Genomic DNA, 57,671 nt, shown 5'->3' with positions numbered 1-57,671 from the left:
TGCCGAAATGGACGACGACAGTACTGAAGTGAGCTTTACTGAAGACATCATTACAGGAGTAAAATTCAGTGTTGTTCCTTCCGGATCGGATACCATTGTTGAACCATACTACTTTAACATTCCTGTTGAACTGAAACTGGTCTACAAACAAGACCTTCTGGATTCGCTGGGTGTTGATCCCGCTGATTTGGATGTTTTCTTTGCCGACAATACCGGTTTTGTTGACGTTAACGGTGGAGTTGCTATGGTTGACACTGCTCGTCACAGAATATATGCATCAATAGAACACTTTAGTACCATTGTTGTAAAAGAAGCAAAAGCGACAACACAGGTTGAGGACCTGGAGCCGGAAGATGATAATTACTTCAATGTTTATCCGAATCCGTTTAGCGCCGCAACCAATATCGAATTCTATCTCGATCAGAATTCCGATGTCCAGTTAATGATCTACAATATGTTCGGGCAGCAGGTAAAAGTACTTGTCGACGGAGAACTGCCAAAAGGTAAGCACAAAGTGCGCTGGTCGGGCAACCTCCAAAGTGGTTCGCAGGCAACTACCGGCATTTACCTTTGCAGGTTCATTAAAAATGGCGAAGTAAGCAATGTAAAACGTCTGATCATTAATCGCTAGAGAACCTTTCGAATTACATATTTCAAAGCCATTCGCTTTCATAAGCGGGTGGCTTTTTTAATGGCAAAAAAAAAGGCCGTTCAAATGAACGGCCATTTCGTATTTCTTATTCAGCTTTTAATTACGCATTCAAAGTGTAGCGATCGAAAGCTGTAACTGTTAAACCAGCATCGTTTTGCTTCAAGAAATCTTTGATAGAAATTTTTCCGTCTTTCACGTAAGTTTGGTTCAAAAGCGTAACGTCTTTGTACCATTTGTTGAGTGAACCCAAAGCGATTTTTTCAATCATATCTTCAGGTTTTCCTTCCTTACGGTATTTCTCTTTGGCGAATTCAAGCTCTTTATCAATTTCTGACTGTGGAATAGAAGATTCGTCGACAGCGATTGGAGCCATTGCAGCAACTTGCATTGCAACGTCTTTAGCAACGTTTTCGGCAACAGCTGCTTTGTTGAAACTTACCAAAGTAGCCAGTTTGTTACCCGGGTGAATGTAAGGCACAACAGTTTCGTCGGCTAAACATTTGAAGTAAGAAAGATCAAGTTTCTCACCTGTAACACCGGTTTGTTCAGTAACAAGAGCTTCAATAGCGGTTCCGTCGAGTTCGATTGCTTTAAGCGCTTCCAAACTTTCAACTTTATTATCGATAGCTGCATCCAGAATTCTTTCAGCAAATGCAACAAAGCTTTCGTTTTTAGCCACAAAGTCTGTTTCGCAATTCAGTACAACCAGGGCACCAAATTTACCGTCTTCGGTAACTTTTGCCAGTGCAACACCTTCAGCAGCGTCTCTGTCGGCACGTTTGTTAGCAATAAGTTTTCCCTTTTCACGGATAATTTCCAGTGCTCTCTCGAAGTTACCATCGGCTTCTTTCAGGGCATTTTTGCAATCCATCATCCCTGCTCCTGATACTTTACGCAGTTTTACTACGTCGGCTGTTGTAAAAGACATATTAAAATCTTTTTTAAATTTTTATTCTTAATAATCTTTATTCTTCTTCAGAATCTTCGTCCTCGTCGTCGGCTACTTTAGCTTTTGCTTTTTTCTTCGAATCGCCAGCTTCAGCTTCTTCTTTATCCTTTTCAACTTTGCGTTCGCTCAATCCTTCGCGAATGGCTTCTACCATTTCGCTTACAATTAAACGGATTGATTGTGAAGCATCGTCGTTGGCAGGAATTACGAAATCTACATCGTCCGGATTCGAGTTGGTATCAACGATAGCAAATACAGGGATTCCAAGTTTCTTAGCTTCGCGAACTGCGATTTTTTCTTTCAGTACGTCAACTACGAACAATGCAGCAGGCAAACGGGTAAGGTCGGAAATTGAACCCAACACTTTTTCCAGTTTTGCACGCTGACGAGTGATTTGCAGTTTTTCGCGTTTTGAAAGGTTATCCCAGCTGGTATCCTTCATCATTTTGTCGATGGAGATCATTTTCTTCACCGCTTTACGGATGGTTGGGAAGTTAGTAAGCATACCTCCAGGCCAACGCTCAGTAACGTAAGGCATTCCCACGCTTTTAACTAAATCGGAAACAAGTTCTTTGGCTTGTTTTTTAGTTGCTACAAATAAGATTTTGCGGCCTGATTTTGCAATCTGCTTGATGGCAGCTGCCGACTCGTCGATCTTAACAACTGTTTTTTGAAGATCGATAATGTGGATACCGTTTTTTTCCATGAAGATATAAGGCTCCATGTTCGGGTTCCACTTTCTTTTCAGGTGACCAAAATGTGCACCTGCATCCAATAATTCCTGAAAATTTGTTCTTGGCATCTTTTTACTTTTTCTATGTCCTAAAAGCAACCGCTCAGTAGCCCCGGTATTCCGGAGATCTCAGCCGTTTTAGATCCATATAAGTGAATAATAATATTAACGTTTTGAGAATTGGAAACGTTTCCTTGCTTTTGGCTGTCCAGGTTTTTTACGTTCAACCTCACGTGGATCCCTTGTTACGAATCCTGCAGCTTTCAGCTGTGGTCTTGCTTCCGCATCGATTTCAATTAACGCACGTGTGATGGCCAAACGTACGGCTTCTGCCTGTCCTTTTGGGCCACCTCCGTCGAGGTTAATTTTGATGTCGTACTTCTCAGAAACTTCCAGCAAATTCAGAGGCTGCAATACAATGTACTGCAGAATTTCTGAAGGGAAGTATTCTTTAAGTTCTCTTTTATTGATGGTAATGTTTCCTTTACCTTCGCTAACGTAAATGCGGGCTACTGCTGATTTTCTACGTCCTAATGTATTTACTACTTCCATCTTGTTTATTTACTTTTTAAGTCAACAACTTTTGGTTTCTGAGCTTCGTATTTGTGCTCAGCACCAATAACTACATGTAAATTTCTGAAAAGCTGACGGCCCAATTTGTTTTTAGGCAACATACCTTTAACAGCTTTTTCAACCAGACGCTCAGGATATTTAGCTAAAATGTCCTGAGGATTTTGGAAAGTTTGTCCTCCCGGGTAACCTGAGTGACGAACATATTGTTTGTCAGCCATTTTTTTACCGGTCAAAACTACTTTCTCAGCATTAATCACAATTACGTAATCTCCACAATCGGCATGCGGAGTAAAATTTGCTTTGTTTTTCCCTTTCAGGATTTTGGCAACTTCACTTGCCATTCTTCCCAAAACAAGTCCTTCAGCATCAACCAAAACCCACTCTTTACTAGCAGTTTCTTTGTTTGCCGAAATCGTTTTATAACTAAGTGTGTCCACTTTTTTCTATTTTTTATGTATTCAACACAAATGATTTACCATCGGCTGCTAATTTCTGACTCAACGGAATTTTATCATCAGACAAGCTTACCTCAAGAAAATCAACTATTTACACTCCTTATCTCTAAGGATAATAATCGGGACTGCAAAAGTATTTTCTTTTTTTGTAATTCCAAAGAAATAACCTTCAAATTTTCAATAAGTTAACGTGGTTGTTTCAAGAGGTTAAATTCTATTGTAAAAAAAGAGCCAAGGATACTTATTGAATAGCAGTTTTATTAACTGAACCAGCCAGAGAAGATTGATTATAAGATTGAAACAGATTGATGCAGTTTTATTCAATCTCATCCATCCACCCAATCATATCAATCTTATCATTACAACAAAGAATATATGGATGCGATTGATACGATTCCATTAAACCAGAATTAACAAACCTGTAACTACATGCCAACCAGGATCGAAAATCATTTTCGGGTTCTTCCACGGGCATTCTATATAATTACTTACATTTGCTAAGCTCGGCTATACAAGGAAATATGCAACAGCACAAACCCAAAAAAATTAAAAAACGTTTCCGCAACTCGTGGATCACCTCGCTGGTGAACATCACACTGATCCTCGTTTTGCTAGGCATGCTTAGTTTTGTGCTTATTAACGCCCGCCGTTTATCAGAATATGTCCGAGAGCAAATCGGATTGACACTGGTTTTAAAAGACGACCTGAAAGAAGTGGAAATCATCCGGCTCGAAAAAGTACTGTCGCTGAGCAACTACGTAAAATCAACCCGGTACATCGACAAAGAAACCGCAGCCCGGGAATTGAGCGAAGAACTGGGCGAGGATTTCACCGGATTTCTGGGGCAAAATCCCTTGTTCTCATCCATCGAATTAAAACTTTATGCCGCCTATACAAATAGCGACAGTTTGAAAATGCTGGAACAAAAGTTCCTCAACTACCCACAAGTGGAAGAAGTGTATTTTCAGAAAAACCTGGCCACTTTAATTAACGAGAATGTCAGGAAAATAAGCTTGTTGTTACTGATCGTCAGCGGATTGCTAACTTTCATCTTTTTTGGCCTGATAAATAATACCATCCGCCTGCTCATTTATTCGCAACGGTTTATCATCAACACCATGCAAATGGTAGGCGCAAGTAAAAGCTACATCAGAAAACCGTTCTTAAAACGCAGTTTATGGCTGGGAGGTATTGGTGGCGTATTGGCAAATCTGATATTACTTTCTGGTATCTATTTTTATCAAACCGAATTATTTGGCAACATAAACACTACAGAACTTCAAATTGTAGCTGTTGTTGTTATTACGGTATTTACTCTGGGCTTCGTTATCTCGCTGTTATCAACCTGGCTCGTGCTGAACAAATTCCTCCGGCTTAAATTTGATGAATTATTTTATTAATTATCTTTACCCCATCTATATCAGAAACAATGGCAAAAAAATCGAAAGAAATAAAAGAGACCAGTGGATTTGCGCTGGGAAAAGAAAACTATAAACTACTGGCTATCGGCTTCGCCATTATCGTGCTGGGTTTTATTTTAATGGCTGGTGGCGGCAGCGACGATCCGAATGTGTTCAGTGAAGACATTTTCAGTTTCCGCAGAATTACCTTAGCCCCTATACTGTTATTTATTGGCTTTGTTTTCGAGATTTACGCCATCATGAAAAAACCAAAAGAAGAACAGTAATACCCCCGCAAACGAATGAATGTATTCCAGGCGTTTCTTCTAGGAATTATCCAGGGACTTACCGAATTTTTACCTATCAGCTCGAGCGGACACCTTGAAATTGGTCATTCGCTTTTGGGAATAAAAAATGAAAACAACCTGCTTTTTGTACTCGATGTACACGTGGCAACGGTGCTTAGTACAATTGTAGTGTTCCGAAAGGATATTGGCGCTTTGTTAAAAGATCTGTATAAGTTTGAATGGAACGCTTCAACAAAATACGTTGCCATGTTGCTGTTTTCATCCGTGCCAATCGTTATTGTGGGGCTTCTATTTAAAGAAGAAATAGAGAGTTTGTTTACAGGCAACCTGTTTTTTGTAGGCATAATGTTGCTCTTTACGGCTACACTGCTCACACTAACCGTCTATGTAAAGCAGAGCAATAAAGAAATCACGTTTGCTAAAGCATTTATTATTGGCATCGCTCAAACTATGGCCGTTTTACCTGGTATTTCCAGAAGCGGATCGACAATCGCCACGGGTATATTATTGAAAATAAAGAAAGAAGAAGTAGCACGATTCTCATTTCTAATGGTGCTGATTCCGATAATTGGTGCTGCAGTGCTCGATATTTTTAGAGGAGAGCTTACAACCCAGCATGCCAATGTGGTTAATTTACTGGCCGGTTTTGTTGCAGCCTTCCTGACCGGACTGGCTGCATGCTCGTGGATGATAAAAATTGTGAAGCGGGGTAAACTCATTTATTTCGCCATTTATTGCGCGGTTATCGGCCTAATTGCTATCTTTGCAGCCTGATTTTTGAAAATTTTTACAATACTCTGAATAACAGAGCCTTATATATGCCCGAGTTCAAAAAAAAATACGACTTTCCCGCCGGAGAGATTTTAGTGTTTCACAAAGATTTGAACTGGACTTCGTTTGATGTTGTCAATAAAGTACGTTACGAACTTTGCAGAATGATGGGCGTTAAAAAACTTAAGGTAGGACATGCAGGCACCCTCGATCCGCTGGCAACAGGAGTAATCGTGTTGTGCACAGGCAAAGCTACCAAAAGAATAGAGAGCATTCAGGCTACTGAAAAAGAATATGTGGCCACACTGAAAGTTGGTGCGACAACTCCTTCGTTCGATCTTGAGACGGAAGAGGACTCGACTCAGGATTATTCGCATGTGACCAAAGAGCTCTTGAAGGATGTTCTTTCAGGATTTATTGGAGAAATTGAACAGGTACCACCGGTATTTTCGGCGGTAAAAGTGAAAGGCAAACGTGCTTTTGATTACGCAAGGAGTGGCGAAGAGGTAAAACTTCAAGCCAAAAAAATTGTTATACATGAGGTTGAAATTGAAAATTTCGATCTACCATTTATAAAACTGCGGGTTACGTGTGGAAAAGGCACCTATATTCGTGCACTGGCACGTGATATTGGTGAAGCCTTAAACTGCGGAGCCTATTTAACAGGATTAGAACGAACCAGGGTTGGCGAATTCGATCTGGATAATGCGTTTAAAGTAGATTATTTTCTTGAAAATTTGAAAATTGATGTATCCTAACGAATTTTATTTCGTAGACAGAGAACTTTGAACAAAAACCACAGATCTGTATTATTTTTGCAAATAACCTGAATTCGAAAAAAATAAAATAGAAAAGCCGGGATTGAAAGTTTTCCAGATGAGTAAAACGATCGGTCGCGGCAAATTACCTGCCTTTAAATGGCAGGCATCGAGTAAACAAAGAAATTAAAAAATTAACGAGATGAAGTTATCAAAATTCAAGTATGAACTTAGCCCGGAGAAAATTGCTTTACATCCGGCCGACAACCGCGACGAATCGAGATTGATGGTTTTGAACAGAGCAAACCGTACCATCGAGCATCGACTGTTTAAAGATGTGCTTGATTATTTTGATGATAAAGACGTTTTCGTTTTTAACGATACAAAAGTATTTCCGGCTCGTTTATACGGGAACAAGGAAAAAACGGGTGCCGAAATCGAAGTGTTCCTGCTTCGTGAACTAAACCGCGAACAGCGGCTTTGGGACGTTCTGGTTGATCCTGCTCGTAAAATACGTATTGGAAACAAACTGTATTTTGGCGACGATGATTTACTGGTTGCCGAGGTAATCGACAACACTACATCGCGTGGACGAACACTGCGCTTTTTGTTCGACGGCCCTTACGACGAATTTAAAGATACTTTGTACAGCCTTGGAGAAACACCGCTTCCAAAATTTATCAATCGTCAGGTTCAACCTGAAGACAAAGACCGTTACCAGACTATTTTCGCAAAACACGAAGGAGCCGTTGCTGCACCAACTGCAGGTTTGCACTTTAGCCGCGAGTTGCTAAAGCGTCTGGAAATAAAAGGAGTTGATTTTGCTTACATCACCCTTCATGTTGGTTTGGGTAACTTCCGTAGCGTAGATGTGGAAGACCTTACAAAACACAAAATGGATTCGGAACAGATTTGGATCAGAGACGAAGCCTGCAACATGGTAAACAGTGCAAAAGAGAGTAAAAGAAACGTTTGCGCAGTTGGAACTACTGTAATGCGTACGCTCGAAAGTTCTGTTTCAACCCAGGGATTCCTGAAGCCGTTTGAAGGATGGACCAATAAATTTATTTTCCCTCCTTACGAATTCAGTGTTGCGAACTCCATGATCACCAACTTCCACCTCCCCTACTCAACCCTTTTGATGATGGTTGCTGCTTTTGGCGGTTACGACTTCGTGATGGAAGCATACCACTCCGCCATAAAAGAAAACTACCGATTTGGTACTTATGGCGATGCTATGCTGATTATATAGAGCCAGAACGACAAAAAAAGAAAAAGCCGTTAAAGTTGAACTTTAACGGCTTTTTCTTTTAAAAAAATCAGCCCGGCCGATATACAGCCAGACTGATTCAAATCATGTTAATTATTAGGTATAAAAAACTACAGGTTCACGAGTACTTTGTAATAGCTAAATCCGCATCTTTTATCGGGATCGAATTGATAATAGGCAATAGCCACCCGACAAATATCCTGAATGGTAGTGTAAATGCTGGCCACCTCTTTCTTTCCATAATTATCGAGAACGGCGTCGCCTTCGAGGGCAACAAAGCAATCTCTGAATTCATTTACACGGTTAGCACAAGCCAATATTTTGTCGAATAGTGCGTCTACAGTACCACGTTCAACAATTTTCTGACGCGTATTCTCATCGATATTGGCGGCAAAAGTTTTCAGAAAATTGAACAGACCGAGGTGATCACCATTTTTTGCATCGCTGAAATAGGCGTTATAACCTGTTCTTTCAAAGAAGTCTCTTAAAAACTCCTTATCGTTCTTGAAATCGATTTTAACTGAAGCGCGTAAAACTTTCAGGTGCTGTAATGCGGCAACCATAATTTCGTGCCATTGCCTGTAACGCTCATTTTCCAAAGCATCCAAAGAATCGGCATAATGCTTTTCAATGGTGTCATCGATCCATACATTTAACGAAATGGCATATTCCATATCCCATTCCGAACGCACACTCGATAGCTCAAAAATGTTCTCCTTAAACGTCCGGGCAATTTTCTGACAAGCCAAAACAGTGGCCACACTGGTTGAACAAACGGTTAGAGTTTCCATAATACGGATTTTATCGATTAGCAGTTAATACAAAACTAAGGACTCCAACACAGAAAAACCAGCGTGCAACACATTAATTGGCAATGTTTTACAACTATGTTACTTAACTATGTTATAGAAAAGCTTTTTGAACATAGGCTTTTATTCAACAATAAAGCCAAAGCATTTATCCTGATCTTTTCCGGATATTTATTTGTGGCGTTTGCGCAGTTCGCGAACAATGTCTTCGATGCGGTATCCTTTATGTGCCAGCAAAACAATCAGATGATACAAAAGATCTCCGGCTTCGTAAATAAAGTTTTCGTCATCGTTTGCCATTGCACCAATAATGGTTTCAACCGCTTCCTCGCCAACTTTTTGTGTGATTTTACGTGTTCCTTTTTGAAATAAGGAAGTAGTGTAAGAACCTTCGGGCATATCAATCTTACGGTTGTCGATAAAATCCTGAAGGTAACTCAGGAACAATATTTCGTTGGATGCATTTACTTCTTCGAAACAAGTATCTGTACCGGTGTGGCAAACCGGACCCGCCGGATGAACCTTGATTAAAAGGGTATCGTTGTCGCAATCAACACCTATTGAGATAACATGCAAAAAGTTACCCGACTCTTCGCCTTTTGTCCACAAACGGTTTTTCGAGCGGCTAAAAAAGGTTACTTTTCCGCTAACCTGGGTTTTTGCCAACGCTTCGCTGTTCATGTAGCCCAGCATTAATACATTGTTTGTTTCTGCATCCTGAATGATGGCAGGAATTAATCCATCTCCTTTTTCAAAATCAAGTTGCGATATTTCTTTTAAAATCTTCATGCTTTCAACTATTTCGTTCCTCTTTTTTTCTACTGTTTCCGAACGGGAAGAACCACACCGTTCAGGCCTGATTTTATTCATTTTCAGAATAAAACAGCCTTTTTTCTTGACTCAACCAGACGCGAAGGTATAACAAAGCATCAATTAACGGACAACTATACCGTTTTGTTTTAAGTAATTCTTAAGTACCGGAATTTGAATCTCGTTGTAATGAAAGATGCTGGCTGCCAGACCGGCATCAGCTTTCCCCTTGGTAAAAACATCAACAAAATGCTCTGTTGCACCGGCTCCGCCCGAAGCGATTATTGGGATCTTCAACATATCCGCCATCTTCGAAAGTTGCTCGTTGGCAAAACCATTTTTGGTACCGTCGTGGTTCATCGATGTAAAAAGAATCTCACCTGCGCCGCGGTCTTCGGCTTCTTTTGCCCAGGAAAAAAGTTCTTTGTCGGTCGGGATGCGCCCACCATTCACGGTAACTGTCCAGTGGTTATTTTCATCGCCACGTGCATCAATTGCTACCACCACAAACTGGCTTCCGAAATGCAGCGCCAGATCGTCGATCAACTTTGGATTTCGCACAGCTGAAGAATTGATGGAAATCTTATCAGCACCGGCACTGAGCAACTTTTCGGCATCACTCAATTCGCTGATTCCACCACCAACGGTAAACGGAATATTTAAATGTGCCGCAATACGTTTTACCAGCTCAACAAATGTTTTTCTGCCTTCGTGGGTTGCTGTGATGTCAAGAAAACACAATTCATCGGCGCCTTCAGCAGCGTATTTTGCGCCCAGTTCAACCGGGTCGCCAACTTCCTGAATATTTACAAAGTTAATTCCCTTGACGGTTTGGCCGTCTTTAATATCGAGACACGGTATAATTCTTTTTGCCAGCATTCCTGAGTTTAAAGTATGAACTTCTCTATTTCTTTCAAAGTTATCCGATTTTCGTAAATAGCTTTACCGGTAATTACACCCGGAACTCCCATTTCATCTAATTTTAATATGTCGTCCATCGAAGCGATACCTCCACTGGCGATAATTTCAACCTTCGGAAGCTTTTCCATTATTTCGGAGTAAAGCTCAAAAGCAGGTCCGCTGAGCATACCGTCGCGGCTGATATCTGTAGAAATTACCTTTTGAATTCCCTTCGTAAAATACTCTGAAATAAAATCTATCACAGCCAATTCAGTGGTTTCCAGCCAGCCACTCACGGCAATTTTTCCGTCTTTTGCATCGGCTCCGAGGATGATTTTACCGTTCCCGTATTTTTCGAGCCAGGCCAGGAATATATCTCTTTCTTTAACAGCGATACTTCCTCCCGTAACCATGGCCGCCCCGGAACTGAATGCAATTTCAAGGTCCTTATCCGATTTCAAACCACCACCAAAATCAATTACCAGATCAGTTTTTGTGGCGATCGCTTCAAGAACCTTATAATTTACGATGTGTTTTGCCTTTGCTCCGTCAAGATCCACCAAATGCAGGCGCTGAATTCCTGCAGTCTCAAACATCTTTGCCACTTCCAGCGGATTCTCGTTGTAAACCGTTTTCTGGTTATAATCGCCCTGCGAAAGGCGCACGCATTTGCCGTCGATCAAGTCAATGGCCGGAATTATTTCGATTTTTTTACTCATTTACTTATGTTCTGTGTCCGTCCGGCCACAAAATTAATCATTATGAATTCTCCAAAATCATTTTTAATACAGCCTGTGCAGTAATTTCGCGGTTGTATGCTTCATCAACAACAATTGAATTCGGGCTGTCAATCACACCATCAGTTACTACAACGTTTCTGCGTACCGGCAAACAGTGCATGAATTTGGCATCGTTGGTAAGCGCCATTTTTGCTTCATCAACTGTCCAGCCGAAATCTTTTGAAAGAATTTGTCCGTAGTGGGTGTAGGAAGCCCAGTTTTTGGCATAAACGAAATCCGCCCCTTCAAAAGCTTTCTTCTGATCGTATTCCACCTTCACATCGCCCATAAATTCCGGAGCCAATTCATAACCTTCGGGATGAGTAACCACCAGTTCGTAGTCGGTTTCGCGCATCCATTCAACAAACGAATTCGCCACTGCCTGTGGCAAAGCACGCGGGTGAGGTGCCCAGGTTAGCACTACTTTCGGACGATCCACTTTTTTGTGTTCTTCTATGGTCAGCAAATCGGCATAACTCTGAAGTGGATGGCGTGTTGCTCCTTCCATGCTAACCACCGGAACACCGGCATACTCCACAAACTGGCTCAGAATTTTTTCGGAATAGTCATCTTCGCGTTTTTCGAATTTGGCAAACGCACGAACTCCGATCACATCGCAGTATTTACCGATTACCGGAATGGCCTCGCGCAAATGTTCGGCATTGGTACCGTCCATAACAACTCCCATTTCCGATTCCAGCTGCCAGCTGTCTTCGTTCACGTTCATCACCATGGTATTCATGCCCAGGTTCATGGCCGCCTTTTGAGTACTCAGTCGGGTACGCAAACTTGAGTTAAAAAATACCAGAACCATCGTTTTATTCTTTCCGAGGTGCTGAAAACCAAATTTGTTTTGCTTGACTTCGAAAGCCGTTTTAATGGCTTCGTCAATGCTTGGTATGTCTTTTACTGATATAAATTTTTTCATTCTGCAGTGTTTATTTTGGTCTTGTTTGTCCGTTTCCTTCAATGATCCATTTATAGCTGGTTAATTCTTCGAGTGCCATTGGCCCGCGGGCGTGTAGCTTTTGCGTACTGATCCCAATTTCGGCTCCCAGTCCGAATTGTGCTCCGTCGGTGAAAGCCGTTGATGCGTTGGAATACACAGATGAAGCGTCGATCACTTTCCGGAAAATTTCAATGCGAGCATTGTCCTCGGTGATGATTGCCTCGCTGTGTTTCGAGCTATGCGTGTTGATCTGTTTAATGGCCTCTTCAAAAGAATCCACGGTTTTTACCGACATTTTCAGCGAGAGGAATTCTGTCCCGAAACTTTCTTCTGTCGCTTCAAAAAGCAGGTCTTCGGGATAAACGTTACTGATTTCGGGCATCGAACGTTCATCGGCATATATTACCACATTTTCTTCCAGAAGCTTTTCCGCGAATTTTGGCAGCTCGTTGAGACGACTACTGTGAATCACCAAACAATCGAGCGCATTGCATACCGAAGGACGTCGAGTTTTAGCATTGAAAATGATCTCTGTTCCTTTTTCGGCATCGCCAAATTCATCGAAATAAGTATGGCAAATACCGGCGCCTGTTTCAATAACAGGGATTGTTGCATTGTCGCGCACAAAGTTGATGAGTCCCTGACTCCCTCTTGGTATGATCAGATCGATGTAAGCACGGGCACGCAACATTTCATTGGTTTCTTCGCGGCCTGCCGGCAACAAAGTCACGGTATTTTCGTCGATATTGAATTGTTTTAATACCTGCTGAATAATAGAAACGATGACTGTATTCGAATAAATGGCGTCGCTGCCACCTTTCAACACACAGGCATTTCCTGATTTCAGACAAAGAGCAAAAACATCGAAAGTTACATTTGGACGTGCCTCGTAAATAATGCCAATCACGCCAAAGGGTACGGTTATTTTTTGAATCTGTAAACCATTCGGGCGCACTGTTTCCTTAAGAATTTTACCTACCGGATTTTCCAGGCCGGCAACATTTTCAATATCCGAAGCGATTCCTTCAATACGTTCTTTTGTGAGTTTTAAACGGTCGTATTTCGTATCTTCAGGGTCCATCCGCTCAAGATCCTTTTTGTTTTCGTCCAGAATTAAATCGGTGTTCGACCGCGCCTGTGCAGCTAATTCCTTAAGAAATGCCACAATTCGATCGTGCTCAACCAAATTGAGCTTCTGTGACGCTTCCAGTGTTTTTTGCAGCTGTTGTTCTATTTTCATTTTGTCTGACTTTTAGGTCAAAATGTTATTCTTTCAAAGTAAAACCCTCTCCCGGGGGAGGGAGAGGGAGCTCAGAATAAGTTCTAATTAAGGCTAATAAAAGGGATAATGGGTAGTTGCCTGTAACAGGCGTTAGTATGCATACCCTGAGCTATTCTTTATTTTAAGTATCTATCTTTTCAATTTCCGTTTTTGTGTTCCAGGTATAAATAATCGTAATGAACCACCGGTTTCTGCTTCTCCGACAGTTTTTCCTTCTCAATCCGATCTGAATTATACGCCGCTTTTCCTAAGCCGATGACGTTTCCCTTTTCGCTTCTGATCTTAATAAGATCTCCACGCTTAAAGAAACCTTCTACGCTGATAACTCCAACCGGCAATAAACTCACAGCTTTTTCTGAAGTCAACGCTTTTTCGGCACCTTCGTTTATAACCACTTCGCCCTTTGCAAATCCGTCGGAATAAGCGATCCATTTTTTAACACCGCTCGATGGTTTTGTGGCCGGAACAAAATAGGTGTGCTTCAGATTCTTTTCTTCATTCAGCAAATCGACCAGCACATTCTCCGTGGTTCCGTTAGCCACATGAACGGCAATTCCATCGCTGGCCACTTTCTTAGCAATTCTGAATTTTGTGTGCATACCACCTCTTCCAAAATTCGATTGTTCAGAAGAAATCGCATCAGCCGGTTCTTTCTCGTTAACCTCAATCCGTTCGATCAACTCAGCATTTTCACTGTTTGGATGAGCGCTAAAAACTCCGTCGACGTTCGAAAGGATTATCAGCGCCTCTGAATCGACCATCGAAGCAATCAGTCCTGAAAGCTCGTCGTTATCGGTAAACATGAGTTCTGTTACCGAGATCGTATCGTTTTCATTAACAATCGGAATTACCTTATTTTCGAGCAAAGTCGTGATGCAGTTTTTCATGTTCAGGTAATGACCGCGGCTCGAAAAATTTTCCTTGGTTGTAAGCACCTGTGCACAAGTTAATCCATCTTCCTGGAAAAAATCGGAATAACGCGAAATGAGTTTTACCTGCCCCAATGCTGCCCACAACTGACGCTGAGAAACGGCATCGGTCTTTTTAGCAGGTTGCATTACCGCTCTACCGGCAGCCACCGCACCCGACGAAACCAACACCACTTCCACTCCATTTTTGTGAAGTAAAGCGATTTGATCAACCAGATGGGCAATGCGCGAAACATTCAGCGTTCCATCGGCTTTTGCCAACACATTGCTGCCTACTTTAACGGTTATTTTTTTGTACCTGAACTGCACCTTATTATTTCGAGTTTCCTATTTTTTTGTACGATGCCATCAATCCCTGAATCAGCGATGAACTGAATCCACGATGCTCCATTTCGTTCAATCCGGTTATGGTTACGCCCATCGGGGTGGTCACTTTATCTATTTCGCGCTCGGGGTGATTACCCGATTGCAACAACAATTCGGTGGCTCCTTTAACGGTTTGAGCGGTGATGAATTGAGCCATCTCGGCGCCAAAACCGATTTCAATTCCACCCTGCATTGCTGCCCTGATGTAACGCAGTGCATAAGCAATTCCACAGGAAGAAAGTACGGTAGCCGCTGCCATCAACTCTTCAGCAATTTCAACCGTCTTACCCATTTTATTGAAAAGCTCAACCACGTAATCGCGATAAGGGGCGGTGTTTTCGTTGGCCGAAATACAGGTTAACGATTCCTGCAAGGCGATAGCTGTGTTTGGCATCACTCTGAAAATCGGAATGTCGCGTCCTGCCATTTCTCCCAGAGCAGTAATACCAACTCCGGCCACTATCGAAATAAAAATTTTATCTGGGCTGAGTGCCGGTTTAATGTTATTGATCACACCTTCGATATGGTAGGGTTTTACCGCTGTAATAACTACATCGGCATTTTTAGCTGCCTCCAGGTTATCGGTATAAACATTAACACCTAATGTCTTTAGTTCTTCCAAACTGGCTTCTTTTCTATCGGAAGCGTAAATATCGGCAGCCGGCACAAAACCCGACTTTAGTAAGCCATGAACAATGGCTCCACCCATATTTCCTACTCCGATAATGGCTATTTTTTTTGTTTCCATAAGCAGGATTTTAGTCTCTTTCTCAATTAGTATTAATCTTTTGCCAACGTTTCAGCAACTTCGGCATAAACAGCTTCAAAAGCAGCTAAAAAATCATTAGCCTGTTGAATTGTCAAACTAAGCGGTGGCAGCAAACGAATTATATTCTGTCCGGATACACCGGTAAAAATTCCATAATCGAACAATAAACGCTGGCGGATGTCATTGATCGGGAATTTGAATTCTATTCCGATCATCAATCCTTTACCTCTTAATTCGAAATCGGCATCCATCTCCGACAGTTTTTCCATCAGGTAGTTCCCAACTTTATCGGCATTTTCCACCAGCTTTTCATTGCTCATAACATCGAGTACCGAAATAGCTGCAGCGCAAGCTAAGTGATTTCCACCAAATGTGGTTCCCAACATTCCGTACCAGGGCTCAATTTCGGATTGAATTAACACTCCGCCAACCGGAAATCCGTTGCCCATTCCTTTTGCCATGGTAATAATATCGGGCTTAACATCGGTATGTTGAAAGGCAAAGAATTTTCCACTACGTCCGTACCCCGATTGTATTTCGTCTAGAATCAGGGCTGCCACATATTTTTCGGTGAGCTTTTTAAGCTGAACCAGGAATTCTGCATCGGGAACATGAATTCCGCCGATTCCCTGAATTCCTTCAACAATAACGGCTGCCACATTCCCGTTTTTCAGGGCTTCTTCAGTGGCTTCAATATCGTTAAAAGGAAGAATAATGGCATTGTCGCTTTCGTTTACCGGCGCAATGATCTTTGGATTATCAGTAATCGAAACCGCTGCTGAAGTTCGTCCGTGGAATCCTTTCTTATAACTGATGATCTTTTTCTTTCCGGTAATAAACGAAGCCAGTTTCAACGCATTTTCGTTGGCCTCGGCTCCTGAATTACACAGAAAAAGCTGGTAGTCGTCGCAACCTGAAAGTTTGCCCAGCTTCTCGGCCAGTTCGTGCTGCAATGGATTTTGAACCGAATTGGAATAAAATCCGATTTGACTCAGCTGACCGGAAATCTTCTGCACATAATCAGGGTGGCTGTGCCCGATTGAAATTACGGCATGCCCTCCATATAAATCGAGGTATTTTCTTCCCTGATCATCCCAAACATAACAGCCTTCTGCCTTTACAGGAGTGATATCAAAAAGTGGATATACGTCAAATAGTTTCATATTTTATAGTCGGAAGTCAGAAGCAGGAAGCATGAAGCTAAAAACCTTCCTTCATTCCATTTTTTATTTTTGAATTAAAAAGCCACCGGCTTCAAGTTCAATCCGGCTTTTTCATCGAGCCCGAACATCAGGTTCATATTTTGAACTGCCTGCCCCGAAGCTCCTTTTATCAAGTTATCGGTAACACTTATTATTACCAGTTTATTTCCGTGTATTTCGAGGTAAACCACCGCTTTGTTGGTATTTACAACCTGCTTAACCGATGGATTATTCTCAACTACAAAAACAAACGGGTGACCGGTATAATAGTCATTATACAATTTTTGCGCTTCTTCAAGCGAACCCGAATATTTGGTATAGGCTGCCACAAAAATCCCGCGGGTATGATTTCCACGGATCGGCACAAAATTAAAGTCGCTTGTATAACTCGACTGAAGCTGCTTTAAACTTTGCAAAATCTCGCCCTCGTGCTGATGCTCAAAAATTTTATATGCTGACAAATTATTGTTCCGCCAGCTAAAATGCGAAGTTTCTGTTGGTTTTTGTCCGGCGCCGGTAGATCCCGTAATCGCCTGAACATGTACCTCGTCGTTTAGCAATCCGTTAGCAGCCAAAGGCAACAGCGCCAACTGAATTCCAGTAGCAAAACAACCGGGATTAGCAATCCTTTCCGACGATTCAATTTCATCCCGGTTTAGTTCAGGCAAACCGTACACAAAATCATTACCTTCTCTTTTCAATCTGAAATCGTGGCTCAGATCGATTATCTTCAAATATTTAGGAAAAGAATGATTTTCCATAAACTCCACTGATTTACCATGGCCCATACACAGGAAAAGCACATCCGCTTTTTCGAAAGGCATTTCATCAGTAAATATCAGATCGGTTTCGCCCAGCAAATCAACGTGAACATCGGTAACGGGATTTCCGGCATTGCTTGAACTTTGAACAAAGGCAATTTCCGCTTGCGGATGATTGATTAAAATCCTTAGCAACTCTCCGGCCGTATAACCGGCTCCTCCTATAATTCCAACTTTAATCATTAGATTAACGATTGCAGATTAACGATTCTTGATTTCAGATTTCCCTCTTAAATCATCATTCGTTAATCATCATTCAACATTTTACAGATCTCCGTTCACTTTGTTATAGATCTTCAGCGAATTCGACATGATTTTTGTAAATCCTTTGATGTCGTCTGCTGTCCAGGCTTCCACCGTCTCGCCATATTCTCCGAAACCCGAATTCATGAGGTCGTGTTCCGACTCAATTCCTACGAGTTCGAAATGATAAGGTTTAAGTTTTACGATGACTTTACCTGTTACTTTTTCCTGGCTCGATTCAAGGAAATCTTCGATGTTTCGCATTACCGGCTCGTGATACATAGCTTCGTGCAGAAACATGCCATACCAGTTACCGAGTTGTTCTTTCCAGTACGATTGCCACTTGGTAAGCGTATGTTTTTCGAGCAAATGATGTGCTTTGATGGTAATCATCGGAGCAGCAGCTTCAAAACCAACACGTCCTTTAATCCCGATGATGGTATCGCCAACATGGGTATCGCGGCCGATCGCATATTTCGATGCCACTTCTTCCAGTGCACGAATAATTTCAGGACCGTCTTCGTAGAACTCTCCATCCAGCGAAACCAGTTCGCCTTTTTCAAAACCCAGTTCAATGACTTTTTCACCGGTGGCCTCCAACTGGCTTGGATAAGCTTCTTCGGGTAAATTTTTGTTGGTAGTGAGCGTTTCTTTACCACCAACACTGGTTCCCCAAAGTCCCTGGTTGATCGAATAAGCCATTTTTGTAAAATCGGCTTCGAAACCAAATTTCTTCAGGTAATCGATCTCTTGCTGACGGCTTAACATCAAGTCGCGTGTTGGCGTTATAATTTCGATATCGGGAGCCAGTACCTGGAAGGTCAGGTCGAAACGAATCTGGTCGTTTCCGGCGCCTGTACTTCCGTGGGCAATGTACGCGGCACCAATTTCTTTGGCATATTCGATGGTTGCAATGGCCTGAAAGACGCGCTCCGAACTCACCGAAATCGGGTAAGTATTGTTTCTCAAAACATTTCCGAATACCATGTAACGGATACACTTTTCGTAGTATTCGTTGGTTACATCTAGCGTAACGTGTTGAACGGCTCCCAGTGCGAGCGCTCTTTCTTCAATCGCTTTTAGTTCCTTGTCGGAAAAACCACCTGTATTTGCAATGGCCGTATAAACTTCAAAGCCTTTTTCTTCTTTTAAATACTTTACACAAAACGAGGTATCCAAACCACCGCTAAATGCCAAAACTAATTTCTTGCTCATAATTATAATGTCTTAAAGAGAGTGGCAGCATTAATCCTTCTATGAAAAAATGTTACCTGTAGCTGACTGTCTTATTCTCGAAGCTGCCCCTCTCTTAATCTTTTTTTAATGTATTTTTCTTACCTGCCATCGCCGGTCTCAATCGTGGAATAAGATCGAGCAGGCTTCTTTTTTTGATTCCGTTTACGCTTTTGAAATTCGGTTTTTCCCATGCCGGATCATACAACATTCCGGTACACAAACACTTGCTTCGGCCGGTCCTTTCCAGAATATCATGATTCACACAACCCTGGCAACCTTTCCAGAACTGGTCGTCCAATGTAAGTTCGGAAAAAGTTACGGGACGATAACCCAATTCGTGGTTAATTTTCATAACCGCCAAGCCGGTTGTAAGACCAAATATTTTCGAATTCGGATATTTCTTCCGGGATAGCTCGAAAGCTTTCTTTTTGATCTCTTTTGCCAAACCCATACCACGGTATTCATCCACAACGATCAATCCGGAGTTGGCCACAAAACCCTTCTCCTGCCACTCTTCAATGTAACAAAAACCGGCAAAGGTGTCGCCGTCGGTAGCAATGATGGCTTTTCCCTCATTCATTTTCATGGTGAGGTATTCGTTGGTTCGGCGTGCGATACCGGTACCTCTTTGTTTCGATGCCAGATCGATAGCATCATTAATATCATCGATGAATTTCAGATGCTTCTCTGTGGCTATTTCAACTGTAATATTTTTGAGACTTTTCATGTTTCCTGTTATAACTTTTCTCTCAGCTTAGGCATTATTCTTATTAATGCCTGCATCAAATCGTTTTTTGATATCCCCTCTCTCTGTATAATTAAAATGGTGTCGTCGCCGGCAACTGTACCAATAATCTCCCAGGTATTCGACTGATCGATAACCGCTGCAATACTGCTGGCATAACCGGGCAGGGTGCGTAACACCGCCAGGTTTCCCGAGAACTGCAGACCTTTAAAACCGTCGGCCAGGTAATTCACTCTGATTTGCTCAGCGCTACTCACCATCTGTTCGCCACCTGCAGGAATCGAATACACATAACCTTTTACCGGATGCGGAACTTTAGCCACCTGCAATACTTTCAAATCGCGCGACAAAGTTGCCTGGGTCAGCTCGTACCCGTTATCCTTTAAGGCCGCCAACAGTTCATCCTGACTATGAACATTTCCCTCCTGGATGATTTTTCTGATCTCTAATTGCCGTTGTACTTTATTCTTCACTGAATAAATATTCATTTTGAATGCAAATTTATGCATTTCAATGATTTTTCAAACTTAAAGTTCAGAATATTTGTTATTTTTGCAGCGATATTGATTTTAGCTTAAGGTTACGGTCTTTATTTATGGGCAACAATACTTATTTGAAAATACAAGAGAGAAGATAACTGAAATGCGTTTGTGTTTAAGGCAAACGCATTTTTTTTAATTACGCAGTTCAATATGTTTAAAGTAAAACAGGCAAAATTAACATTAGAAGATGGTACCGTTTTTATCGGGAAATCTTTTGGAAGCGAGAAGGCAGTAGCCGGCGAAGTTGTGTTCTACACCGCTATGACCGGTTATCCTGAAAGTTTAACCGACCCTTCTTACACCGGCCAGATACTGGTATCGACCTACCCGATGATCGGAAATTACGGAGTTCCGGTTGGTAACAAAGAAAACGGCATTCATAAGCATTATGAATCGCATAAGTTACACATTACCGGACTGATCATTTCTGATTACTCCTTTGAATTCAGTCACTGGAATGCCGAAAAAAGTTTGTCGGATTGGTTGAAAGAATACGAAGTTCCGGGATTATTCGACATCGACACGAGAGCCTTAACAAAAATTTTACGTGAAAAAGGTTCGATGCTTGGCAAAATTGAATTTGAAGAAGAAATTGATTTCTACGATCCGAACAAAGAAAACCTGGTTGCCATTGCCAGCTGCACCGAGCGCGAAGTTTATGGCGACGGAGAACACAAGGTTGTTTTGATTGATTGCGGAGTAAAAAACAACATCATCCGTTGCCTGTTAAACCGAAATACTACTGTTATCCGCGTGCCATGGGACTACGATTTCAGATCAGAAGAATTCGACGGATTATTTATTTCTAACGGACCTGGCGACCCTGCCATGTGCGACGCAACGGTTGAGCACATTAAAACGGTAATTGGCGATGAAAAACCGATTATGGGAATTTGCCTCGGCAACCAGTTACTCGCCCGAGCAGCCGGAGCCGATACTTACAAACTGAAATACGGTCACCGCAGTCACAACCAGCCTGTTCTTTTGGAAGGCACAAATAAATGTTACATAACTTCTCAAAATCATGGTTTCGCTGTACAAACCGAATCGCTACCTTCCGATTGGGAGCCATTGTTTACCAACGTAAACGACAATACCAACGAAGGAATCCGTCATAAAACCAAACCTTTCTTCTCTACTCAGTTTCACCCGGAAGCATCAAGCGGCCCGACAGATACCGAGTTTTTATTCGACGAATTCATTAAAAATATTGTTGAAAGCAAAAAATAAAAACAGATCTCAGAATATCGATTAACGATTTAAGAATTACGAACGAAGAAAAGAGATGAACCGATTTGACTTAGAGGAAAGATTGATAAAGTTTGCAGCTTTGATTATTAAGCTGGCAGAAACTTTACCCAATTCTCCTGTGGGCAATCATATGAAAGGTCAAATTGTCCGTTCAGGAACATCTCCTGCTCTAAATTATGGTGAAGCTCAGAGTGCTGAATCAAAAAAAGATTTCATTCATAAAATGAGCGTTTGCCTTAAGGAACTTAGGGAAACATTTGTTGCATTGAAAATTTTAAAATACTCCGATTTAACGAAGCAGATTGTTTTGCTTGAGGAGTGCTATAATGAGAACAACGAACTGATTTCCATTTTTGTAAAGAGTGTAGAAACAGCAAAAAAGAATTAAAGCGTAGAACAAAACGATTAAGGTTACATTGAAACCACTCAATCAAAAATCTTCAATCGTTAATCATCATTCGAAAATCAATATTTACCATGATAGAAACACATATTAAAAAAGCAATCGTTCTTGGGTCGGGAGCCCTTAAAATCGGGGAAGCAGGTGAATTCGATTATTCCGGGTCACAGGCCTTGAAAGCCCTGAAAGAAGAAGGAGTTGAAACTGTTCTGATCAATCCGAACATTGCAACGATTCAGACTTCGGATGACATTGCCGATAAAATTTATTTCCTCCCGGTTACCCCACATTTTGTGGAAGAAGTGATCAAGAAGGAGAAACCACAAGGTATCCTCTTGGCATTTGGAGGTCAAACAGCACTGAACTGCGGTGTTGCACTTTTCAAATCGGGAGTACTCGAGAAATACAATGTAGAAGTTGTTGGTACACCGGTTCAATCGATCATCGATACCGAAGACCGCGACATTTTTGCCAAAATGCTTGGCGAAATTGGTGTTAAAACACCCAAAAGTATCGCAGCCGCAACCATGGCCGAAGCAAAAGCCGCTGCAAAAGAAGTTGGTTTTCCGATCATCATCCGCGCAGCTTACACGCTTGGAGGATTGGGTTCAGGTTTCTGCGAAAACGAAGAAGAACTGGAGAAACTGGCCGGAAGTGCCTTTTCATACTCTCCGCAAATTCTGGTTGAAGAATCGATCAAAGGCTGGAAAGAAGTTGAATACGAAGTGGTGCGCGACAAATACGACAACTGTATCACAGTGTGTAACATGGAAAACTTCGACCCGCTGGGAATTCATACCGGTGAAAGTATCGTAGTTGCTCCATCGCAAACTTTGTCAAACTCGGAATACCACAAACTAAGAGCAATCTCCATAAAAATTATCCGCCGTGTTGGTGTGGTTGGAGAATGTAACGTTCAGTTCGCACTCGACCCGTATTCGGAAGATTACCGGGTGATCGAAGTGAACGCCCGTTTATCGCGTTCATCGGCACTGGCATCGAAAGCTACCGGTTATCCGCTGGCTTTTGTAGCTGCGAAACTCGGATTGGGTTACGGTTTGCACCAGTTGAAAAACTCGGTTACCAAAGTTACCACTGCCGCGTTTGAACCTGCACTTGACTATTGTGTGGTAAAAATTCCACGCTGGGATTTGAGTAAGTTTGTAGGTGTTTCGAAAAACATCGGCAGCTCGATGAAATCGGTTGGCGAGATCATGGCCATCGGCCGTACTTTTGAGGAAGCCATCCAAAAAGGTATCCGAATGGTTGGACTCGGCATGCACGGCTTTGTCGGAAACCGCGAAGAGATCAACATTCCTGAAATTGAGGAAGAGTTGACCAATCCAACCGACCGCCGAATCTTTGCAATTGCAGAAGCATTCAACAAAGGATTTTCGATCGATGAGATTCACGATAAAACAAAAATCGATCGCTGGTTCCTGCAAAAGCTGAACAATATCTACAAAATAAAACTGGAGCTGTTAACGATAAACACTTTGGAGGAATTGCCACTTCCACTGTTAAAAGCATCAAAACAAGCCGGTTATTCCGATTTCCAGATTGCCCGTTTGGTTCTGAACAGCAAGAATGTCAATATGAATGATGACATTCTAAAAGTTCGGGCATTCCGTAAAGCCAACGGTATTGTGCCGGTGGTAAAACAGATTGATACGCTTGCCGGAGAATATCCCGCACAAACCAACTACCTGTACCTGACTTATAACGGAACAGAAAATGACGTTCATTATTTAGGAGATCACCGATCGGTGATGGTACTTGGTTCAGGAGCTTATCGAATCGGAAGTTCGGTAGAATTTGACTGGTGTAGCGTAAACACGATCAACACCATTAAAGAGCAGGGCTACCGCTCGGTAATGATCAACTACAACCCCGAAACGGTAAGTACCGACTACGATACTTGTGACAGGCTGTACTTTGATGAGCTGACTTTTGAGCGCGTAATGGATGTTTACGACCTGGAGAATCCGCACGGTGTTGTGGTTTCAATGGGTGGTCAGATCCCGAATAACCTGGCAATGAAATTGCACGGTCAGAATGTTCCGGTACTGGGAACATCGCCGGTGAAGATCGACAATGCCGAGGACCGCGAGAAATTCTCATCATTACTCGATACTTTGAATGTTGACCAGCCACGCTGGGCACGACTTTCAACCATAGAAGAAATTCACAAATTTGTTGACACAGTCGGTTACCCGGTTCTGATTCGTCCTTCTTACGTACTTTCTGGTGCGGCAATGAATGTGGTTTCGAACCCTGACCAGTTGGAGCATTTCCTGGAAATGGCCGCCAACGTTTCGAAAGAACACCCGGTGGTTGTTACCGAGTTTATCGAAAATGCCAAGGAAATAGAAATTGACGCAGTGGCCAACAACGGTGAAATGATCGCTTACGCCATTTCAGAACACGTGGAGTTTGCAGGTGTTCACTCGGGTGACGCCACCATCGTTTTCCCACCGCAGAAATTGTATGTGGAAACGATTCGCAGAATCAAGAAAATTGCACGCCAGATTGCAAAAGGACTGGAAATTACCGGGCCATTCAACATGCAGTTCCTGGCGAAAGACAACGATATTAAAGTGATTGAGTGTAACCTTCGTGCATCGAGGAGTTTCCCCTTTGTTTCGAAAGTAATGAAGCTCAACCTGATTGAAATTGCTACGAAAGTAATGCTGGGAATCGATGTTCCGAAACCGGATAAATCACTGTTCGAATTGGATTATGTGGGTGTTAAAGCCCCGCAATTCTCGTTCGCCCGCTTGCTGAAAGCCGACCCGGTTCTGGGCGTTGATATGTCGTCGACCGGTGAAGTGGGCTGTATCGGAGAATCGTATTACGAAGCGATTCTGAAAGCCATGTTCTCGGTGGGTTATACTTACCCTAAAAAGAACATCCTGATTTCGTCCGGTCCTTCACGCGGCAAAGTTGAATTGCTGAACAGTGCCAGGTTACTGGTTGAGAAAGGCTACAACATTTTTGCCACCGAAGGAACCCATAAATTCTTCCGCGATAACGGCGTTGAAAATACATTGATCTACTGGCCTGACGAAGAAGGGCAGTCGCCAAATACTTTGGATATGATCCGCGAAAAACAGATCGACCTGGTGATCAATATTCCGAAGAACCACACACAGCGAGAATTGAAAAATGGATACACGATCCGCAGAAGCTCGATCGACTATAACATTCCACTAATCACCAATGCCCGTGTTGCCAGCGCATTCCTTTCTGGAATATGCAAATACACACTTGAGGATATTAAGGTGAAGAGTTGGGATGAGTACAAATAGACTATTTGGAAAGTGAAATAAAAAAGCTCCGGTCTTACGACCGGAGCTTTTATTTTAGTTTAAGATCACATTTATTTTCCATTTTTTCGATTTCCTGAAAACCAGAATTGTGTTTTCCGAAATCCCGGAGTGAATACCAATTTTGGGTTTCCAAACAGGTCCCCGCTCCTGCATTTCCAGTTTTTCGTTGTTCTCTTTCATTTTTTTGTTCTTAAGTTATCACATCAGGCTTCAAAAGCAATATACGACTTCTACAAATATTATACCCAAATGTTTACAAAGAATTTGAGAACACCTAACTGTTTATATCTCTTATTCTGAAGTTTTTACCCGATAACCGCGTTTTTCAACGGCTTTTTCCAGGTCGCCGGAAGCAACCACTGACGCATCGTATTTTACTACGGCAGTTGAATCTTCCAGAGTAACCACAACCGATTCAACACCTTCAACACCTTCAATTCCTTTGGTAACCGACATTACACAATGTTCGCAGGTCATTCCTCCGATACTTAATGAGGCTTCAACAATTTCAGCCGGAGCTGCTGTTTTTTCTTCCGTCTTTTTCTCTCCTGAACTACAGGCAAAAAAAGTAATGGCAAGTAATAAGGCTAGTAAATTTTTCATTTTTTTGATTTTTTGATTTGATATTCTTTAAAACGTGGTTTATCTCTTTTTAATTTATCAGGGGCTCTAATATTTCCAGATTTTCGGAACTGGCAGCTCCCATAACTTCCTGTACTTCCTTGCCCATGAAACGCGAAAACAACCCGGCGTTCAACATCGAAAAATAGGTTTTCCCGTCTTTCTCATAAACAGCAACCCGGCAGGGCATCAAAGCTGAAACCAAACGTTGATCATCGCTTCCCAGAATACCGTAGGCATGTTCCGGTTTACAAAGCGAAAAAACATTTACAGGATCAACATCATAACCACCTTTAACTTTTAAGGTTTTCTGAAGGTCGTAACGGTGCGGAATTCCCCACTGCTTTTCGGCAGCAGATTTTTCAAGTTGTTCAATGGTTTCGTTGAATCCATATTTACTTTCGTGCACAACAAACATGTTCTTCGAAAGTACTGAAACTGTGATAACAGCAGACAGAACCAGCCCCAAAACTAATCCAACAATAAACATTACTATGCTTTTCTTCATCGTATTACATTTAAAATTCACCCTTTAGAACAACTTTATTTCGCTTTTGTTCTATCAGTTTTTTCGATACTAATTCGATGAATCCACTGATTATAAACAACAAAGGATCCTGCTTGTCAACTGACATACAGGATCCTTCTTGGTCTATATTTTATGTTTTAGTATCTGTTAATACAGGCCTTCAATACTCAGGTAACGCTCGCCATGATCGTAACTAAAAGTAAGAATTCGCGATCCTTTTGGTAATTCCTTAATTTTTTTAGCCACCGCCGCCAATGAGGCTCCCGATGAAATACCAACAAACAAGCCTTCTTCTTTAGCTGCTTTTTGCGCATATTCAAAAGCTTCATCTTTTCCTATTTCGATGGTTCCGTCGAGTAACCCTGTATTCAGGTTATCAGGAATAAAACCTGCTCCAATCCCCTGTATCCCATGAGGTCCCGGATCTTTTCCTCCGATAACCGGGCTGGTGTCGGGTTCAACTGCAAATACTTTCAGGTTCGGGAATTTTTCTTTCAACACTTCAGCTACACCCGTTATATGTCCTCCGGTTCCCACGCCGGTGATCAGGTAATCAAATCCTTCCGGGAAATCCTTTAGAATTTCCTGAGCCGTAAATTTTCGGTGGGCTTCTACATTCGACGGATTGGCAAACTGAAGCGGAATCCAAGAGTTAGGAATTTCTGCTGCCAGTTCTTCAGCTTTGGCAATCGATCCCTTCATCCCTTTTTCTTTGGGTGTTAATTCCAACTCGGCTCCCAGCGCCAGTAAAACTTTTCTACGTTCCAGCGACATCGACTCGGGCATGGTCAATATTAAGCGGTAACCTTTCACCGCAGCAACCAGTGCCAGACCAATACCGGTATTCCCTGATGTGGGCTCAATAATTACCGATCCTTCTTTGATAATTCCTTTTGCTTCTGCATCTTCAATCATTTGCAAGGCAATTCGGTCTTTGATACTTCCGCCCGGATTTGTCTTTTCAACTTTTACCCATACTTCATAATCTCCAGGAAATAGTCTGCTTAATCGTACATGTGGCGTGTTGCCAATAGTCTCGAGAATGCTGTTTGCTTTCATTTTTGTAGTAATTAAAAAGGTTATTTTCTTATAATAATTGTTTGTCTCTCGTTGCTATTTAAATAAAAAGGCCTTCCCCATATTCAGGAAAGGCCTCGTATAATTCTGTATCAAGTTCAATTTAAACTACGACAACACCTTTCCTTTATTTAGGAAACAACAACACATCATCATATTGTTACTGGTGTTCATCATAGCTGCAATATATGTAATTTTTACTTATTCTAAATAACAAAACAACAGTAATGCTGAAATGTTTTCAGAAAATTCATTTTGAACAATACTTTATTAATTCTTATAGCGCAACCACTTAACCAATTCCTTTAGGTTTACCTTTTTGCCATACATGAGCAAACCAACCCGATAAATCTTCGCAGCCGCATAAATGGCCCCGACAGTAGTCAGCACCAACATAAACATAGAAAGCAATAATTCCCAGGCAGGCAGGCCGTAAGGAATCCTTGCCATCATGGCTACCGGCGAAGTAAAAGGAATAATCGAAGTCCAGAATGCCAGTTGTCCTTCCGGATTTTTGGCAATCGGAAACAGCAGCATAATTGAAAGTATCAGTGGAAAAGTAACCGGAAAAACCATTTGCTGCGAATCTTCATCGTTGTCAACAGCTGCACCTACAGCACCGAGCAAGGCACTGTACAACAGATAACCTGCAAGAAAATAAAACACAAAGGAGAACAAAATCAGGGGCAGGTTCAGGTTCGAAATCATTCCCATAACTTCGGTGAACTGGTTGCTGTCAACTGCCTGTGCTGCTGCAGGATTCATTCCACCCTGGGCTTCCATTAAACTCTGTCCCATTTGCTGAGCCGATTCGGGGGCAAAAAGACTGGAAACCACTACCAGGCCAATTCCTCCCAGAGTTACCCAAATGGCCACCTGAGTTAAGCCCACTAACGCCGTTCCGATTACCTTTCCGGCCATCAGCTGACTCGGTTTAACCGACGAAATGATCACTTCGATAATGCGGTTTTTCTTCTCTTCCATTACACTGCGCATCACCATGGCACCGTACATAAACACAAAGAAATAAATGATGAGCCCCATGGCATAACTGGCGATAAAAGCGACAATGGAAGAGCTTTCTGTTGTTTCTCCCGATTCGGATAACTTCAGCGTACTTAACCTAACCGAAGTGCGTGTTTGTGCCAGTTTTTCGTCAAGGTCAGGAATTCCCGATTCATCAATGATTTTCTGGCGTTTATCGTTTTCGATAAAGCGGCTGAGTTTGCGCTCCATCTGCTCGGCCAGTTCTATAGGCAGCTGTTTTTCTGAGATCAGCTGTGCCTGGTTATTGCTGTAAATATCGCGTGGAATATAAAGCAGTCCGTAATAGCCACTTCCCTTCAGGTTGGTCTTCAATTCCGTGTATTTATCTTCAGGAATAAAATAATATTTCGTAGCTCCCGTATCGTCGAACTGCCCAAGAAAGAGAGTCGATTCATCGTAAACGGCAATTTTTCGCTCTTCTGTATCGTCCTTTATCGAGAAATAAATCACCAGTCCGTAAACTCCCGCAACCAGAAAGGGCAACAGAATTGTTAGAATGATGAAAGATTTCTTTTTGACCCGCTTGAGGTACTCTTGTTTTAAAATCAGAAATGTATTGTTCATGATCGTTTTTTTCAGGATGAATTGATTTAGCTTCTATTTGCTTCTTCCACAGCTTTAATGAACACATCGTTCATACTCGGAATGAGCTCTTCAAAAGCACGGATCTCTGCAACAGGCATTAAGGCCTTTATCAGATCGTTGTTTGAGTTACCATTCAGGTACTGCACTTTCAGCGTGTTACCTTTTTCGCTTTCAGCGTGTTCAATAATTTTATACTGGCTGCCTAAAACCCGATCTACTTCTGCATAATTTCCGGAATAACTAATGTCGAAAATGTTCGATTTGTATTTCTCACGGATAGCATCAGTCGGGCCATCCTCAATTTTTACTGATTTGTTGATCAGCGCAATGTTATCGCACAATTCTTCTACCGAGCCCATGTTGTGGGTAGAAAATATGATGGTGGCCCCGTCCTCGCGCAACTTTAGTATTTCGCTTTTCAGGAGGTTCGCGTTTATTGGATCGAAGCCGCTAAACGGTTCGTCGAAGATCAGCAGTTTTGGCCGGTGTACCACGGTAGTAACAAACTGCACTTTTTGCTGCATTCCTTTCGATAGTTCTTCTACTTTTTTGTTCCACCAGGTCATAATGTCGAATTTCTCGAACCAAAGTTTCAGGTTACGAACAGCATCGCCACGCGACATGCCTTTCAACTGTGCCAGGTAAATGGCTTGCTCGCCAATCTTCATCTTTTTGTACAAACCCCGTTCTTCGGGCAGGTAACCGATTTTTGAAATATCGGCCCGGGTCATTTGTTTCCCGGCCAAAAAAATCTCGCCGGTATCGGGGGCGGTTATCTGGTTGATGATGCGGATCAGCGTAGTTTTGCCTGCACCGTTTGGTCCCAGCAAGCCAAAAATGCTTTGTTCCTTTACCGAAATGCTCACATCGGTTAATGCCTGTGTGGAGGCAAAAACCTTATTCACATTGCGCGCTTCGAATAATTCCATATTGTTGTTTATTGAAATAGTATGAATAAGACCGTGCAAATTACGGTTTTGGTTTCTTTAAATAAAGAAAGACGGAAAAAAACAAAGACCGAAAGAAAATTCGGTGAATGGAGAAATTTGCAGGATGAACGGGAATGTGTTTCAAGATACGAGCTTTAAGGCTATGCTGATCGCCAATAAACTCAACGAAAATTGAAGCAGAGGTAAATAAAAAGCACGCTCCAATTCAGAGCGTGCTTTCCTTCGTTTACTTTTTAACTCATAGTTTAAGCCTATTTTGAATCGTCCTTTTCAGGTTTTTCTTCTTCCACTTTATCAAAAGTTGCTTGTTCTTCCACTTCCGGAACTTCATCCTTATTCTGTCCTTTCAGGTAGTTAGGCAGTTCCATTCCGGCTGATTTAAACACATCGTCCAAAGGCGGGATAGCACCAAACATGCCCTGCATGAAATTGGCTGTTGAAGTTTTTCCATCTTTCCCTGAGCCTGTTTCCCAAACCGTAACTTTGTCGATCTTAATGTTTTTGATGGCCTCCACCTGCGTTTTCACCAACTCGGGTAACTTGTCGGTGATCATCATCATCACGGCACTTTGTGCATCGCCACCGGCAGCTTGAACCAGTTTATCGAAACCTTCAGCCTGTTTACTGAGAATCTCGTACATACCTTTACCTTCGGCGGCCATTTTCATATAAATTGCATCAGCCTCTCCTTTCGCAATCCTGCGTTTTTGTTCAGCAACTGCTTCTGCATCAATTTCAACTTTTTGTTTATCAATTTCGGCCGGAACAACAATATTAGCGGTCTGCGTTGCTTTATCTCTATCGGCCCTGACTTGTTCTGCAAGTTTCTGAGCAGCATATGCTTCTTCAAGAGCGCGGGCTTCGGTTACCTTTTCGGCAGCCACTGCACGACGGTTGGCCTCAGCTTCTTTTTCCCGACGATCGGCATCGGAATTGGCAATAGTTACCTTGGCAACGTTTTCTCCTTCTACAGCCGTTGCATCGGCACTTGCAACCTGAACACGTTGTTCGCGATGCGCCATAGCCTGACCAATTTCACCATCACGGTTTTTCTCGGCCACGCTTTTCTTGGCATCGTTAATGGCTTTGGCAGCAGCTTCTTTACCCAACGCTTCAATATAACCCGATTCATCGTTAATGTCCGTAACGTTTACGTTAATCAGTTTTAACCCGATTTTCTTCAATTCAGCCTCAACATTCGATGAAACGGCAGCCAGGAAAAGATCGCGGTTACTGTTGATCTCTTCAATTTCCATAGTGGCCACCACCAAACGCAACTGACCGAATATAATGTCTTTTGCCAGGTTACTGATCGATTCCTGGGAAAGCCCCAAAAGTCGTTCAGCTGCATTATTCATCACATTGGGCTCGGTAGAAATACCAACCGTGAAACGGGATGGCACATCAACTCGAATGTTTTGTTTACTCAGTGCATTGGTGAGGTTGATTTCAATGGAAATAGGTGTTAAATCAAGAAAGGCATACGAATGAATGACCGGCCAGATAAATGCGGCACCCCCGTGAATACACTTGGAAGAACGCGATTCGCGGTCGGCTCCCCGGCCAATTTTACCATACACTACCAGAATGCGGTCGGAGGGGCATCGTTTGTACCGCCTCATCATTGCCACTACGATTATAAAAAGAAAAATAGCGGCTACACTAATCAGAATTACAAAAAAGTCTACCATTGATTTTTAGTTTTAATATGTGTTTCTAATTTCCTTGTTTTTTCACCAGTAAAATACTGTCGTCGATCACATCCACAACCTGAACAATCGAGGAAGTAGGGATATCTTCCAAATCATCGGTAATGGCATCGAGCGTACGAACCGACCCCTGCACACTGATCTGGACTTTTCCCATTCCGCCTCGTTTAGCAGAAATTTTAAGGTACACTTCGCCCAGTTTCCCAATGGCATTGCTCATTTTCAGCGTCCCGTTTTCGGCTAGCCTCGACATCAGGTAAAACAAGGTAGCCATTAGTGACATCATCAATAAACCACATAAGAAGGCCAGTAAGATTACCAGCCCGGGTGTCATTCCTGCACGGATAAAACCAACTCCCGACCATCCAAAAACAGCAAAAAAAGCCACGATATTTTTCAGCGATATAAACTGGAAAGGAATGGAATCGCCATCCGATATATCAGCATCCACGTCAGTATCAACATCAGTATCTGTGTCTCCACCAAAAATGGCGAGCACCATTAGCAATACAAGGATTAAAGTTGTTGGAATGGCCATGTACCAGAATATCCGTTCAAACAATCCTATTGTCGACCAATCAGGGAGTATAGAAATAATTGTCATGGGAAAAAGGTTACTTGTTTCAGGCTAAATTAACTTAACAAAAAATATTTCCAAAACTGAGGTGCCGGGAAAGAATGAAAAATGTTGCAAAACACCAATTTACCTGAATGAATCAGGAATAACATTTAATAATTCATGCAGAACACGAAGAAAAAATTATGATAAAATTGAAAGTATGCTTCATTCACAATAATCAAACATCAGAAATAGGAAATACAAGCTATATTTTATAATATTGAAAACCATCGATATCCACTAACCTAAAAATTCAAATGTATGAAAAGGAATATACTTCTGTCATTCGTGCTGATCTTCTCACTGTCTTTCATCTCCTGCAACAACTCCAAAAGCAATGCAGACGAAAAGAAAGAAGCCTATTTACTGGTTTACTTCAAGGATAACACCCACAGCCTTCATTTTGCATTGAGTACCGACGGGTATACCTTCACCGATGTGAACGAGGGGAATCCGGTGGTTGGCGGTGATACGATCGCCACTCAGAAAGGTATTCGCGATCCACACATTTCGAGAGGACCGGATGGTGCATTTTACTTGTGTATGACCGATCTCCATCTTTTTGCAAAGCAGCTTGGTTATCGAACAACCGACTGGGAAAGGCCATCGGAAGAATACGACTGGGGAAATAACCGTGGTTTTGTACTAATGAAATCGTATGACCTGATTCGCTGGACGCACAACAATTTTCTTTTTGATGAAGCCTTCGATGAATTAAAGAATATCGGTTGCGCCTGGGCTCCGGAAAGCATTTATGATCCGATAGAAAAAAAGATGATGATCTATTTTACAATGCGCATCGGACACGGACTTACTAAATTGTATTATGCCTACACCGATGATGATTATACCAAACTAACCACTTTCCCGGAACGACTTTTTGACCACCCTGATTCTACAATACAGATACTGGATGCCGATATTACAAAACTACCGGATGGACGCTACTGTTTGATGTATGCATCGCAGGAAAATCCGGTCGGTATCAAAATGGCTTTTTCCGATTTCATCAACAAAGGATATGTGTACTCTCCGGAATGGATCGATAAGGAACCAGGATCGTGCGAGGCTCCAACTGTTTGGAAACGGAACGACAGCGACACCTGGGTGCTGATGTATGACATTTTCAGTATCAGACCACACAATTTTGGTTTTGTTGAAACCACCGACTTTGTGAATTTTAGCAACCTCGGTCATTTTAATGAAGGAGTAATGAAGACCACCAACTTCACCTCGCCCAAACATGGTTCGGTTATTTCGCTCACAAAGGATGAAGCTCAGAAATTAGCTGAACATTGGGGAATGGAACTAACATTTTAAGACATGAAATGAGCATGAGAATGGAATTCACAACAAACAACATAATTATCCGTCAATTGACGGACATGCGAATTCTCACAATAGTTACCAGGATTGCCCTAAAATTTAGACAAATGAAAAAGCTTATAACTCTTCTGTATCTGGTGTTGAGTTTTGTGTTTGTATCGGCACAGCGTTGGAAACCTGAAGTAAAAGAAAACATACCACTCGACTCGATCCGGCTGAGCGACCCCTGCATCCTTGCCGATCAACTGTCGCAAACTTATTACATGACAGGAACCGGTGGATTGCTTTGGAAAAGCAAAGACCTGAAATTTTGGACAGGTCCTTTTATTGTTACTAAAACTGATCCGGATTCATGGATGGGACCGCGCCCGATGATCTGGGCAGCTGAGTTGCATCAATATAAAGGGAAGTATTACTATTTCGCAACATTCACCAACAGAAATATGGTTATCGATACGGTGAAGGGAAACGAAATAAACCGAAGAGCCAGCCATGTTTTGGTCAGCGATCAGCCTGACGGCCCCTATGTTCCGATGCAAGACTCTGTATATTTACCTCCCGAAAAACCCACGCTCGACGGCACATTCTGGGTCGACGAGGATGGGAAGCCTTACATGGTCTATTGTTACGAGTGGTTGCAAAACTGGAATGGCACCATCGAGAAGATTGAATTAAAACCTGATTTATCGGGAAGCATTGTTGAAGGGAAAGTACTATTCCGCGCCAGCGATTCTCCGTGGAGCCGCGAAAAGGATGAAAATGGTAACATCAGACCCAATAAGGTAACTGATGGCCCCTGGTTATTCAAAACGCAGACAGGCAAACTGGGTATGATATGGACAAGCTGGGTATTTGGTGACTACACTCAAGGTGTTGCCTATTCTGAAAGCGGAACACTGGACGGTCCATGGATTCAGCAGGAAGAACCAATAACTCCGCCCAACTTCGGACACGGAATGCTTTTCCGGACTTTTGAAGGGAAAGATCTGATGTCGGTTCACAGTCATAAAAACGTAAACGGTCGTTATATCAGGGTTCCGCATTTGTTCGAAGTTGATTTATCGGGAGATAAATTAGTTGTTCTCGGACCCTGGCAACCCTAAAAATAAAAAGCACATCCCGGCTTACCGGAACGTGCTGAATCCTTATAAATGTGTATGATATAAAGAAACTTTCTAAAAGTGGTGATGGATACTTTCCTCGAGGTAAGGGTGATTTTTAGGAACCAAACTCGCTTTAGCCAGCGTAGTTCCGACAACCCACGAGAATAATCCTGCAAAACCAAGGAAAGTACCAATTTCGAGTAAACCGAATTTAGCCTCATGCACTGTTGACGGCCAGATAATATAATACAACTCGGTGTACTGTCCGATTATTAACAGGAGGATGACCGGGAACATGTACCGTTTCCCGCGTGATGTTTTGCGTGGCATCAGTGCCAGAAAAGGAATTCCCCAATTCAGTATGATGTTGGCAAAAAATAATACTTTGTAAGCTCCGTGCCAGCGGTGCACAAACCACGATGTTTCTTCGGGAATGTTCCCGTACCAGATAAGCATGAATTCGGCAAAATTAAAGTAGCCCCAAACAATGCTCGCCATAAAAATGTAGCGGGTAAAGTCGTGCAGGTGGCTTCGGTTCATCTGTTTAAAATATCCGTTTCGAGAAAGCAGGATCACGATCAGGGCAATAATGGAATTGGCGTGCATAAACCCGGCAATGAAGCTTTTCCCGGCAAACAATGTGCTAAACCAGTGCGGATCGAGCGACATCAGCATATCAACCGAGAACAGACTGAACGAAAATGCAATGATGAAAATAAATATCTTGGAATATAACTCTGACTTCTCGAAATAGACCATTCCGCCAACTTCGTCTTCCTGTAACGATAGTTTCCGAAGCAGTTTCGACATGATAATCCACACGGCAAAAAAGATGACCACACGGATGAAAAAGAATGGAATGTTGAGGTAGGGCGATTTGTGTTGCAACAAATGATCGTGTTGCACCACGTCTTCGTGTGTCCATTCAAAAATGGAGTGCATCCCGAAGAACATGATAAGAAAAAGCACTGCCGCTATTGGGAAATAGGCTGCCATGGCTTCGGGCACACGTTTGAACATAGCTGACCAACCCGATTGTGTGATGTACTGAATGGCGCCAAAAAAGGCAGCACCTACCGCCAGCGACACAAAGTAATAGTTGTTGAGCAAGTAATTGGCCCAGGTTCGTTCGGCATCGAAAATAAATCCGAGTGCAAAAGAAACTACGCCAATGCCCATCAAGGCATAAGTGATCAGTTTAAATCTATTTGAAACTACAAATCTCTCTTCCATAGCAGGTAGTTTGAAACTATTTCTGTAATTCTTCTTTTATGTACATCGCAATTCTCCAGCGGTCGTCGGGATTGATCATCGAACCATGGGCTCCCATAACACCATGTCCTACCGTGATCACATGGTAAATATCCGCTTCAGGATTCGCCATCATTTTCTCACTCAGCAAACTGGCCGGCGGATACGGATATTTTTTACTGGTGAATAAACTTCCCTGTCCGTCACCCTTTTCGCCATGGCACTGCATGCAGTAAATTCCATACATGCGTTCCCCACGATCGAGGTTTAGAGTGGTCATTTCAACATCATTAATCAGTGTTTTTGCTGCCAGTGCCCTGTCCTCGTCAGTTTTTTCGTAAGGATATGGTACCATGCCACGCGGGATAGTTCCGGCAACAGGTGGCTGCATGGTTTTTCCGTCGCCGAAATTTGGATTGGGTGTGTAGCTTTCGTAGGCCGGCGAGTTTACCATATCGTCGAAATACTGCCAGCCGGTACTGCGGCGATTGTAATCGCACGATGAAATCAAGGCAAAAGTTAAAAGCAAAAACGCAAAAGTCAAAACTTGCTTTATGCTTTTTCTTCCTTTCATATTATCGTTTTTTTTCTCAATACTCATATCTCTTAATCTCATGTCTTTTATTCAATTTCGCCATGTTCTTTAATAATGGATTGAATGTCTTTTTCATTTTTCTCAATGCTTTCCTTGCTGATTACCATTACAAACTTATCGTCGGTGGCACGATGGTGATAGATCTCGGCTTTCTTACCCGGAAATATTTTAGCGCGTGCCGAAAAAGTAAACAGCGTCAAAAGTGTAATTGACAAGATGGTAGCTACAATCGTAACCACGATAAACGAAGGGAAGGAATTAAACGGTTTTCCACCATAACGAAGTGGCCAGTCGATCACTGCAGCATAAGTCAGGAATCCAAGAATCCCAATTGCTGCAAACAAACCATAAAAAAAAGCTGCATGTGTAATTCTTGTCTTCTTGCCCATGCCGATTAGAATTTCATGCACTGGGTAAGGCGAGTAAACCTCAACCGGAAGAATTCCTTTGGCTTTTATCTTTTCAAAAGCATCAACCAGCGTTGCCTCATCGTCAAAAACTCCAAGGATATAATTTTTACTCATGGCTAGCAGGTTTTAATTGTCCGTTATTAGGCTTATCAAATTTGGCCACACTTTTCAATTCCGAAATTGCGATCATCGGGATGAAGCGGAAGAACAACAGAACTCCTGCCAGGAACATCCCCAGTGTACCCACAAAAAATCCTACTTCAACCCAGGTTGGCGAATAGTTGGCCCAGCTGGCGGGCAGAAAATCGCGGCTTGTTGAAGTAATCACAATATTGAAACGTTCGAACCACATTCCGATATTGATGATGATGGAAATTACAAACACCATCCACATTCTACGACGAACTGCTTTGAACCAAAACAATTGCGGTATCACAGCATTGGATACAAACATCGCCCAGAATTCAAAGGCATAGTCGCCAAATAAGCGGTTTTGGAAGAACATGTACATTTCGTAGTCGGAACCCGAATACCACGCCATAAAAATTTCGGTGGTATAGGCAGTTCCCATAATCAGCGAAATAAATATCAGTACCCGACACACCGCATCAACGTGTGAATCGGTAATAAAATCATTCATTTTGTAAAGGCCGCGCATTGTAATTACCAGCGTTAAAACCATGGCAAATCCCGAGAAGATCGCCCCAATCACAAAGTAAGGTGGGAAGATAGTGGTGTGCCATCCCGGAACTACAGATACTGCAAAGTCGGTCGAAACAATCGAGTGCACCGAAACTACCAGTACGGCAGCAATTCCACCAAGTACAAAACTCAAGGCTTCAAAGCGTAACCATTCTTTACTTGAACCGGTCCAGCCAAACGAGAAGAAACCGTAAACGGCTTTTTTGATCTTCGATTTGGCGGTGTCGCGGATGGTTGCAAAATCGGGCACCATACCAAAATACCAGAAACTGGCCGAAATAAGCAGGTATGCCGAAATGGCCACAAAGTCCCAGAAAAGTGGTGAGTTAAAGTTCACCCAAAGCGGGCCGCGCGTATTCGGATAAGGGAAAATAAAGAAAAACAACCAGGGGCGCCCCATGTGCAACAAGGGGAACAAACTCGCACAGAATACAGCAACAACTGTCATGGCTTCTGCTGCGCGGTTAATGGCTGTTCTCCATTTCTGTCGCAAGATTAACAGGAAGATGGAAAATGCAGTGCCGGCGTGTCCGATACCAATCCACCACACAAAGTTGATAATGGCCCAGCCCCAGGCACTTGAATTATTCACACCCCATGTTCCGATACCGGTAGAAACCGTAATGTATTTGGCGTACAAACCAAATCCAAACATTCCCAGACTAACCAGGAAAGCAAAGTACCACCAGATGGGTGTTTTGTCAATAGGAGCCAGAATCTCGCGCGATATCTGCCCAAACGACTTATCGCCCTGAATCAGCCTTCCCCTTACCTTTGAATTGTACATAGGTTGTTATGCTTTTTTGTTTCTTACTTTAGTTAAATATCCTACCGATGGCAAGGTATGCAGCTCTTCCAGCAGGTGGTAGTTTCGTTCGTTTTTGAAATGTTTCGAGATCTTGCTGTTCGGATCATTCAGATCGCCAAACACCAGTGCATTGGCCGGACACGATTGAACACATGCCGGTTGAATCTCTCCATCTTCCAACATTCGTCCGGCTACTTTTGCCTCAGCTTTTTTCTCCTGAATACGTTGCACACAGAACGAACATTTCTCTACTACCCCGCGCGAGCGAACCGTTACATCAGGATTCAGTACCATGCGCCCCAGATCGCTGTTCGATGCATAATCGAATTCATCGTTGCCCACATATTTGAACCAGTTAAAACGCCGCACTTTATACGGGCAGTTGTTCACACAATATTTTGTTCCCACACAACGGTTGTATGCCATCTGGTTGAGGCCCTCATCGCTGTGAGGAGTTGCCGAAACCGGACAAACATTCTCGCACGGAGCATTGTCGCAATGCTGACACATTACCGGCTGGTGAAATACTTTTGGATTCTCAGGTTCGTTCGAGAAATAGCGGTCGACACGGATCCAGTGCATGATCCTGCGGTTGCGCACCTGCTCTTTTCCAATCACCTGAACATTATTTTCCGCCTGGCACGAAATGGCACAGTTTCCACATCCAACGCACGACGACAAATCGACAGCCATTCCCCAATGGTGTCCTTTGAATTCCTGTTCGGGATAAAGTGTAACAGCATGTTCTTCGTGTTCTTCCTGCAATTCGTTGCCCGATGTCGGATCGAGTTGCCACTCGTTAAAATTGGTTTCACGCACAATCGGACGCCCTTCCATGGAATGGTGCGTTTGCGAAAGTGCCAGTTCGAATGTTTTTTCGGTGGTCTCAACTTTTGCGCCTGAGAACCAGAATTGTTTGGCTCCGTCTTTTACCTGAACATGCGCATACATATTTTTTCCGACGTTGTCGCCAACTTTACCCGCCACTTCGCGTCCGTAACCCAATGCAACCGAAATAGTTCCGGCAGCCTGTCCGGGCTGAACAAACACCGGCAATTCCATTCCGTTAAGTGTGATCACCGACTCATTCTGCACGCCGTTTTCTTCGGCCCATTTAACCGGAACAGCTGCAAAATTATCCCAGCTGATCTTCGCGATCGGGTCGGGCAATTCCTGTAACCAGGGATTATTTCCCGAAGCTCCGTCTTTCAGCGCCACACTCTGATAAAGTGCTACTTCCCATCCGTCGGTTGAAGCTTCTGAAATTTGTACCGCTTTTTCTAATCCATTTTCTGTATAACTAAGCGCTTCACCCGATTTTACTTCAGGCTCAAAAACTCCTTTTTGCAGTACATCGTTCCAGAATAAGCGCGGATCGGCATATTTTGTCTGGAGTTGGTAGAACTCATCACTCCAGTTCTTTTTCAGGTATTCGTAATAATTCGGAGCTTCAACTCCGGCCCATTTCATCAAGGTTTCCTGTCCCTGACGGCTGTCGAATAATTTTGAAATGGTGGGCTGTGCCAAACTGTAAACGCCTGATTTTGGCTCGGCATCGTTCCAGGCTTCCAAATAATGCGGTTCGGGAAGCACCCAGTGACAAGCTGCTGTTGTTTCATCTTTCCGGTCGGAAAAAGAAACCGAAAGTTCAGCCGCTTCGATCAGGGTTTTTAATTCACTGCCTTTGGGGTGGTTGTACACCGGATTGGCACCCCAGCACAACACCGCAGCAACTTTTTTATCTTTTAATTCAGCTAAAAACTGCTCAAAATTCTCATCATTTCCGGCGTGGGTATTAAGCGCACTTTCGGTTAGTATTGTTTTGCCGTAATTGCCCAATAAATTATTGATAGCATTTACTAAAACCTGCGTGTCGGCATCGTTACTTCCAGAAACAACCAGCGAACTTCCTTCGTTGTCCAAAAGATCTTCAGCCAAACCGGTAATGTCAACCGGACTTGCCGGAGCAGCAATTGTAATAAAGTCCTTGGCCTGCATCAACTGGTAATACAAAGCAGTAAGAATCGTTTTTTCTTCCGAAGGTTTTATCGGGAAACGTACATCAGCATTCGAGCCGGTAAGCGACATGCCGGTTTCAAACTGGTAGTGGCGGTTCATTTCATCGCCTTTGTCCATCAGTTTACGACCGGCTGAATACGCTTTGGTGTATTCCACTGACGACAACCAGGTTCCCAGAAAATCGGCTCCAAAACTTACAATCACTTTGGCCTTGTCAAAGCGATAATCAGGAACAAATGCTTTACCGAAACTCAGCTCACTGGCCTTTAAAATTCCTTTTGCCGAAACCGCATCGTACTGCAGCCACTCAACATTTGGGTAGAACTGCTGAAATTCCTGAATAACCTTTTTGGTAGTTGGGGAAATAATAGTAGATGTAAGTAAAACTACCTTTTTATTGTCTTTTTTAAGTTGATCGAGTTTAACCTGAATGTATTCGTCGGCTTCCGCCCACGATGTTTCGTCGCCCCTTTTTAGCGGTGTTTTAAACCGGGCATCGTCATACAAATCGAGAACAGATGCCTGAACACGTGCTGAAGTTCCGCGCTGCGATACCGATGACAGGTCATTTCCTTCAATTTTTATCGGCCGGCCATCGCGTACTTTTACCAAAATACTGCAATACTCATTCCCTTGAAAATAGGAAGAAGCATAGTAGTTTGCCATTCCCGGAGTTACCTCTTCCGGCTTAACCAAAAAAGGAATAGCTTTATTTACCGGACGCTTACAACTGGCTACCACTGCAGCAGTAGCCACACTAAATCCAAGCACTTTTAAAAAGTCTCTTCTCGAGGAACCCGATGCCTTTTTTGCAACGGCGCGTTTGGCGTCGATTTCCAGTTTTACCTCGTTCTTTTTAAACTCAACCGGATTATTTAACTCTTCTAAACTTCTCCAATATTGTGTCATAGTGTATTAGCTGTTAGCTGCTGGCTTCAAACCACTAGCTCTTTCTTCTTTTGGTAATAATTAGTATTCAACATTTTATCCTTTGTCAGTAATTTCACTGAACGCTAAACTTTGAACTCTAAACTAATAATGGCAACGCATACAGTCGTTCGCACCGATATCTGCCGCGGTAACGGAATCGATAGCTCCTGATTTCAGGTCTTCGTGCATTTTAACAAAGTGTTCGTAATAGCCATTGTTGCCAAAATCGACTTTTGTATCGCGGTGGCAATTCACACAGAAACCCATCGAAAGGTCGCTGTACTGTTCCATAATGTCCATTTCCTCAACCGGTCCGTGACATTGTTTACAGTCCAGCTTTCCGGAACCAACATGCACCGCGTGACTAAAAAATACATGATCGGGTAAATTATGAATCCGTGTCCATTCAATCGGTTTTCCGGTTTCGTTTGCTTCCACCACTTTAGCAATTTCGAACTTACCGCTGTTGGTACCTTCACGAATAATTATATGGCAATTCATACACAGGTTGGTGGCGGGTATTCCGGCAGATTTTCCCTGTTCAACGGTAGTATGACAATACATACAGTCAATACCATTCTCCCCCACATGAACTTTGTGCGAAAATTTCACGGGTTGATCGGGAGCATAATTCTCCTGGCGTCCCAGCTTTATTGCGTCGGTAATAATCATTTTTACCTGCCAGCCAAATGCTCCAAGAAAAATGATCATTGGTATAATTTTCAGTTTAATCTTGTGTAAAAAGATAAGATCGGCCAGCGCCCAGGTTAACAGAACTCCCAGGAACAGAAATAAAATTAAATTGAAATGCGTAGGTTTTGCAGGCGGAACACCACTGTGTGCCAGGTTATCGAGATAAGCTTTAACCGTTTTCAGATCTTCTTCGGGAAGCGTAAAATTAACGTGCGAAGCTTCCATTTTCACACCAACCGGATTCATTACCACTGCCTTAAAACTTTCAAAATCCTTATCGGCATATTTCAGTGCAATATCCATGGCTGAAGGATTCCAGTTTAGCGTATCCGTGAGTTGAAGGTTGTGGCACGAAACACAGGAAGAATAATCGCGTTTAAAGGGCAACAATCCTTTAAAAAATCGTTCTCCTCGCTTAACTTCTTCATTCGAATGACCATCGGTTACGACAGACTCGGCAAATAGATTAGTTGTAAGAATTAAAAATGATAAAAAAGTGAATACGAAAACATGTACTTGTTTCAGACGCAATTTCACATAGAAGTTCCTGCTCATTCTGTTAAGTTTAGCAATAAAAAAAAGGCCCGTTTTGGTAAATCATCTATATTAACAATAGAGTAGCTCGAATGTTCCTTATAAATTTAAAAAAAATCAAAAGAATCTGAAAACCTGACTTTTGCGACAAACAAAAAGTTCCTTTAGTCTCTTTTTGATCATAACTCCGGCCTTTACCAGCAAGGTATTTACAACCGTTTACCCTCTTTTTCCAGGTTCCTCGTCATTTTCTGAACCAGTTTCATATTAACAAAAAACTCTTTGGCGATCACCCTTAAAATAGTATACACAGGAATGGCCAGAATCATACCTAAAATTCCGGCAAAAGTACCTGCTGCCAGGATGACCAGGAAGATCTCCAGTGGATGGGCTTTTACACTGCTGGAATAAATTAATGGTTGAAACAATACATTGTCGGCCACCTGAACCAAGGCAAACACAAGCGTCATCCACCCCATCAAAGGCAGGGTAACCGACATAAAATCGGCGTGAATATGCAAAGCAGCTCCGATCAACAGACCCAATGCAGCACCCATCCATGGCCCCAAATATGGAATAACATTAAAAGTTCCGCAGAATAAGCCGATAACCACCGCATGTTGAAATTCGATCCCAACGATCGTAAGGCCAATGGTATCGAGCAACATCACCATGAATACTTCGAAAAGCAAGCCGATAAAGTAGCGGCGAAGCAAAAAAGAAATGGAATCGAGAATGTGAGCCACTTTTTCTTCCATATTACGCGGCACCAGCAAAATGATGAAATCGCGAAACATGTCCTGTTCTTTCAGGAAGAAAAAAGTTATAAACGAAACCGAAAAAAAACCAATCAGTAATTCACCAATGGTGCCGGCAATAAATCCAAACCAGTTCGACACTTTTGAGAAATCGATTTGTGCTCCTAGTCCCTCTGAAACAATATCGAGGAAATTTTTATCAGCCAGATCGGGTGCATTGTTGCTAAAAAAACCAATAACTTTTAACACCGGTTCTTCAATAGAATCGAGTACAATCGTAAAATCAATCTGCGACAAGGTCTCCAGTTCGCTGACCAGCAGCGGAACCATGAACCTGAAAAAAGAAATGAAAACTACCCACAAAACTATCAGTGTTGCAAATGCAGCCAAACCAACAGGGATTTTAAGCTTTTTATAACGGAGTTTTGTTAGCCAGCGAACAACCGGCCGCCCAATAAATGACAAAACAACTGAAATAAGAATATAGGCCACAATATTGCTGAAGTACCACACAAGAAAAACGACGAACAAAAATCCGATGATCAATAAAACATTGCGGGTCCAGCCTTTGAGTTGAATCATAAGTATAGCCGATTTTAAACAAATATAACTTATAAATCAGCTATCTCAAAGCGGCAGTAAAACGAGTTTAAAGCCGGAATATCAAAATTCCGCCTTTTCCCATTTCACCAAAATACGGATAGGTTTTTTGATCATTAGGTTTAACAATCCATCGAAAGTTTTCCAGCACCAGAAATTGAAAAAACGCAGTACGGAATGCATTCTCAGGTGAATCGGAAGTTTATTGGCAAACGTGTGATACGTGCACGATTTCAGGTCATCTCCTTTATACAGGGAGGTCAGGATATTTTCATCGAATGAATGAATGTGCGCATGCAGCGGAGTGAGTTTATTACAATGTATACACAAGGAATAACTAAGCTTTTCTTTATACGGTGTGGTGATGATCAGTTTCCCGCCCGGCTTGAGCACCTTGATGAGATTAGCAACAAACTTCACCGGATCAACCACATGTTCGATGATCTCGGAAGCAATAATATAATCAAAAACACCTTCATTAAACGGTAGTGAAAAAACATCGGCTACCACCGCTGCATGATTCGGATAAGGGTATCGCTCTAATGCTCCCGTTGTATTTTCAAGCGAAATATCCATCGATACCACCTCAAAATTTAGGGGACACAATTTCTTCGCCACCCAGGCGCGGCCACAACCAACATCCAGAACCCTACCCGATTTTTTTTCGATGTGCGAAAATATCGTCTGATGAACCCGCTTGTCAAGGTGTGCTGTTCCGGCATCGCGCTCTCTGAAATAATCACTTTCCACACCATCCTTCTGATAATGATCGACGTAATTGAATACCGATCCCTGTTCTTTATGAATAGCTGTTTCTGCGGATTTTTCATAGTCCGTTTCCGAAATAAAAACCGGAACTCCTTTCTTTACCGGGTAACTCTGCTCACAATTTTCGCACGTCAACTCAGTAATTTCATCATTAGCTTTCAATAAAGCTTCTCCGCAATTCTGACAGTGGACTATTTCTGAAAGTGCCGTAAGATTCATTTAATTCTCTTCTGATTTTTTCTTCAATAAACTATAATAAATGCCAACAATGTAAGTAACGAATAAATACTCCATATCGATATCGGGATATACTGCCGTGGCGAAATTTTTAACGCCATTTTGTTGTAAACGATCCAGATAATTTTCTGAACTCCGAAGGCGATTAAGGTTGCAAATGCCACTCCTTCAATTCCCCAATATCCAATAAAAATTACACTTAGTGCAATATTCACAACCAGTTCGGCAAGTGATGCATGCATCACAACCTTTGTCTTTTTTAATCCTATTAACATCGTATGCGGAAAAACCAGCCGGCTGATGATCAGCAGTAAATAAATATTAAAAATGACCGCACTTTCAGTAAAATCGGGATTGAAAACGCGTGGATACAACCATTTACTAAATACAATAAAAAAGATCGTAACAGGGAAAAGCAAGTGCATTAAGCGGGCCGATTTGTCTTTTAGCAACTGCAATGAATCAGCCAGTTTTTCTTTCGAGGTAAATTCAGGGATCAGTGCCGTACTCAAAGCATTGGCCATTAATAACACCAGCGGAAATTCCTTTGCTCCGTAGCGGAATATGGCAAAAGTGGCAGAGTCGAATTTATTGAGCACCAGGAATCCGTCGACATATTGGGCCGACGCTCCCAGCAGGCTGCTTACAATAAGCGGCAAGGCAAGCACCATGTGTTCTTTCAAAAATGCTTTTGAAATTGAAAATTGTGCATATTTCTTTAAAATGGTCAGCAACCACACATATCGGATAATGGAAATGGCGACCAGCCCGACGATACTGTATTTCATTTCGAGCCCGAGAATTGCGGGACCGGCCACGAAAACCAATTGCACTGCAAAAGTGAATAAGCCGTATTTGATGATCCACCCTACTTTATTCTTAAGCAAATACACGTACTCTACCAAAAAAGCCGGACTGCTGAACAGAATATACAAAAGCAGGTAATAGAAATAAGGAAGGTCGGAATACAAAAAATGAAAAGCGCCTAAAACCAATACTACTCCAACACTCAAAGAACTGATTAGCAGAAAAACGTTAAAAAACTCCGGCGATTTATCACGCTTATTTTGAAAGCTATTGTTGCTTTTAAACAAAGGTAAAAACGACTGAATGATCCCGTTGATCCAAAAGGAACAGGCCAGCGCGGCAACAAAAAGAAAGTATTCGTAATTACCAATGGCTTCGGTGCTTAAACTACTTTTTGTAAATACAATGCTGATTAGCAGCAGCGTACCAAACCTCAGCAACTGAAAAAACTGAAGACCGGAAATATTGGTTATGTTTATTTTTGAAAGCAATGTCTTGTTAAGCTTGCACAAAAATAAACTTTTGACGGGATAATTGCATTTATTTTAATTTTGTACAAACTCTAGTAAATGGATTTTATTCTCGACAATAACGAAAGCGAACAAAAGTACCAGGCATTGCTAAAAGCCATTAAATTGAGGAAAAGTGGCGAAGTGGCCGACAGCATGAACCAAAAGGGCTTTAACTACAAACTCAACTGGGGCGTTTCGATCCTCGATTTGCGCGATCTGGCCAAACAATACACTCCCGATCATTTGCTGGCGCTGAAACTATGGAACAAGCAGTGGCGCGAAACCATGATCCTGGCCACTTTGCTCGATGATCCGAAAGAAGTTACCGAGGAGCAAATGGATTTCTGGACAAAATCGTTTGAAAACACAGAGATTGCCGAGCAGGCTTCCACCAACCTTTGGGTAAAAAGCAAGTTTGCCTTTGTAAAAGCGCTGGAATGGTGCCGCGGCAAAAAACACATCGTCCATTTTACCGGGATTCATTTACTGGGGCGCCTGGCCATAACCGATAAAAGTGCCATCGACGAAATGTTTGAACCGTTTTTTGAAGAACTGCCAACACTGGCTAAAGATAAAAAACTGTTTACGCCACTTTACCGAACCATCATCGCCTTAGGAACCCGTTCGAAACTATTGAACGAACAATGCTGCGAACTCTCCAAAATATTTCAGCTTAGTGAATCTGAAAATGCCATTCAGCTTGGCGAGCAATTGTATGAAGAACTCACCAGCGAATATGTTCAGGAAATGCTGGAAGACTGATCCGTTAAACTTTTTTAACTGTAAAGCTGTCAGGAAAAACTTTCATGGCAGGGAGTTTGTTTACTTACGCATTCGGTTATCGTTAAGGTACGATCGACAAAATTGAAATTAAAATACATAGAATATGAATATCACAAAATCTTCGAATCCGGTTTTTAAAGAGCGGGTATTTGCAAAAGATTACACCACCGCCTCGGATGTAATGACAGTAAATGGCACCATGAACAAAACTGCATTATTGCTTTTGCTGGTTGTTGCCGGTGCTGTATTTACCTGGAATAAATTTTTCGAGGTGGCAGCCAGTAATCCTGAAGCCGCAGCTTCGGCAGTTGCACCATGGTTACTGGTTGGCGGAATTGGCGGTTTTATCACCGTTTTAGTTACTGTGTTCAGGCCACAAAGCTCCGGAATTTCGGCGCCCATTTATGCCATTTTCGAAGGGCTCTTGCTGGGCGGAATCTCAGCTATGCTTGAAATGCAATACGCAGGAATTGTTATGCGTGCAGTAGCATTGACACTGGCCGTATTTGCAGCCATGTTGTTCCTCTATCGTTCCGGGATCATTAAAGTCACGAACAAGTTAATGATGGGTATTTTTGCAGCAACTGCAGGAATTGCACTCGTTTATTTTGTCAGTTTTATTGCCGGGATGTTTGGTGCCAACCTAGGCTTTCTTTACGGGAATTCGAACTTCAGCATTGGATTCAGCCTGGTTGTTGTAGCCATTGCAGCTTTAAACCTGGTACTTGATTTTGCCTTTATCGAGCGGGCTTCCGATTCTGGTGCGCCAAAATACATGGAGTGGTACGGCGCTTTCGGATTGATGGTAACCCTGGTTTGGCTGTACCTCGAAATCCTGCGTTTACTATCCAAATTAGCGAGCCGCGATTAAATCAGTTTCAAAATACCGCAGCTGAGAGAATGGCATCACAAAATTTAAAACACAATAGGATGCCATCCTTTTTTACAAAAATCTTTAAATTTGAGGAAAACTGGTAATGCAGATACGGTATTCTGAAAAGGCGGTTAAACAATTGAAAAAGATCAATCGGTCGGATAAAAACTCTGCAAAATTAATCATCGGAAAAATTGAAGATTATGCAAACAATCCTTCCGGAAATTTTGATGTAAAAGTACTAAAGGGACGTTTAGCTGACTTCAAAAGACTGAGAATTGGAAATTACCGGGTAATTTTTGATGAACAGTTCAACATTCTGAACATTTACGAAGTAAAACACCGAAAGGAGGCATACAAATGATTAAAACACAGATCATAAAAGAAGGAGAAAAACCCATTGCTGTTATTATCGATGTAAACGAATACAAGCGTCTGAAAGAAATAGAGGAAGATTACAATGACTATTTTTCGGCCTTGGAAACAAAATCTAAAAACAAAACCTGGAAATCGCATTCTGACTTAAAAAGTGAATTAGGGATTGAATAACTGTTTCAGGTTAATTATAAGTAGGTTAAATCACAATACCGGGCAATCTGTAAATAAATATTGAATATAAAACGGTCTGGATTCATTTCGAAAGAGGTGGATCCTTTTTATTTCCTTTCAAAAATGTTATTTTCGATCATACAGAAATCAAGTAACAGTATCGTAAATGGAAGTAATCGAGGTTACCAACAGTGAACTGGTAAATGCGTTTCATCGTGTTCCCGAATCGATTTACAAAAACGACCCCAACCATATTCCTCCGTTAAAACGAATGATTGAAAACACTTTCGATCCGGCTAAAAATGCGCGATTCAAAAGAGGAGACGCCCGACGCTGGATTTTAAAATCTGAAGGAAATTACATTGGAAGGATTGCTGCTTTTTACGATCAGAATTATGCTTCTGGCTACGATCAGCCCACAGGTTGCTGTGGCTATTTCGAATGCATAAACAACCAGGAGGCTGCCAATATTTTATTTGGTACGGCTAAAAACTGGTTGCAGCAACACGGGATGGAAGCCATGGACGGTCCTGTTAATTTCGACGAAAATTTCTTTTTCTGGGGCTTGCTGAACGAAGGTTTCCAGCCACAAACGTTTGGCATGAATTACAATCCGGCGTACTATTTTTACTTATTCGAAAACTACGGATTTAAGACCTATTACGAACAATACAGTTACTCGCTCGACATTACCGATCCCGATCTGCCAGAACGTTTCTGGAAGATTGCCGATTGGGTGGCTAAAAAACCTGGCTATAGTTTTGAGCATTTTACGTATAAGGATCAGAAAAAGTACATCGACGATTTTATAGAGATTCACCAAAAAGCCTGGGGCAATCACGGAAATTACAAACCACTTGATTTTGATGTATTAAAAGCCACGTTGAACAATGCCAAAATCCTAATCGACGAAGAATTTATCTGGTATGTTTACCACGACGGCAAACCTATTGCATTTTTTATGCAGATTCTTGATCTGAATCAGATCCTGCAAAAAATAAAAAGTGGCGACCTCACTCTCTGGAACATCGTTAAGCTGCTGTATTACAAAAGCAGAAAAGTGATAACACGCTGCAGGGTGATCGTTTTGGGAGTAATCCCCGCTTACCAGGGAAAGGGAATTGAATCGGGGATTTTTCATCACCTGAAAAAAGTAATGCTAAAAAAATCGTGGTATAACGACATGGAAATGAGCTGGGTCGGCGATTTCAATCCAAAAATGAACGCACTTTTCAAATCATTTGGAGCTGAAAAGAAACTTACCCACCACACGCTCCGTTACTTATTCGACCGCGAAAAAGAATTTAAAAAAGCACCAATAATTCACTAATAAATACTTCATTTGCGTTTTTAGTGTAATTAGGAAGAACAGATTTTTATGCAGTTAATTGAGGTTAAAGACAAGAACACACAGAAACTTTTTCATAAAGTTCCGCACCTGATTTATAAAGATGATAAAAACTGGGCGGCACCACTGCAGGGAATGGTTGAAGGCATTTTTGATCCGAAAAAAAATAAAACTTTCCGCAACGGAAAAGCCATTCGCTGGGTACTGCTTGACGAAAACGGAGAATTACTGGGCAGAATTGCGGCTTTCATTAATTTCAACCTGGCAAAAACGTATGAACAGCCTACCGGTGGATGTGGCTTTTTTGAATGCATTAACAACCAGGATGCTGCGAACATGCTTTTTAATGCTGCCGCTGAGTGGAACAAACAAAACGGCATGGAAGCCATGGACGGCCCCATCAATTTCGGAGAGAATTATGTGAATTGGGGACTGCTTGTAAAAGGATTTATGCCGCAGGGATATGGTATGCCCTACAATCCAGAATACTACGAACAGCTCTTCCGGAATTTCGGTTTCGAAATTTATTTTGAGCAGTATTCTTACCACCTGGATTATACCAAACCTTTCCCTGAACGTTTTTGGAAAATTGCTGAGTGGGTGGCCAAAAAGCCGCAATACAATTTTAAACATTTCGATTATAGCCAGACCGAAGAATTTGTGAAGGATTTTTGCACGGTGTACGATGCGGCCTGGTCGTTTCACGAGCACTACAAACCACTCGACCCCGATGATATTTACGATTTCATCAACGAATCGAAAGCCATTCTCGATCCGAAAATGATCTGGTTTGCCTATCACGAAGATCGTCCGATTGCCTTGTTTGTTATGATTCCCGATATCAACCAGATTTTACTGAAATTAAACGGCAAACTTAACCTGTTGGGAATTTTGAAATTCCTGTACTACAAAAATACCAAGACGATCAATCGCACGCGAATCCTGATCATGGGTATCGATCCGAAATACCAGCGATCAGGCATCGAATCGGGTATTTTCTGGCAGCAGGAACAGATAATGAAACAGAAATCGCACCGCCATTACACCGAACTTGAATTTTCGTGGGCCGGCGATTTCAACCCAAAAGTGATTGCAATATATGAAGCAACCGGAGCTAAACGGGCAAAAACACATTACACCATGCGTTACTTGTTCGACCGCAGTAAAAAGGTAAAAAAAGCCCCGGTAATTAATTAGGAATAACAAACTCTGTTTTAAGCATATAAATGATGCAAAGATTTTTTGGATTATTACAAACTATATTTATCTTTGCAGCCCGAAATTAGTATAAGTAATAACTAAAAGAATGGATTGTAGCGAGAAGATATGCAACCATTCATTAAAAATATAACAAAATGAGAAAAGACATTCACCCGGAATCATACAGATTGGTGGCATTCAAAGATATGTCGAACGGACATACCTTTATCACCCGTTCAACTGTTGACACTAAAGAAACTGAAGTTGTTGACGGAGTTGAGTATCCAGTTTACAAATTGGAAATCTCGAATACTTCTCACCCGTTCTATACAGGTAAAACCAAACTGGTGGATACTGCAGGACGTGTAGATAAATTCATGAACCGTTACGGTAAGCACATGGAAAACAGGAAAAAGTAATTTTTCTTTACGATATTTTTGAAAAACACCCGTCGGCTGACGGGTGTTTTTTTTTGCTCCCACGCTGCAATTTTGTCGGTATTATCAACATATTTGCTCAATAAGACCGGTATATTTCATTATTATTTATTGGCACGGCAATTGCAAAATAACCCTGCTGTATAATTAGGACGCTTACTTGCGACAAACTGTCACTTATAGAAAGAGAAAATGGGAAAATTAAAAAAGAATACAACGCTTCAGGCAATTTTAGGATCGGGAATCATGGATGAAGAATCCGAATTCATTCCGATTATTGCCGATGGCGATGATAAAGAATTAAAGAATACCGACATACCTTCCGTGCTTCCTATTTTGCCGTTGAGGAACACGGTTTTGTTCCCGGGAGTTGTGCTGCCAATCACGGTAGGCAGAGAACGTTCACTGAAACTGATTCGTGATGTTAACCGGGGAGCAAAGTTACTGGGTACCGTGGCGCAAAAAGATCACTCGATTGATCGCCCGGAGAAAGAAGACCTTTATTCAATCGGTACAGTAGCCGAAATTCTGAAGGTACTTGAAATGCCCGATGGTTCAACTTCGGTAATTATTCAAGGAAAAAGAAGGTACCAGATCAGTGAATTTGTAAGTGAGGAACCTTATCTGAAGGCGAAAGTGGAACCGCTGAACGACGTGACTACTGAGAATGACAACGAGTTCAACGCCATTGTTGGCTCGCTGAAAGACCTGTCGATTAAAATTGCACAGTTTTCGTCAAACGTACCGCCGGAAGCAACTTTTGCAGTAAAGAATATTGAGAATTCAACCTTCCTCATCAACTTTATTTGTTCTAACACCGATCTTAAAGTTGAAGACAAACAAATGTTGCTCGAGACTGCAAACCTGAAGGATCGAGGTGTTCAGGCCATCAGTTTTTTGGTGAAGGAAGTGCAGATGCTTGAACTGAAGCATGACATTCAGAAAAAGGTAAAAACCGGTATCGATCGCCAGCAGCGCGAGTTCATGCTTAACCAGCAAATGAAAACCATTCAGGACGAATTGGGTGGTAACCCTGTTGAGCAGGAAATAAAAGCACTGAAAGAAAAAGCAAAACAGAAAAAATGGAGCAAAGAAGTTGGTAAGTTTTTCGACAGAGAAGTGGAGAAACTCGGAAGACTCAATCCGGCAGCCGGCGAATATTCAGTGCAATTCACCTATTGCCAAACACTACTCGATCTTCCGTGGAACGAATATACCGAAGATAATTTCGATCTGAAACATGCTAACAAGGTACTGGACGAAGATCATTACGGACTGGAAAAAGTAAAGGAAAGAATACTGGAACACCTCGCCGTCCTTAAACTCAAGAACGACATGAAGTCGCCGATCCTGTGTCTGTACGGCCCTCCCGGAGTTGGAAAAACATCGTTGGGGAAATCAGTAGCGCGTGCCTTGGGCAGAAAATATGCCCGAATGAGTCTTGGTGGTTTGCACGATGAATCGGAAATTCGTGGACACCGGAAAACCTACATCGGTGCGATGCCTGGTAGGATCATTCAAAATATAAAAAAGGCTAAGTCGTCGAATCCCGTATTTATTCTGGATGAAATCGACAAGGTATCGAAACATTTTCACGGCGATCCGGCTTCAGCCTTACTGGAAGTGCTCGACCCGGAACAAAACAGCGAATTCCACGACAATTATATTGAGCAGGATTTCGACCTTTCGAAAGTCATGTTTATTGCCACAGCCAACTCGCTGAGTACGATTGCACCGCCTTTGCGCGACCGGTTGGAACTGATTGATGTAAGTGGCTACCTGCTGGAAGAAAAAGTAGAGATCGCCAAACGTCACCTGATTCCAAAGCAGTTAAAAAACCATGGTCTGAAAAAGTCGGATGTAACATTCCCGAAAGAAGTGATCGAACTGATCATTGACGGGTACAGCCGTGAATCGGGTGTTCGAGAACTGGATAAAAAGATTGCCAAAGTGGTTCGTCGCATTGCAAAAAAGATTGCATTTGAAGAGCCTTACAACAAAAAGCTCACAAAAGCTGATATCCGTGAATACCTGGGTGTTACTGAATACACCAAGGATAAATACCAGGGCAACGATTTCGCCGGTGTAGTTACCGGTTTGGCCTGGACGGCAGTTGGTGGAGAAATTCTGTTTGTTGAAACCAGCCTTAGCAAAGGAAAAGGAGCTCTTACGCTTACCGGTAATCTTGGCGATGTAATGAAGGAATCAGCGATGCTGGCACACGAATATTTAAAATCGCATGCCGAGGAACTGGGATTATCACCCGAAGTTTTCGGTAACTGGAATGTTCACGTTCACGTACCTGAAGGCGCCATACCAAAAGATGGCCCGTCGGCAGGTGTTACCATGGTAACTTCGCTGGCTTCAGCATTCACACAACGCAAAGTGAAGAAAAACCTGGCCATGACCGGAGAAATTACTTTACGCGGGAAAGTTTTGCCGGTGGGTGGAATCAAAGAAAAAATTCTGGCTGCCAAACGGGCTGGTATTACTGAGATCATCCTGTCGGAACAAAACAGGAAAAACCTGGAAGATATAAAAGAGGCTTACATTAAAGGAGTAAATTTCCACTTTGTAAACACCATTATGGATGTGTTGGAAATTGCCTTGTTAAAGACAAAAGTGGATAAGCCATTGAAGATTTCGTAATAAAAAAGACGCCTTAACTTTAAGCGTCAGTGCATAAAAAAACCCTTAGGAGCTTCGCGACCCTAAGGGTTTTTCTATTTTTCCTCAAATCTTAATAAATCCAGTAGTTGTAAAAAATATTCTGTCGACCAAATCTCTAGTTCCCGGGGATGCACAACAAATCGACGAACATCTTCAATAACCTGTTCAATTTTAGTTGTATTTAATTTGTTTTTTAGCATCTCCACGAACTGTTCATGTGACAAATCTCGAAAATCGGGGCCTTCGCTTTGTACCGCACGTTCTTTAAAGTGATTAAAATCGAGCGGGATATTGTTGCGGATGTACCACTCAAAATCATACCAATCCCTTCCTTTTACCCGGTTTCGCCAATTACGAAAAAGCAGCGCATGCATTTTCCCTGCAAACAATCCGGGAAGTGTAAAACAGCGTGTCATAAACGAAAATGGCAGCAATAGCAGTTTATATTCTGTTTTAAAATTTAGCGGTGGATTCTTGTCGACTTCTATTTTGATTTTTACACCCGGCTCGGTGTTAAAACGAATATTTACGATATCGGTAGTATCCTTTAAAAAGGCCGATTCGATGTGAGTGTCAAGTTTTTTCTCCTTTTTTTCGATGCTGATATTTCGTCCCACAGCTACAAATTCAGACTGAATCGCATCGAAATAATTTTCAAGTTTAAAGTCAGGAGAAGTTTCCATAAGAGAAAAATCCATGTCTTCTGAAAAACGGGGAAGCTTATGAAAAATGCGCAGACAGGTGCCACCATAAAAGGCCGCACTCTCAAAAAATCCAGCCCGGTTTAATCCCGCAAGACACACCTGCTGCATTACTTCGTGCATGGCATTTAACCTGTCTTCCTTCGTTTTTATGTCATAGTGCGACAACATTTGATTAAAAACATCAGCCATTTCGCAAAACCTCCTGTAAAAAATTTAACTCCCTGCTTTTTCTTCCGTGCTGAGCACAATCCGAAATAATCGTCACATCCCAGGCAGAATGCTCTTCCAAGTCAATTCGCAGATCATCCAAAATATAGTCGCGAGCTGCCCGTACCGATTGAAACCTTAAACCCGATGTGGAAATTATTAAATCGCAAAGCGCTTTCTCGGGCGATGCAATCAAAAATGCATATTCCTCTCCTACAATAACCTGATCAATTCCAATAGGATAATAGTCTTCGGGAACGGTAATGTATTCAAATATTCCCAGCGGATTGGAATAACTTTTGGCTCTTTTAAAGGTGGAAGAAACAACCGTATTTACCCGTTCGGGTGTTAATCCATGATACGAGAGAGCGCTTTCGCAGGAAACATACGACGGGCCGTATAGATTATTGGCAACAAGTTCCCGCGATATTTCCTGCCCGCTAAAACCGGGATCAGCAATATACAAACCACGCCTCAAACGAATCAGTTCACCTGATCTTTCAAGGTTGCTTATTTTGCTGTTTGGTGAACGATACTCGCCAATCAATTCCCTCACCACCGGCATTTCCATAGGGACATTTCGATATGATACACCTGATGCCATCTTTATTCCTCCAAAACAAAAATAGCTAATTTTACGCAGTTAATCAACTTTTAATCGATTAAATATGCAAAATCAGCTATTACTTCGGAAATTCGAATGTGCTTGAAGTAGTAATTGTAATCACCTAAAAAGAAAAAACCCTTAGGAGCTTCGCGACCCTAAGGGTTTTCTTCTTAAAAGAAGCCGAGTTCCAACCGGGCCTCTTCACTCATCATCGATTTATCCCAGGGCGGTTCAAAAGTCAGTTCAACGTTAACGGTTTCAACGCCTTCAACCGCCTGAGCTGCCTGAGTAACATCGTCAATCAGTACATCCACCACCGGGCAACCAGGTGCGGTAAGTGTCATAATAATGTTGGCATTGTTGCTTTCATCAACATCAACATTATAAATCAGTCCCAAATCGTAGATATTCACCGGGATCTCCGGATCGTACACTTCTTTCAGGTTATTTATTATTAAGTCTATTCGTTTATCCATTTCAACTCCTCCCTATCCTTCTATTTTGCTATAAGCAACAGCATACAATCGAATTTGTTTTACCATGGCCAGCAATCCGTTCGAGCGTGTTGGCGACAAGTGTTGTTTCAGTCCGATATCGTCGATAAAATGCAGATCAGTCTCCAGCAATTCCTTTGGCGTGCGCCCGGAAACCACACGTAATAATAAGGCCACCAAACCTTTTACGATTACGGCATCGCTTTCGCCTCTGAAATTAATTTTTCCGTCTTCGATATCAGCCACCAACCACACACGCGACTGGCATCCTTTAATCAGGTTCTGGTCGTTCTTATCTTTCGGATCGAGTTCCTGCAAATCGTTTCCCAGTTCAATCAGGTAGGAATACTTGTCCATCCAGTCTTCAAACATCGAAAACTCCTGTACTATTTCCTCCTGAACTTGCTCAATGGTCATACCTAAGTCCTTTAAAATAGGATGTAAAGGTCGTAATTTTTTATTTTCTGACAATAGCAAAATTCGGGTTATTAAGAAAGTTTCAAAATTGATAACAGCAGCCTGCGTTCTGTCTCCATTTAACTAAATTTACATATCAAAATCAAAAATTTATTAACCATGTCAACCATTCAAGGAACAAAGACCGAACAGAATTTATTGAAGGCATTTGCAGGCGAATCTCAGGCCCGCATGCGTTACGATTATTTTGCCAAACAGGCTAAAAAAGAAGGACTGGAACAAATAGCAGCCATTTTCACCGAAACAGCTGAGAATGAATACGAACACGCCAAACGTTTCTTTTCATTTCTCGAAGGTGGCATGACTGAGATCACCGCCTCGTATCCGGCAGGGAAAGTAGGTACAACGCTCGAAAACCTGAAAGCAGCTGCTGATGGTGAAAACGAAGAGTGGACTGAGCTTTATCCTGAATTTGCCAAGGTGGCCGAAGAAGAAGGATTTAAGGAAATTGCACAGGCATTCAGCCTGATCGCCAAAGTTGAAAAGGAACACGAAAACCGCTACCGTACTTTATTCGATAACCTTGAAGCAGGTAAAGTATTCAAACGTGAGGACAAAGTGATCTGGAAATGCCGCAAATGTGGTTTTATTCACGAAGGTCGTGTTGCACCGAAACAGTGTCCGGCCTGTAAACACGAGCAAGCATATTTTGAATTGCAGGCTACAAATTATTAGTGGCATAAAAAACCCTAAGGGAGCTTCACGACCCTTAGGGTTTTCTTTTAGAACATCATTCTTACCCTGTTCAAGGCCACTATAAAAGCATCAATTTCAGCTTTTGTATTGTACATCCCAAACGAAATACGTACACAACCGGGAATGTTGTAGTGTGCCATTACCGTGTCGGCGCAAAGATGGCCGGTGCGCAAGGCAATTCCCATTTTATCGAGCAACATCGCC

Annotated in this window: 59 protein-coding genes (2 of these 59 cut by a window edge); 20 read left to right on the top strand and 39 right to left on the bottom strand. The window is 42.2% G+C overall.

Annotated elements, in window-relative coordinates; genetic code table 11:
- On the top strand, positions 1 to 631 hold the final stretch of the coding sequence (locus HFD85_RS21440; protein ID WP_167614452.1) for a T9SS type A sorting domain-containing protein. The gene continues 1,142 nt to the left of window position 1, outside the view; the window shows 631 of its 1,773 coding nt (coding positions 1,143-1,773); the start codon falls outside the window, past its left edge; it ends in the stop codon at positions 629 to 631.
- 121 nt (positions 632 to 752) lie between these two features.
- Here the strand turns inward: HFD85_RS21440 and tsf are convergent, their stop codons facing one another.
- The 4 genes from tsf to rplM all read right to left on the bottom strand — a co-directional run bounded on the left by tsf (position 753) and on the right by rplM (position 3,344).
- Positions 753 to 1,580, bottom strand: a complete 828-nt coding sequence (gene tsf, locus HFD85_RS21435) for a translation elongation factor Ts (protein WP_167614450.1) — start codon at positions 1,578 to 1,580, stop codon at positions 753 to 755.
- A gap of 37 nt (positions 1,581 to 1,617) precedes the next feature.
- Entirely contained in the window at positions 1,618 to 2,403 is a 786-nt protein-coding gene (rpsB, locus tag HFD85_RS21430) for a 30S ribosomal protein S2 (RefSeq protein ID WP_167614448.1), read from the bottom strand.
- Between the two features lie 96 nt (positions 2,404 to 2,499).
- Complete coding sequence (gene rpsI / locus HFD85_RS21425; RefSeq protein WP_167614446.1) at positions 2,500 to 2,886, bottom strand: 30S ribosomal protein S9; 387 nt, start codon at positions 2,884 to 2,886, stop codon at positions 2,500 to 2,502.
- A gap of 5 nt (positions 2,887 to 2,891) precedes the next feature.
- Positions 2,892 to 3,344 carry a 50S ribosomal protein L13 gene (rplM, locus tag HFD85_RS21420; RefSeq protein WP_167614444.1) on the bottom strand — a complete coding sequence of 151 codons (453 nt, stop codon included), beginning with the start codon at positions 3,342 to 3,344 and terminating at the stop codon, positions 2,892 to 2,894.
- Positions 3,345 to 3,883: 539 nt separating this feature from the next.
- Here rplM and HFD85_RS21415 point away from each other — a divergent pair.
- The 5 genes from HFD85_RS21415 (at position 3,884) to queA (ending at position 7,851) form a co-directional block, all read left to right on the top strand.
- The gene (locus HFD85_RS21415; RefSeq protein WP_167614442.1) at positions 3,884 to 4,762 is read left to right on the top strand and encodes a cell division protein FtsX; all 879 of its coding nucleotides are present in this window, start codon (positions 3,884 to 3,886) and stop codon (positions 4,760 to 4,762) included.
- 29 nt (positions 4,763 to 4,791) lie between these two features.
- A complete protein-coding gene (locus HFD85_RS21410) occupies positions 4,792 to 5,049 on the top strand; it encodes a DUF3098 domain-containing protein (RefSeq protein WP_167614440.1) in 258 nt (85 codons plus the stop codon).
- Positions 5,050 to 5,064: 15 nt separating this feature from the next.
- Complete coding sequence (locus HFD85_RS21405; protein ID WP_167614438.1) at positions 5,065 to 5,844, top strand: undecaprenyl-diphosphate phosphatase; 780 nt, start codon at positions 5,065 to 5,067, stop codon at positions 5,842 to 5,844.
- A gap of 44 nt (positions 5,845 to 5,888) precedes the next feature.
- On the top strand, positions 5,889 to 6,599 hold the full coding sequence (gene truB / locus HFD85_RS21400; protein ID WP_167614436.1) for a tRNA pseudouridine(55) synthase TruB: 711 nt from the start codon (positions 5,889 to 5,891) through the stop codon (positions 6,597 to 6,599).
- A 202-nt stretch (positions 6,600 to 6,801) separates the two neighbouring features.
- Positions 6,802 to 7,851, top strand: a complete 1,050-nt coding sequence (gene queA / locus HFD85_RS21395; protein ID WP_167614434.1) for a tRNA preQ1(34) S-adenosylmethionine ribosyltransferase-isomerase QueA — start codon at positions 6,802 to 6,804, stop codon at positions 7,849 to 7,851.
- 128 nt (positions 7,852 to 7,979) lie between these two features.
- On the opposite strand, the gene HFD85_RS21390 is transcribed toward queA, so the two are convergent.
- From HFD85_RS21390 to HFD85_RS21330, 13 genes are all read right to left on the bottom strand, one after another.
- On the bottom strand, positions 7,980 to 8,660 hold the full coding sequence (locus HFD85_RS21390) for a hypothetical protein (RefSeq protein ID WP_167614432.1): 681 nt from the start codon (positions 8,658 to 8,660) through the stop codon (positions 7,980 to 7,982).
- A 189-nt stretch (positions 8,661 to 8,849) separates the two neighbouring features.
- Positions 8,850 to 9,467, bottom strand: a complete 618-nt coding sequence (gene hisIE, locus HFD85_RS21385) for a bifunctional phosphoribosyl-AMP cyclohydrolase/phosphoribosyl-ATP diphosphatase HisIE (RefSeq protein ID WP_167614430.1) — start codon at positions 9,465 to 9,467, stop codon at positions 8,850 to 8,852.
- A 144-nt stretch (positions 9,468 to 9,611) separates the two neighbouring features.
- Entirely contained in the window at positions 9,612 to 10,367 is a 756-nt protein-coding gene (hisF, locus tag HFD85_RS21380; protein WP_167614428.1) for an imidazole glycerol phosphate synthase subunit HisF, read from the bottom strand.
- Between the two features lie 8 nt (positions 10,368 to 10,375).
- Positions 10,376 to 11,107, bottom strand: a complete 732-nt coding sequence (hisA, locus tag HFD85_RS21375; RefSeq protein WP_167614426.1) for a 1-(5-phosphoribosyl)-5-[(5-phosphoribosylamino)methylideneamino]imidazole-4-carboxamide isomerase — start codon at positions 11,105 to 11,107, stop codon at positions 10,376 to 10,378.
- Positions 11,108 to 11,147: 40 nt separating this feature from the next.
- The gene (locus HFD85_RS21370; RefSeq protein ID WP_167614424.1) at positions 11,148 to 12,095 is read right to left on the bottom strand and encodes an N-acetylornithine carbamoyltransferase; all 948 of its coding nucleotides are present in this window, start codon (positions 12,093 to 12,095) and stop codon (positions 11,148 to 11,150) included.
- 10 nt (positions 12,096 to 12,105) lie between these two features.
- A complete protein-coding gene (locus HFD85_RS21365; protein WP_167614422.1) occupies positions 12,106 to 13,356 on the bottom strand; it encodes a glutamate-5-semialdehyde dehydrogenase in 1,251 nt (416 codons plus the stop codon).
- Between the two features lie 179 nt (positions 13,357 to 13,535).
- Positions 13,536 to 14,636, bottom strand: a complete 1,101-nt coding sequence (gene proB, locus HFD85_RS21360) for a glutamate 5-kinase (RefSeq protein ID WP_167614420.1) — start codon at positions 14,634 to 14,636, stop codon at positions 13,536 to 13,538.
- A 4-nt stretch (positions 14,637 to 14,640) separates the two neighbouring features.
- A complete protein-coding gene (gene proC / locus HFD85_RS21355; RefSeq protein WP_167614418.1) occupies positions 14,641 to 15,441 on the bottom strand; it encodes a pyrroline-5-carboxylate reductase in 801 nt (266 codons plus the stop codon).
- 32 nt (positions 15,442 to 15,473) lie between these two features.
- Positions 15,474 to 16,625 carry an aspartate aminotransferase family protein gene (locus HFD85_RS21350; protein ID WP_167614416.1) on the bottom strand — a complete coding sequence of 384 codons (1,152 nt, stop codon included), beginning with the start codon at positions 16,623 to 16,625 and terminating at the stop codon, positions 15,474 to 15,476.
- Positions 16,626 to 16,699: 74 nt separating this feature from the next.
- Complete coding sequence (argC, locus tag HFD85_RS21345; RefSeq protein WP_167614414.1) at positions 16,700 to 17,668, bottom strand: N-acetyl-gamma-glutamyl-phosphate reductase; 969 nt, start codon at positions 17,666 to 17,668, stop codon at positions 16,700 to 16,702.
- A gap of 81 nt (positions 17,669 to 17,749) precedes the next feature.
- On the bottom strand, positions 17,750 to 18,943 hold the full coding sequence (locus HFD85_RS21340; protein WP_167614412.1) for an argininosuccinate synthase: 1,194 nt from the start codon (positions 18,941 to 18,943) through the stop codon (positions 17,750 to 17,752).
- A gap of 94 nt (positions 18,944 to 19,037) precedes the next feature.
- Positions 19,038 to 19,691, bottom strand: coding sequence for a GNAT family N-acetyltransferase (locus HFD85_RS21335; protein ID WP_167614410.1), 654 nt, complete (start codon positions 19,689 to 19,691; stop codon positions 19,038 to 19,040).
- An 8-nt stretch (positions 19,692 to 19,699) separates the two neighbouring features.
- On the bottom strand, positions 19,700 to 20,218 hold the full coding sequence (locus tag HFD85_RS21330) for an arginine repressor (RefSeq protein ID WP_240925093.1): 519 nt from the start codon (positions 20,216 to 20,218) through the stop codon (positions 19,700 to 19,702).
- Positions 20,219 to 20,401: 183 nt separating this feature from the next.
- On the opposite strand from HFD85_RS21330, the gene carA reads away from it, so the two are divergent.
- From carA to carB, 3 genes are all read left to right on the top strand, one after another.
- Positions 20,402 to 21,481: a glutamine-hydrolyzing carbamoyl-phosphate synthase small subunit gene (gene carA, locus HFD85_RS21325; protein ID WP_167614407.1), complete on the top strand. Its 1,080-nt coding sequence runs from the start codon at positions 20,402 to 20,404 to the stop codon at positions 21,479 to 21,481.
- A 55-nt stretch (positions 21,482 to 21,536) separates the two neighbouring features.
- Complete coding sequence (locus HFD85_RS21320) at positions 21,537 to 21,890, top strand: four helix bundle protein (protein ID WP_167614405.1); 354 nt, start codon at positions 21,537 to 21,539, stop codon at positions 21,888 to 21,890.
- A gap of 89 nt (positions 21,891 to 21,979) precedes the next feature.
- Entirely contained in the window at positions 21,980 to 25,210 is a 3,231-nt protein-coding gene (gene carB / locus HFD85_RS21315) for a carbamoyl-phosphate synthase (glutamine-hydrolyzing) large subunit (RefSeq protein WP_240925092.1), read from the top strand.
- A gap of 54 nt (positions 25,211 to 25,264) precedes the next feature.
- Here carB and HFD85_RS21310 read toward each other — a convergent pair whose 3' ends face one another.
- The 8 genes from HFD85_RS21310 to HFD85_RS21275 form a co-directional block, all read right to left on the bottom strand.
- The gene (locus HFD85_RS21310; RefSeq protein WP_167614403.1) at positions 25,265 to 25,411 is read right to left on the bottom strand and encodes a hypothetical protein; all 147 of its coding nucleotides are present in this window, start codon (positions 25,409 to 25,411) and stop codon (positions 25,265 to 25,267) included.
- A 111-nt stretch (positions 25,412 to 25,522) separates the two neighbouring features.
- On the bottom strand, positions 25,523 to 25,834 hold the full coding sequence (locus HFD85_RS21305) for a heavy-metal-associated domain-containing protein (RefSeq protein ID WP_167614401.1): 312 nt from the start codon (positions 25,832 to 25,834) through the stop codon (positions 25,523 to 25,525).
- Positions 25,835 to 25,883: 49 nt separating this feature from the next.
- Positions 25,884 to 26,360, bottom strand: a complete 477-nt coding sequence (locus HFD85_RS21300) for a DUF302 domain-containing protein (protein WP_167614399.1) — start codon at positions 26,358 to 26,360, stop codon at positions 25,884 to 25,886.
- 168 nt (positions 26,361 to 26,528) lie between these two features.
- Complete coding sequence (gene cysK, locus HFD85_RS21295; RefSeq protein ID WP_167614397.1) at positions 26,529 to 27,440, bottom strand: cysteine synthase A; 912 nt, start codon at positions 27,438 to 27,440, stop codon at positions 26,529 to 26,531.
- A 288-nt stretch (positions 27,441 to 27,728) separates the two neighbouring features.
- The gene (locus tag HFD85_RS21290; protein ID WP_167614394.1) at positions 27,729 to 29,069 is read right to left on the bottom strand and encodes an ABC transporter permease; all 1,341 of its coding nucleotides are present in this window, start codon (positions 29,067 to 29,069) and stop codon (positions 27,729 to 27,731) included.
- A 26-nt stretch (positions 29,070 to 29,095) separates the two neighbouring features.
- On the bottom strand, positions 29,096 to 30,019 hold the full coding sequence (locus tag HFD85_RS21285) for an ABC transporter ATP-binding protein (protein ID WP_167614392.1): 924 nt from the start codon (positions 30,017 to 30,019) through the stop codon (positions 29,096 to 29,098).
- A 272-nt stretch (positions 30,020 to 30,291) separates the two neighbouring features.
- Positions 30,292 to 31,731 (bottom strand): flotillin family protein, encoded by a 1,440-nt coding sequence (locus HFD85_RS21280; protein ID WP_167614390.1) that lies wholly within the window; start codon positions 31,729 to 31,731, stop codon positions 30,292 to 30,294.
- 25 nt (positions 31,732 to 31,756) lie between these two features.
- The gene (locus tag HFD85_RS21275) at positions 31,757 to 32,353 is read right to left on the bottom strand and encodes a hypothetical protein (protein WP_167614388.1); all 597 of its coding nucleotides are present in this window, start codon (positions 32,351 to 32,353) and stop codon (positions 31,757 to 31,759) included.
- 276 nt (positions 32,354 to 32,629) lie between these two features.
- Between HFD85_RS21275 and HFD85_RS21270 the strand changes: the two genes are divergently transcribed.
- Together HFD85_RS21270 and HFD85_RS21265 are read left to right on the top strand one after the other, a co-directional pair.
- Positions 32,630 to 33,688: a glycoside hydrolase family 43 protein gene (locus HFD85_RS21270; protein WP_167614386.1), complete on the top strand. Its 1,059-nt coding sequence runs from the start codon at positions 32,630 to 32,632 to the stop codon at positions 33,686 to 33,688.
- A 113-nt stretch (positions 33,689 to 33,801) separates the two neighbouring features.
- A complete protein-coding gene (locus tag HFD85_RS21265) occupies positions 33,802 to 34,797 on the top strand; it encodes a glycoside hydrolase family 43 protein (RefSeq protein WP_167614384.1) in 996 nt (331 codons plus the stop codon).
- A 72-nt stretch (positions 34,798 to 34,869) separates the two neighbouring features.
- Here HFD85_RS21265 and HFD85_RS21260 read toward each other — a convergent pair whose 3' ends face one another.
- The 9 genes from HFD85_RS21260 to HFD85_RS21220 form a co-directional block, all read right to left on the bottom strand.
- A complete protein-coding gene (locus HFD85_RS21260) occupies positions 34,870 to 36,030 on the bottom strand; it encodes a quinol:cytochrome C oxidoreductase (protein WP_167614382.1) in 1,161 nt (386 codons plus the stop codon).
- 16 nt (positions 36,031 to 36,046) lie between these two features.
- Complete coding sequence (locus HFD85_RS21255; protein ID WP_167614380.1) at positions 36,047 to 36,622, bottom strand: c-type cytochrome; 576 nt, start codon at positions 36,620 to 36,622, stop codon at positions 36,047 to 36,049.
- A gap of 47 nt (positions 36,623 to 36,669) precedes the next feature.
- Positions 36,670 to 37,167: a DUF3341 domain-containing protein gene (locus HFD85_RS21250; RefSeq protein ID WP_167614378.1), complete on the bottom strand. Its 498-nt coding sequence runs from the start codon at positions 37,165 to 37,167 to the stop codon at positions 36,670 to 36,672.
- Positions 37,160 to 38,542 carry an NrfD/PsrC family molybdoenzyme membrane anchor subunit gene (nrfD, locus tag HFD85_RS21245; protein WP_167614376.1) on the bottom strand — a complete coding sequence of 461 codons (1,383 nt, stop codon included), beginning with the start codon at positions 38,540 to 38,542 and terminating at the stop codon, positions 37,160 to 37,162. Before nrfD ends, HFD85_RS21250 begins: the two co-directional genes overlap by 8 nt.
- Positions 38,543 to 38,548: 6 nt before the next feature.
- Positions 38,549 to 41,491, bottom strand: a complete 2,943-nt coding sequence (locus HFD85_RS21240) for a TAT-variant-translocated molybdopterin oxidoreductase (protein ID WP_167614374.1) — start codon at positions 41,489 to 41,491, stop codon at positions 38,549 to 38,551.
- Positions 41,492 to 41,614: 123 nt separating this feature from the next.
- On the bottom strand, positions 41,615 to 42,760 hold the full coding sequence (locus HFD85_RS21235; RefSeq protein WP_167614372.1) for a cytochrome c3 family protein: 1,146 nt from the start codon (positions 42,758 to 42,760) through the stop codon (positions 41,615 to 41,617).
- 188 nt (positions 42,761 to 42,948) lie between these two features.
- Positions 42,949 to 44,079: an AI-2E family transporter gene (locus HFD85_RS21230; protein WP_167614370.1), complete on the bottom strand. Its 1,131-nt coding sequence runs from the start codon at positions 44,077 to 44,079 to the stop codon at positions 42,949 to 42,951.
- An 81-nt stretch (positions 44,080 to 44,160) separates the two neighbouring features.
- The gene (locus HFD85_RS21225; RefSeq protein WP_167614368.1) at positions 44,161 to 45,084 is read right to left on the bottom strand and encodes a methyltransferase domain-containing protein; all 924 of its coding nucleotides are present in this window, start codon (positions 45,082 to 45,084) and stop codon (positions 44,161 to 44,163) included.
- 23 nt (positions 45,085 to 45,107) lie between these two features.
- The gene (locus HFD85_RS21220; RefSeq protein ID WP_167614366.1) at positions 45,108 to 46,421 is read right to left on the bottom strand and encodes an MATE family efflux transporter; all 1,314 of its coding nucleotides are present in this window, start codon (positions 46,419 to 46,421) and stop codon (positions 45,108 to 45,110) included.
- Between the two features lie 57 nt (positions 46,422 to 46,478).
- On the opposite strand from HFD85_RS21220, the gene HFD85_RS21215 reads away from it, so the two are divergent.
- From HFD85_RS21215 to lon, 8 genes are all read left to right on the top strand, one after another.
- Positions 46,479 to 47,183, top strand: coding sequence for a DNA alkylation repair protein (locus HFD85_RS21215; RefSeq protein ID WP_167614364.1), 705 nt, complete (start codon positions 46,479 to 46,481; stop codon positions 47,181 to 47,183).
- Between the two features lie 124 nt (positions 47,184 to 47,307).
- The gene (locus HFD85_RS21210) at positions 47,308 to 48,075 is read left to right on the top strand and encodes a Bax inhibitor-1/YccA family protein (RefSeq protein WP_167614362.1); all 768 of its coding nucleotides are present in this window, start codon (positions 47,308 to 47,310) and stop codon (positions 48,073 to 48,075) included.
- 106 nt (positions 48,076 to 48,181) lie between these two features.
- Positions 48,182 to 48,442, top strand: coding sequence for a type II toxin-antitoxin system RelE family toxin (locus HFD85_RS21205; RefSeq protein ID WP_167614360.1), 261 nt, complete (start codon positions 48,182 to 48,184; stop codon positions 48,440 to 48,442).
- Positions 48,439 to 48,627: a hypothetical protein gene (locus tag HFD85_RS21200; RefSeq protein ID WP_167614358.1), complete on the top strand. Its 189-nt coding sequence runs from the start codon at positions 48,439 to 48,441 to the stop codon at positions 48,625 to 48,627. Before HFD85_RS21205 ends, HFD85_RS21200 begins: the two co-directional genes overlap by 4 nt.
- A 166-nt stretch (positions 48,628 to 48,793) precedes the next feature.
- Complete coding sequence (locus HFD85_RS21195; RefSeq protein ID WP_167614356.1) at positions 48,794 to 49,957, top strand: GNAT family N-acetyltransferase; 1,164 nt, start codon at positions 48,794 to 48,796, stop codon at positions 49,955 to 49,957.
- Between the two features lie 48 nt (positions 49,958 to 50,005).
- Positions 50,006 to 51,172, top strand: a complete 1,167-nt coding sequence (locus HFD85_RS21190; protein WP_167614354.1) for a GNAT family N-acetyltransferase — start codon at positions 50,006 to 50,008, stop codon at positions 51,170 to 51,172.
- Between the two features lie 158 nt (positions 51,173 to 51,330).
- Positions 51,331 to 51,594, top strand: coding sequence for a type B 50S ribosomal protein L31 (locus HFD85_RS21185; RefSeq protein ID WP_167614352.1), 264 nt, complete (start codon positions 51,331 to 51,333; stop codon positions 51,592 to 51,594).
- A gap of 210 nt (positions 51,595 to 51,804) precedes the next feature.
- Positions 51,805 to 54,261 carry an endopeptidase La gene (lon, locus tag HFD85_RS21180; protein ID WP_167614350.1) on the top strand — a complete coding sequence of 819 codons (2,457 nt, stop codon included), beginning with the start codon at positions 51,805 to 51,807 and terminating at the stop codon, positions 54,259 to 54,261.
- A 74-nt stretch (positions 54,262 to 54,335) separates the two neighbouring features.
- Here the strand turns inward: lon and HFD85_RS21175 are convergent, their stop codons facing one another.
- The 4 genes from HFD85_RS21175 to HFD85_RS21160 form a co-directional block, all read right to left on the bottom strand.
- Positions 54,336 to 55,154, bottom strand: coding sequence for a nucleotidyl transferase AbiEii/AbiGii toxin family protein (locus tag HFD85_RS21175; protein ID WP_206082053.1), 819 nt, complete (start codon positions 55,152 to 55,154; stop codon positions 54,336 to 54,338).
- Positions 55,155 to 55,167: 13 nt separating this feature from the next.
- Positions 55,168 to 55,797: a type IV toxin-antitoxin system AbiEi family antitoxin domain-containing protein gene (locus HFD85_RS21170; RefSeq protein ID WP_167614346.1), complete on the bottom strand. Its 630-nt coding sequence runs from the start codon at positions 55,795 to 55,797 to the stop codon at positions 55,168 to 55,170.
- 173 nt (positions 55,798 to 55,970) lie between these two features.
- Positions 55,971 to 56,276, bottom strand: coding sequence for an iron-sulfur cluster assembly protein (locus HFD85_RS21165; RefSeq protein ID WP_167614344.1), 306 nt, complete (start codon positions 56,274 to 56,276; stop codon positions 55,971 to 55,973).
- Between the two features lie 12 nt (positions 56,277 to 56,288).
- Positions 56,289 to 56,711, bottom strand: a complete 423-nt coding sequence (locus HFD85_RS21160) for a SufE family protein (RefSeq protein ID WP_167614342.1) — start codon at positions 56,709 to 56,711, stop codon at positions 56,289 to 56,291.
- A gap of 159 nt (positions 56,712 to 56,870) precedes the next feature.
- On the opposite strand from HFD85_RS21160, the gene rbr reads away from it, so the two are divergent.
- A complete protein-coding gene (rbr, locus tag HFD85_RS21155) occupies positions 56,871 to 57,446 on the top strand; it encodes a rubrerythrin (protein ID WP_167614340.1) in 576 nt (191 codons plus the stop codon).
- A 47-nt stretch (positions 57,447 to 57,493) separates the two neighbouring features.
- Here rbr and HFD85_RS21150 read toward each other — a convergent pair whose 3' ends face one another.
- A protein-coding gene (locus HFD85_RS21150) for an aminotransferase class V-fold PLP-dependent enzyme (protein WP_167614338.1) crosses the window boundary here: on the bottom strand, positions 57,494 to 57,671 show its end. 1,040 nt of this gene lie beyond the right edge of the window; 178 of the gene's 1,218 nt are visible here — the last part of the coding sequence; the start codon falls outside the window, past its right edge; it ends in the stop codon at positions 57,494 to 57,496.

The organism is Maribellus sediminis (assembly GCF_011799805.1).
In the GTDB taxonomy this organism is placed as follows: Bacteria; Bacteroidota; Bacteroidia; order Bacteroidales; family Prolixibacteraceae; genus Draconibacterium; species Draconibacterium sediminis_A.
The sequence above is the reverse complement of the archived record's forward strand: the minus strand, read 5'-3'. Positions and strand labels throughout refer to the sequence as shown.

Bases quoted from the DNA above. Each gene is read 5' to 3' on its own strand.
- hisA (WP_167614426.1), bottom strand. From the start codon at position 11,107: ATGAGTAAAAAAATCGAAATAATTCCGGCCATTGACTTGATCGACGGC.
- HFD85_RS21210 (WP_167614362.1), top strand. From the start codon at position 47,308: ATGAATATCACAAAATCTTCGAATCCGGTTTTTAAAGAGCGGGTATTT.
- HFD85_RS21370 (WP_167614424.1), bottom strand. From the start codon at position 12,095: ATGAAAAAATTTATATCAGTAAAAGACATACCAAGCATTGACGAAGCC.
- tsf (WP_167614450.1), bottom strand. From the start codon at position 1,580: ATGTCTTTTACAACAGCCGACGTAGTAAAACTGCGTAAAGTATCAGGA.
- HFD85_RS21335 (WP_167614410.1), bottom strand. From the start codon at position 19,691: ATGAAAAGTCTCAAAAATATTACAGTTGAAATAGCCACAGAGAAGCAT.
- HFD85_RS21200 (WP_167614358.1), top strand. From the start codon at position 48,439: ATGATTAAAACACAGATCATAAAAGAAGGAGAAAAACCCATTGCTGTT.
- HFD85_RS21195 (WP_167614356.1), top strand. From the start codon at position 48,794: ATGGAAGTAATCGAGGTTACCAACAGTGAACTGGTAAATGCGTTTCAT.
- rbr (WP_167614340.1), top strand. From the start codon at position 56,871: ATGTCAACCATTCAAGGAACAAAGACCGAACAGAATTTATTGAAGGCA.
- HFD85_RS21270 (WP_167614386.1), top strand. From the start codon at position 32,630: ATGAAAAGGAATATACTTCTGTCATTCGTGCTGATCTTCTCACTGTCT.
- HFD85_RS21285 (WP_167614392.1), bottom strand. From the start codon at position 30,019: ATGGAATTATTCGAAGCGCGCAATGTGAATAAGGTTTTTGCCTCCACA.
- HFD85_RS21215 (WP_167614364.1), top strand. From the start codon at position 46,479: ATGGATTTTATTCTCGACAATAACGAAAGCGAACAAAAGTACCAGGCA.
- HFD85_RS21160 (WP_167614342.1), bottom strand. From the start codon at position 56,711: ATGACCATTGAGCAAGTTCAGGAGGAAATAGTACAGGAGTTTTCGATG.
- HFD85_RS21225 (WP_167614368.1), bottom strand. From the start codon at position 45,084: ATGAATCTTACGGCACTTTCAGAAATAGTCCACTGTCAGAATTGCGGA.
- HFD85_RS21365 (WP_167614422.1), bottom strand. From the start codon at position 13,356: ATGAAAATAGAACAACAGCTGCAAAAAACACTGGAAGCGTCACAGAAG.
- HFD85_RS21280 (WP_167614390.1), bottom strand. From the start codon at position 31,731: ATGGTAGACTTTTTTGTAATTCTGATTAGTGTAGCCGCTATTTTTCTT.
- HFD85_RS21410 (WP_167614440.1), top strand. From the start codon at position 4,792: ATGGCAAAAAAATCGAAAGAAATAAAAGAGACCAGTGGATTTGCGCTG.
- carB (WP_240925092.1), top strand. From the start codon at position 21,980: ATGATAGAAACACATATTAAAAAAGCAATCGTTCTTGGGTCGGGAGCC.
- rpsB (WP_167614448.1), bottom strand. From the start codon at position 2,403: ATGCCAAGAACAAATTTTCAGGAATTATTGGATGCAGGTGCACATTTT.
- queA (WP_167614434.1), top strand. From the start codon at position 6,802: ATGAAGTTATCAAAATTCAAGTATGAACTTAGCCCGGAGAAAATTGCT.
- HFD85_RS21290 (WP_167614394.1), bottom strand. From the start codon at position 29,069: ATGAACAATACATTTCTGATTTTAAAACAAGAGTACCTCAAGCGGGTC.
- HFD85_RS21265 (WP_167614384.1), top strand. From the start codon at position 33,802: ATGAAAAAGCTTATAACTCTTCTGTATCTGGTGTTGAGTTTTGTGTTT.
- HFD85_RS21415 (WP_167614442.1), top strand. From the start codon at position 3,884: ATGCAACAGCACAAACCCAAAAAAATTAAAAAACGTTTCCGCAACTCG.
- HFD85_RS21175 (WP_206082053.1), bottom strand. From the start codon at position 55,154: ATGTTGTCGCACTATGACATAAAAACGAAGGAAGACAGGTTAAATGCC.
- proC (WP_167614418.1), bottom strand. From the start codon at position 15,441: ATGGAAACAAAAAAAATAGCCATTATCGGAGTAGGAAATATGGGTGGA.
- HFD85_RS21310 (WP_167614403.1), bottom strand. From the start codon at position 25,411: ATGAAAGAGAACAACGAAAAACTGGAAATGCAGGAGCGGGGACCTGTT.
- HFD85_RS21235 (WP_167614372.1), bottom strand. From the start codon at position 42,760: ATGAGCAGGAACTTCTATGTGAAATTGCGTCTGAAACAAGTACATGTT.
- cysK (WP_167614397.1), bottom strand. From the start codon at position 27,440: ATGAAAGCAAACAGCATTCTCGAGACTATTGGCAACACGCCACATGTA.
- hisF (WP_167614428.1), bottom strand. From the start codon at position 10,367: ATGCTGGCAAAAAGAATTATACCGTGTCTCGATATTAAAGACGGCCAA.
- HFD85_RS21330 (WP_240925093.1), bottom strand. From the start codon at position 20,218: ATGCATAAATTTGCATTCAAAATGAATATTTATTCAGTGAAGAATAAA.
- nrfD (WP_167614376.1), bottom strand. From the start codon at position 38,542: ATGTACAATTCAAAGGTAAGGGGAAGGCTGATTCAGGGCGATAAGTCG.
- HFD85_RS21240 (WP_167614374.1), bottom strand. From the start codon at position 41,491: ATGACACAATATTGGAGAAGTTTAGAAGAGTTAAATAATCCGGTTGAG.
- HFD85_RS21350 (WP_167614416.1), bottom strand. From the start codon at position 16,625: ATGAAACTATTTGACGTATATCCACTTTTTGATATCACTCCTGTAAAG.
- hisIE (WP_167614430.1), bottom strand. From the start codon at position 9,467: ATGAAGATTTTAAAAGAAATATCGCAACTTGATTTTGAAAAAGGAGAT.
- HFD85_RS21275 (WP_167614388.1), bottom strand. From the start codon at position 32,353: ATGACAATTATTTCTATACTCCCTGATTGGTCGACAATAGGATTGTTT.
- HFD85_RS21405 (WP_167614438.1), top strand. From the start codon at position 5,065: ATGAATGTATTCCAGGCGTTTCTTCTAGGAATTATCCAGGGACTTACC.
- HFD85_RS21230 (WP_167614370.1), bottom strand. From the start codon at position 44,079: ATGATTCAACTCAAAGGCTGGACCCGCAATGTTTTATTGATCATCGGA.
- HFD85_RS21190 (WP_167614354.1), top strand. From the start codon at position 50,006: ATGCAGTTAATTGAGGTTAAAGACAAGAACACACAGAAACTTTTTCAT.
- HFD85_RS21340 (WP_167614412.1), bottom strand. From the start codon at position 18,943: ATGAGCAAGAAATTAGTTTTGGCATTTAGCGGTGGTTTGGATACCTCG.
- HFD85_RS21165 (WP_167614344.1), bottom strand. From the start codon at position 56,276: ATGGATAAACGAATAGACTTAATAATAAATAACCTGAAAGAAGTGTAC.
- HFD85_RS21250 (WP_167614378.1), bottom strand. From the start codon at position 37,167: ATGAGTAAAAATTATATCCTTGGAGTTTTTGACGATGAGGCAACGCTG.
- argC (WP_167614414.1), bottom strand. From the start codon at position 17,668: ATGATTAAAGTTGGAATTATAGGAGGAGCCGGTTATACGGCCGGAGAG.
- HFD85_RS21300 (WP_167614399.1), bottom strand. From the start codon at position 26,360: ATGAAGAAAAGCATAGTAATGTTTATTGTTGGATTAGTTTTGGGGCTG.
- rpsI (WP_167614446.1), bottom strand. From the start codon at position 2,886: ATGGAAGTAGTAAATACATTAGGACGTAGAAAATCAGCAGTAGCCCGC.
- truB (WP_167614436.1), top strand. From the start codon at position 5,889: ATGCCCGAGTTCAAAAAAAAATACGACTTTCCCGCCGGAGAGATTTTA.
- HFD85_RS21260 (WP_167614382.1), bottom strand. From the start codon at position 36,030: ATGGAAGAGAGATTTGTAGTTTCAAATAGATTTAAACTGATCACTTAT.
- HFD85_RS21205 (WP_167614360.1), top strand. From the start codon at position 48,182: ATGCAGATACGGTATTCTGAAAAGGCGGTTAAACAATTGAAAAAGATC.
- lon (WP_167614350.1), top strand. From the start codon at position 51,805: ATGGGAAAATTAAAAAAGAATACAACGCTTCAGGCAATTTTAGGATCG.
- HFD85_RS21185 (WP_167614352.1), top strand. From the start codon at position 51,331: ATGAGAAAAGACATTCACCCGGAATCATACAGATTGGTGGCATTCAAA.
- HFD85_RS21255 (WP_167614380.1), bottom strand. From the start codon at position 36,622: ATGAAAGGAAGAAAAAGCATAAAGCAAGTTTTGACTTTTGCGTTTTTG.
- HFD85_RS21320 (WP_167614405.1), top strand. From the start codon at position 21,537: ATGAACCGATTTGACTTAGAGGAAAGATTGATAAAGTTTGCAGCTTTG.
- HFD85_RS21390 (WP_167614432.1), bottom strand. From the start codon at position 8,660: ATGGAAACTCTAACCGTTTGTTCAACCAGTGTGGCCACTGTTTTGGCT.
- HFD85_RS21305 (WP_167614401.1), bottom strand. From the start codon at position 25,834: ATGAAAAATTTACTAGCCTTATTACTTGCCATTACTTTTTTTGCCTGT.
- HFD85_RS21170 (WP_167614346.1), bottom strand. From the start codon at position 55,797: ATGGCATCAGGTGTATCATATCGAAATGTCCCTATGGAAATGCCGGTG.
- carA (WP_167614407.1), top strand. From the start codon at position 20,402: ATGTTTAAAGTAAAACAGGCAAAATTAACATTAGAAGATGGTACCGTT.